Below are 50,857 nucleotides of genomic sequence, written 5' to 3'. Positions count from 1 at the left end.
CCGTCCTGCTTGCTACCCGCGCCCCCGGGAGGGCCGACGTCTGTTCTGTGCTCGAAATCGCTCACAAGAGCCCCTGGTTCCTGCTCTCATGCATGAGTTGGGCCAGTTGTCATGAATATGATGGGCTGACAATACGTGAGAAAGGCTTCGCAATTGTTCGGATTGGACTGACAGTCCGCCTCGTATAAGGCACAACTCGCCGAGGGCACGAAATCAGCACAGCACTCGGCATCGGTCCCACACTCGACCCGGTAGCACGCTCTACCGGTGACGCTCACATCTAGGCTGTCTGGAACACACTTCTCGTTGAGGCAGGCAAGCCCCACCACGCAATCATTGCGTGCCCGGCAACTCTCTCCAACCGTCCCACGCTGGAACGGCGGTTCGCTCGTGCAGCTCGCCATCAGGCTGCCGATCAAAATGACCCCGAAAAGTGTAACGGTGGATGAGGTAGCCTGCACGCGCACAAATAACTCCATTGACGGACTGATTCTTAATCTAGGAGAACATCGTACCAAACTGGGGTTCTCTCCCAGAAGCTTCGGGATACCGCATGCCCATTCGCCGAGATGGCGTTACTGCTCCACTCAAATCCTTCACAGCCGTGGTAACTGCGGCGGTTCTGGCTAGCGTCCTGTCCTGCCAGAATCGGGAGGATACACTGCCCACAGGTGAGGAGATGGGAGCGCGGAGGCTTACGCCTTTGACGCTGGAGACAGCCGTCGCAGACCACACGACCTGGGCACTCTTCGACCGCGACACCGCGAACGGTTGGAGTCCCTCCGGAAATGCAGGAAAAGCAGACGTCGTGGCCCGCCTAGACGGCGATGCTGCGCTTGCCGCGCTCAAGGTCTTCGGCCCGAGCCCCTACCGCCTTTCGCTGATCGATGCACAAGGCACCCGTATTTCGGGCCCCCATGAGCTGGCCACCCTGCCAGAGGGGTGGACGACATTCCTCCTCCATGAGCCCCAGCATCTGACACGTGTCACCCTGAACTTCGAACTCTCGGGCAATGCCGGAGCGGCCGTACCCGAGGTGGAACTCTGGGGCACGGCGACACCGCTGCCGCTGTCGTGGGAGCCAGCCGCAGCCCCAGGAAGCGATACACCCGCGGAAGCCCTTGCGGATGTGCTGCCCGTAGCGAGCGGAGACGCGGCACTCAGCCGGGAGCCGACCAGAGGTCTCCCGGGTTGCGTGACGTTCTCGTTCGATCTCGCGCGCCACCCGGGGGCATACCGGCGCGCCTGGCTGCGCTACCGCACCGAGGGCGTGTTCCGCCCACTGGTCCTGACGCGCGTGGTCAACGGTGGACCGGTGAAGCGCGGTTTCTGGCTCCCGCCACCGACCAGTGATGCAGGGGCATTCGTCCATCCCATTGATATCGAGAACCTACAGCTTGGCCGCAACCAGCTCGAGTTCTGCTTGCCTGGCGAGGCTCGCGGCATGGTCAAGCTTGGCGTGGTCGAGCTTGTGGCAGAGCTCGACCACGGCAGCAACACCATCGAATCGATCTCGGTAGGACCCTTCGATGGCGTTCCCACACAGGGGGCCATGTCGTTGCTCCAAGACGGCGGCACTCCTGTCCCGGTCCCCGCCGGCCAGGAACTGGTCGTCGCCTTCGAGCGCTGGCTCGCTCCGGACGTTATCCGTATCGCCTCTGGCGTGGGCACGACATGGTCGTTGCGCTGTGTGGACGCGGCCGCCATGGCGCATGACCTGCCTACCTCGGTCGTCGCGGAGGGCACGGGCATGTCCGTCTACGCCGTCAAGGATGCGGGCCGCATGCGCTGTGCTGGACTTCGCCTGCGTCCTTCCACCGATGTCACGGTCACGCAACTGCGTGTGTCTGGATCGGGAGCTGGCCGCCGCATCGACTTTCCACGCATCGTGCTCGCTTCGGCCCGCGAGCACTTCGGCCACGAGGCGTGGGTGGATGGTTGGGCCCGAGCACCCTCTCACGTGAGCGGTGGCGTGCGCGTGAGCATTGATGGCAAGGACACGGACACCACGACGGGCATGTTCGCGTCCATGCTTCGTCGCAGCTCCGGGCCCGGCAATGACTGGCCAGTGACTATCACCGCCCGCTTCGCCGACGGCAGTTCCTTCACCCGCCAGTTCGTGCTCGAACATGACGCTGGCGTCATGCCTGGAGCCGAGACACGTGATCCCGCGCTCGACGATGGCCTCACCGTGCACGAGCGCCGCGCTCGCTTTGGGGAGGTAGGGCAGCTCGCCGATGCCGAGGTTGGACCTGGCGAGTCCAAGCGTATCGCGCTCGGCACCCATGTCTCCGTCGACATCCCCTCTACCGCCATGAAGGGGCGCAAGCGTGTCTCACTAAAGCAGCTCGATTCCAACGCGCTCCCCGCGCTCGATCCCGGCCTCATCAACGTCACCGCGCCTGCCCGGCGCGCCTACGAGTTCCAGCCGCACGGCGAACTCTTCGACGACGCCCTGAAGGTCACCTTGCCCTATCAGGCCTCGCTGATTCCACCGGGTTACGTGCCCGAAAACATCCAGACCTTCTACTACGACGAAACCCTGAAGCGCTGGGAACCGCTCGCCCGTGCCAGGGTCGCACACGACAAGCAAGTGGTCGAGAGTCTCACGGATCACTTCACCATCATGATCAATGCCATCGTGGTGGCACCCGAGCACCCACAGATCACGTCCTTCGATCCGAATCGCCTCAAGGGCATCAAAGCCGCCACTCCTGCTGCGGGCATCCAGCTCATTGCTCCGCCGCAACCAAATTCCCGTGGTGATGCGGCACTGAACTACCCGTTGGAGCTTCCGCCTGGCCGGCTGGGTGTCCAACCCTCTTTCGCGCTCGGCTACAACTCCGCACGCGGCAACGGTTGGGTGGGCCTTGGTTGGGACATGAGCGCCTCAGTCATCGAAGCCGAGACGCGTTGGGGCGTTCCGCGCTACGACGCCGCGCTCGAGACTGAAACCTATGTGCTCAACGGTGCCCAGCTCTCGCCCACCGCGCACCGCGCCCAGCCACGCCCCCGCGCCCAGGGCACCACCCGCATGGGTGGCGAAGACGTCAAACTGTTCCATCCTCGCATCGAGGGCTCCTTCCAGCGCATCGTGCGCCACGGGAACAGCCCCAGCAATTACTGGTGGGAGGTCACCGACCGCAAGGGCACACGCACCTTCTATGGAGGTACGCCCGAGACTGGCAGGGACTCCAAGGCCTGCCTGACCGATGATGCTGGTAACATCTTCCGTTGGGGCCTGCGCGAAGTGCGTGACACCCACGGAAACAGCGTGCGTTTCGACTACGACACGGTTACCTGGACCGCCCCGCGCCAAGTCCCTGGCCGAGACCTCTACCTTTCCTCGGCGCACTACACCCTGCGCGAGGGCGAGACCACGGCGCCGTACCGCGTTGTCTTCCTGCGTGAGCCCGCGTGCACGAGTGAGGGGCAGACTGGCTGCCGCCCGGATCTCCTCGTGAGTGGCCGCGGTGGCTTCAAGCAGGTAACCAGCGAGCGCCTGCGCCGTATCGAGGTCTACTACCGCCAGACCCTCGTGCGCGCCTGGCAGCTCACGTACGATCAGGGGCCCTTCGGCAAGAGTCGGCTCCGGCAGCTCACCCAGTTCGGTGTGGGCAACCGGCCGTTTCCTGGCAACGTGCACAGCTTCGACTACTTCGACGAGGTGACCGAGACGAGCAGCATCTACCGCGGCTTTGCTCTGGTGGAGCCTTGGAATGCTGGGGCGGAAAAGCCCGATACCGGGCTCGTGCTGCCAGACGGGTTCTACGGCTCCATCGGGCAAGCGGATGCCAGTGCCTTGGGCGGCTCGCGGACCCGATCGTTCGGTGGTCACCTGTACACCGGTATTTCCTTCGGTGCGGACAAGTGGCTATCGGTCGGTGCAAAAGTGGGCCGACGGGCCGATGACAGCAATGGGCGGGTCGCGCTTGTGGATGTCAATGGCGACGGCCTGGCCGACCGAGTCTTCCGCAGCGGGAGCGGTGGCTTCTACTTCAACCGTAATCAGTCGGGCCCTGGGGGTCTGCCGCTCTTCGCGACACCAGCGCTTCCCGTTGACGGCCTGCCAGCTCTCTCCCACGAGCGCTCGACGATGCGCTTGTCCGTTGGTCCCGAGGCGTATGTCGTCCCAGCCCAGTTCCACGCGAACATGGCGTTCTCGTCCGCGGAGCAGGACACCTATCTCTCCGACGTCAACGCCGATGGCTTCGTGGATCTGGTGTCCGGTTCTACTGTTTATTTCAACGTGTTGAGTGAGGATGGCCTGCCGAGGTTCGTCCCTGGCGACAGCAGTGGTACCCCCGTCCGCATTGGAGCGAGTGCAGTGGCCCTCGACGCGCTGCCAGCGTCTTTCGAGGATCCCGAGCTCCGTGTCGAGCTCGATCAGCATGCGCCTCCCGTGGACACCATCCGAAGCTGGCAAGCCCCCTATGCGGGCCATGTGCGCATCTCGGGCGAGGTCCGGCTGGCCAAGGCTCAGCGCCCCGGTGGGGATGGACTTCGTGCCTCGATCGAGCACGAGGGCACACGGCTCTGGACCCACGACTTCGGCCCCGCGGAGACCCAGCCGCAGCAACCTGCCCTGGAGGTCGATGTCGCTGCCGGCGACCGCTTCTTCTTCCGGATCCATGGGCGGGACAACGAGTGGGATGACCGGGTGCTCTGGAGTCCTGTCGTCCAGTATCTGGATCAGACTGCCGCCAAGGACGAGAACCGCCTCGACATCCACCGCTTCGATGCCGCAGCCGATTTCACGCTCGCCGGTCGTGTCGGCACCAGCATGACCGTACCCTTCGCCGGTGCTGTACGGGTCTCGGGTCGGCTGACCAAGCTGCGTGAGACCTCCGACCATGTCACGTTCTCGCTCCTGGTCGATGGCGTCCCGGCCTTCTCCCGGGTGCTTTCCGCCACATCGCAGACCACCCTCAACTTCGACGAGACGCTCCGGGTGAATGCCAAGAGCGCCGTCGCGCTCCGCATCCACACCGACTCGCCCATCGATCTGACCGCGCTGAACTTCGAGGCCGTGAACAGCGGTTACAGTGGAGTCAGACATGGCCCGTGGTTGCGATACGTGACCGCACGGGACGAAAATGGGCGGACGCTGCCTGTCGTAGACCATCAGGGCAAGCCGCTCCTGGACATCCCGCTGCCCTATGATCTGGTGACGTATTCGCTGCGGGCGCCAGAGACCCCAGCACCAGCGTATGTGTCCACGCTCACCCATACACTCCCTGTCATGGCCTGGGTCAAGGCGGGGAGCACCCCCCACAAGGGGACCGTCACCTTCACGGCCAAGAGCCAGGGTCGTCTGCTCGGCAAGGCCCAGGTCACCATCGATAATGGTGGCAACCACCCGATGAGCCTGGCCGTGCCAGTCACCGCCAACGAGCCGGTCTTCTTCTCCTTCTCCGTCAGCAACCCGGCTCTGCTCGCCACCATCCAGACTTCCGCCGCTTATGGTCTCTTCACTCTCCCGACCATCAACTATGGCGTAGCGAGGTCGAGCCGACTCTCGCAGGCGTATCGAGGCTGGTCCTACGGTGGCTACAACGGTTCTGGCTCACAGGGTGACCAGCCCATTCCACCCGACGAGCTAGACGCCCCACCGCTCTTCGACGGCAGCGAGACCCTCGACGAACAAGCGGCCCCGGACATGGCGCGTCAGTTCGCCCAGAAGGGCATGACGGCGTTTTCCTTCCTGCCCACGCCGGACACGATGCCCTGCCGCTACACCGCAGAAGATGCCTTTGAGTGTAGCCCCGTGCGAGGTGCGCACTGGCAAGGGCCTCACGAGCTCATCTACGTGACGGCGACCGAGATGGCGACCACGCGGCTGGGTGGTCCCATGCCGCGGCTGCCAACTCCGGCCCAGCTCGCGGGAGCAGCCGCCGTGCCGCGCATCTCCCGTTCGCGCAACACGGCTCTGGGCGCCGGAGCCGGTCCTGCATCTGCCTCCGTAGCCGAAGGAGAGTCCCAAAGCCTGCTCGACTTCCTCGACATGAACGGCGATGGCTTTCCCGATGTCGTGTCGCCGGCACGCATCCAGTACACCTCTCCCCTCGGAGTCCTGGCCGAACAACATGGGGTGCCGCAACGCGATCTGCGGACCTCAAGCACCGGGAACTCGACGTTTGGCATCGGAGGCAACATCGCAAGCGCCGTCTCCAGCGCGCGCGGTCTGTTCGGCGGCGGTGCTGGTAAGGCCCCGAGCGGCTCCGCCAGCACGCAGCAGATGCAGCCCATCGGGTTCGCTTTGAACGTGGGCGCAAGCAAGGGCAATAGCACCTCCGAAGCCGACCTCATAGATGTCAACGGAGATGGCCTGCCCGACCGGGTGCGCAAAGGCCGCGAAGGGTTGGAGGTGGAGCTCAACCTAGGATACCGGTTCGCCGCGAACGAGCCGTGGGGACAAGCGGTCATCCATGAGGGCAACACCCAGGAGGTGAACGCCGGTGCATCCATCAGCTTCAACACCGGTAACTACGGTTTCGGGGGTGGAATCAACGGCAGCAGAAGCGACTCAGGGACGCAAAAGGCAGGCGGCGGCAGCTGCGGCGGTTCCCTGCTCGACATCAATGGCGACGGACTGATCGATTGCGCCGAGCAGGCAATTGATGGGCTGCGGGTCTGGTTCAACCTGGGGCATCGCATGGCCTCGGCCCCGGTGAGTTGGCGTGGCGGCACGGGTGGAGATATCTCCAGGAGTCAATCCACCACTCTGGGAGGCGGCGCCTACTTCTCGATCATCATCCCCATTCCCCCCACCCCCATCAGCTTCATCATCAACCCGGGCGCCGACTTCGGCGAGTCCGTCAGCCGGCCCACGAACAACCTCCAAGACATCAACGGCGACGGCTACCCGGATCAACTTTTCTCCGACAATCCGCACCAGATCTCGGTGGCACGCAACCTTACGGGCCGCACCAACCTCCTGCGCCACGTGAAGCGTCCCCTGGGCGCCGAGATCTGGCTCGACTACGAGCGCAGCGGCAACACCCAGGACATGCCCCACAGCCGCTGGGCCCTGAGTGAGGTCAAGGTCTACGATGGCCAAGCCGACTCGGCCGAGCTCGGACAGGTCACCGATTACACTCTACAGCGCATCCGCTCCGCCGGGGGCCGTTACGACCGCTACGAGCGAGAGTTCTATGGCTTTGCCCAGATCGAGGTAGAGACGCTGGATACGCGTGGCTGGAATGGCGTCTCGTCCACGAGTGCCCTGCCCGTCTACCGGCGGCAGGAACTTGAGTATCACAATAGCGGCTACCACCAGCGCGGCCTCCTGGCTGCCACGCGCACCCTAGCTGGAGACGGCGCCGTGTTCGAGCGCGCCACTTATCAGTACGAACTCCGCGATGTGGAGAACGGTCGCGTACTCACGCCCGCTCAGGCCTCGCACCACGAGGCGGTGTTCCCGGCACAGGTGCAGGAACACCATTACCGTCATGAAGGCAATCCCAGCGCGTCCATCCATACCTTCGCCACCCAGGACTACGATGGCTATGGCAACGTCATCGCGCTCTACGACGCGGGTGGACCGGGAGCGAGCGACGACTACCGGGCGGAGATCCAGTACACGGGCCGACACTCGACCTGTCGTACCCATCACATCATAGGCACGGCAGATAGCATCACCGTGCGCAATGCGGCTGGCGCGCTCCTGCGCAAGCGCGAGGCGAGTGTGGACTGCGCCAGTGGCACAGGCGACATGCGCCAGATCCGAGTCTCCCTCGACGGCACTACGGTTGCGCAGACCGACCTCACCTATGACGACGATGGCAACCTGCGGAGCGTGACTGCACCGCCCAACCACAACAATCAGCGCTACCAGCTCCGCTACACCTACGATTCCGAAGTGCAAACCCATATAGTCCGCATTGACGACAGCTTCGGCTACTACTCCACGGCCGATCATGATCTGCGCTTTGGTGCACCCACGCGAGAGACCGACATCAACGGCAGCCCGGTCCTCACCAATTACGACGACTTTGGCCGCGTCGCGCGTGTTCGTGGGCCCTACGAACTAGAGAGAGGGCTCGACTACGCCCTCCGGTTCACGTACCAGCCCGACGCGACAGTGCCCTTCGCGGCTACCGCGCACATGGATGTCTTCCGCAATGTGGCTGACCCCATCGAGACAGTGCTCTTCGTGGATGGTCTCGCGCGCTCCATCCAGACAAAAAAAGACGCGACCCTGCATCGCGGGGTGAGCGCTCCGGCACAGGACGCAATGATCGTGTCGGGTCGCAGACACCTTGACCCATGGGGCCGCGTGGTGGCGCAGTGGTATCCCACCGAGGAGCCCAAGATCGCGGCGCTCAACCAAGCATTCAGCCACTCCGTGGATACCAGCGCACCGCCGACGCGTACCACCTATGACCTGCTTGACCGCCAGCTCAAGATCCTGCTGCCTGATGAGACGCGGATGCTTTTATCCTATTCGCTGGTGCCAGCGCTCTCGGATGACGGCTTGTGGGCTCTAACCACCACGACCGACGCCGAGGACAATCGCCGTGATGCCTACCGCGATGCGCGAGGAAATATCCGGGCTGGGGTTGAGTATCTGGATGGACGGGGGCTCACCACTCACTACGAGTATGATCCGCTGCAACAACTCCGGCGCGTGATCGATACAGCAGGCAATCTCACCCGGTCAGAGTATGACCTTGCTGGCCGACGTACCCACGTGGTCCATCCCGACAGCGGGCATATCGAACTGGCCTACGATTCGGCTGGCAATCTCATTCGCCGGATCACGCCCAACCTGCGACGAGAGGGTGGTGCAATCGAGTACCGGTATGACTTTACGCACCTGATAGAAATTCGATATCCGCGCTTCTCGGACAACAATGTGACCTATGTCTGGGGGGACACCTCGCTCTACGGACAGGGCGGCAACCGCGTGGGCCGTATCGTGCGCGTAGACGACAATAGTGGCTTCGAGGAACGGCGATACGGTGCGCTCGGTGAAGTTGTCTACGAGCGGCGCAGCATCGACAGCCATACCATGGGCAATAGCACCAACAGCCCCGAAGTTTACGTGACACGGTATCTGTACGATACATGGGGTCGACTGCAACAACTGTTCTACCCGGATACAGAGGTACTCACCTATGCCTATGACTCGGGCGGACAGGTACGCGGGGTGGAGGGTGTCAAGTTGGGGGTGCAGTTCCCATATATGGCTAGACTGGAGTACGACCGGTTCGAGCAGCGGGAGTTCATGCAGACCGGCAACGGCATCCGCACGCACTATGACTACGATCCACGGAGCCGTCGGCTTGATACCCTGGCAGCCGGGGAGTTCCAGCGATCCAAGTACGGCTATGACAAGGTCGGCAATGTCACCAGTCTGCTCAACGACGCTCCGAATACAAGGCCGAATGAGTACGGCGGACGGGTTGAGCAAAGCTTCTCCTATGATGATCTGTACCGGTTGACCAGCGCGAGCGGTACGTGGCTCCAGCCGCCGGGGAAGAAAAACCAGTTCACATACACGCTGCAGTACGACGATATCCATAACATCCGGAACAAGGATCAGCGGCATTGGATCCGAAATCGCGGTGATAGCAAGGACATCGTTCAGCACAAAACCACCTACTCATGGGCCTATGAATATGGATCGGCCAAGCCGCATGCGGCAACGCACATCGGTGACCGGACGTTCTTCTACGACGACAACGGAAATCAGACCGGGTGGGACGACGACCTCAACGGACAACGGCGGACAATCATGTGGGACGAAGAGGACCGCGTCCGCTCGCTCTCCGATAATGGGCGGACTACGCGCTTCGTCTACGACCATGGTGGGAACCGGATCATCAAGACCGGAGCACAGGGCGAAACCGTCTATGTAAATGATAAATGGACCGTGCGTAACCGGTCAGTGGGAACCAAGCATGTCTATGTAGGCACGACGCGCATTGCATCCAAGCTGTCACCGGGTGATGCGCACGTGAGGCCGAACGAGCATGACTTGGTCTCCGTGATGCTAGGCAAGTGGTGGGAGCATCGCTCGGCGAATGGCCATAATCACGGCCGCAATGTGGAAATGAACCCGCATTACCAAGTGCCGAGCGAAATGCCGGACGATGGAATGCCGGACACGAATTTCCTATATTTCTACCACCCTGATCATATCGGCAGCACGAGCTATGTAACGGATACAGAGGGAGAGCTTTATGAGCACATGCAGTATTTCCCGTCCGGCGAGCCGTGGGTCGATCAGCGATCGAATACCGAGCGACTGCCACATCTGTTCAGCGGAAAGGAACTGGATCAAGAGACTGGGTTGTATTACTTTGGCGCGCGCTATTACGACCCACGGGTCGGGCTGTGGGCAAGCACAGATCCAGCAGCGACCGGGTACATTGATGGGGAAGGGCTTGGCGGTGTCTACAACCCGTTCAATCTAGCGACATACACATACGCGGCGAACAACCCACTAAAGTTCGTGGATCCGGATGGCCGTAGTGCTTGTTGTTGGGATCGTGCCATGGGGGCACTCAAGCTCGTCGGTGGGCTTGCGGAAGCGGCTGCGGGTGCAACCGTAGGAGTCGCCACATCTTGGACCGGCGTTGGCGCAGTCGCTGGCGGGGCGGTGTTCATCCATGGGGCGGATGTCGCAGCCTCAGGACTGCAGCAACTCATCACAGGGAAACAGACAAGCTCGCTGACCAGTAAAGCGATGCAAGCTGCGGGTGTTGATCCTCATAGTGCCGAGATGATTGACGGGGGAATCTCAATCATAGGAAGCCTCGGCGCTTCAGCTGCTATAAATGCTCCACGAGCAGCGCTCTCATTGACGACTCGGGCAGGCGCTGGAGCTGCTGGTTCAGCAGTAGCTCCTTCATCGAAAGCATTGGGTGCGGCACTTGAAGCTGCGGGCATCGTACGGCCAACACAATCGGCCGCCCATCACATCGTTGCTGGTTCTGCCAGTTCGGCTGCGCCGGCACGAGCGGTGCTTCAGAGATTTGGTATAGGAATCAATGATGCGGCCAACGGAGTGTTCCTACCTGCTAACCGGGCCTCAGCAAATGCGGCTGGAGCCGCTGTCCATTCTACAGTGCACACTCAAGCGTACTACGATGCCGTGAACGGAATGCTGAGTCAGGCTACAACTCGGGAGCAGGCCCTGGAAGTACTTAGCGCGATTAGGCAAGCGCTCTTGACGGGAGGACTCTAATGAAAGAGAAGAAAATATCTGTCTACATACCATCTTTACTGGATGGCTATGAATTCTGCCATCCCATCAATCAAGACGACTTCGAGAACATCAACGTCCAAGTCAACGGTTTGCCCCGCGTGGGAAGTTGGAAGCCCATTGTCATGCGGATAATCCGAGAGGATGAGGGACGGAAACTCTTGGAGTCTGACTCGCCATGGCTTGGGTCGCATGCTCTCATGTTCAGATCGCGAGCCACTGACGTGCTCGGACCGATGATGCGCGATTGCGGCGAGCTGTTGCCGATAGCTTGCAATGGAGCAGACATCTCGCTTTTCAATCCCACCCGTGTCATTGATGCATTAGACGAAGCGGCATCCTCTGTACTCCGCTTCAGCGATAAGCAGATCATGAGAATCAATCGCCACGTCTTCCGCTCAGACGCCATACGGGACGTTCACTTCTTCAAAATCCCGAATCTCAGGGTGAGTCCCACTTTTGTTAGTGAGCACGTCGTTGAATTGTGGAAGACATCTGGATTGAGGGGGCTTGAATTCAAGCAAGTCTGGTCTTCAAGATAAAAATTGGTCCTATGGAGGAGACTCCATCTGGACTAATAGACAACAAAGGGCCGCCTCACGCGCACACGCGGTTGCGGCCCGCGGCCTTCGCCTCGTACAGCTTCGTGTCCGCCGCCCGCTTCAGGTCCTCCAGGCCCCGGTGCTCCGGCGCCAGCACCGCCACCCCCAGCGAGATCGTCACCGGAATCACGTTCCTGTCGAACTCGAAGCGCTGCTTCTCCACCAGCTTGCGCGCCTTGTCCGCCAGCAGCACCGCCCCCGCCTCGTCCACCTCCGGCAACAGCAGCCCGAACTCCTCCCCGCCGTACCTCGCGAACACGTCCTCCCGCCGGATCTTCGTCTTCAGCGCCGACGCCAGCTGCTTCAACACGTAGTCCCCCGCCAGGTGCCCGTACCGATCGTTCACCTGCTTGAAGTGGTCCACGTCGAACATCACCAGCGCCAGGCTCCGCTCGTACCTCCGCGACCTCGATACCTCCCGCTCCAACGCCTCCTCGAAGTAGCGCCGGTTGTAGATCTGCGTCAGCCCGTCCATCGTCGTCAGCCGGTAGATCTCATCGTGGTACGCCGACTCGATGTTCCCCCCCTCGATGAACTTGAAGATCGTCCGCCCGATCTTCACCAGGTCACCGTTGTGCAGCGCCTTCTCGCCCTTCACCGCCTCGTCGTTCACGAACGTCCCGTTCGTCGACTCCAAGTCCTTGATGAAGACCCCACGCCTCGTGTTCGCGATGCACGCGTGGTTGCGGCTGATGGACTCCTGATCCACCTGGATCTCCGCCTTCGCGGAGCGGCCAATCAGCGTCTCCTCCTTGCAGAGGTCGTACTTCCGGCCCAGCTCCAGGCCGTAGATGACCACCAGCGCCGCGTCGTGATCGACCGGCCGCTCCGAGATCTTCGAGATGACTGTGACGACCGTCTCGTTCTGCGCCATACCGGAGAGGACGGTAGCACCCGGAAAACCCCGGGAGCCAGCGCCAGGGTCCAACCCGGGGCCCGGGCACCCTCACCCCGGGGGGCTTGCCCCCCCTTTGAACGACGGGGGGCTCCTCTCCCGAGGGGAGAGGGGATATCGGTCTCAAGAGTTGAGAGAGGGGATCAGTTGATCGTCACGGTGCGCTGGCTCGTCACCGGCGGGCTCAGTTCCACTCCCTCCGGGTCCACCAGGGTCGCGTTGAGCTGCACCCCCGCTCCCGTGCAGCTCGTGGGCAACTGCAACTCCACCTCACCACGGCCCTCGACGACGTACCCGTTCACCGTGGAGCCCTCGCAGCCCGTGCCTCCCGAGAACGTCAGCCGCACCGAGCCCTCGTCCAGGGGGCCGCTTCCCACCCGGAAGCCCAGCACGCGCACCTTCACCTTCGAGCCCTTCGTCACGCTCTGGCCGTCCTCCTCCGGCTCCAGCCACGTCACCAGCGGCCGCCCCTGGTCCAGCGCCGACCAGGCCACCGTGAGCTCGCCCAGGTGCTCCAGGTCCACCCCATCCGCCTCCACCAGTCCGTGCAGGTTCACCGCCGCTCCCGCCGACGTCCCCGTCCGGCGCACCACCAGCGCCTGCATCCCCATCGGCGAGCGCGAGCCCACCGTGTCCCCGTAGTACGTCCGATCCTCCAAGCCCTCGGGCGGCAACGGCAGCCGCACGCCCGTCGAGGCCCTCGCCACGTCCATCAGCACCACCCAGCGGCGCTCCGCCCGGTTCGTGAACACCGCGCGCAGCACCGTCGCCGCGGGCAGCTCCGGCTCCCCGAGGAAGCGCAGCTGCCGGCCCTCCAGTCCTCTCCCCGCCACCCGGTTGTAGTTGTAGCGCGCTCCCTCCGGCACCGGCAGGAAGGGCCCGGCCACCACCACCGGCGTGGTTCCCTTCGGATCGAACGGCAGCTTCCGCAGCGTCCGGTGGATGAGCGCGCTGGAGGCCGCTCCCGCCGTCGCGTCGCGGCTGGCCGCCGAGGACGAGGCGGTGATCATCAGCTCGTACGGGCTGCCCTCGAGCCCGTGGTGCGCGGGCGCCATCCGCACGCTCACCAGTCCCGGTGCCGGCAGGCCCACCTGCGTGTCCGTGTTGAGATCCGCCGGGTTCGTGTTCACCCCCATGCCCAGGCCCAGCGGCACCACGCCCCGCCCCGGCACCCGCACCGCGCCCAGCACCGCCGCGCTGTCCATGTACCCCCGGTAGCTCGGCAGCGCCGGCACCCGCACCGCGAACTGGAAGCCCAGCCCCATCCGCTGGTCCTCCTTGAAGTCGTGGTCCACCGTCACGAAGTGCGCCTGGTCCCGATAGTCCGGCGCGCCCGTGTCCGGGTCCGGCGGCGTCTCCTTCAGCCGGAACTCCACGTCCCGCACCACCGAGGAGCTGAACGTGCGCAGCAGCGGAATCGTCTGCGCCAGCAGCTGTCCCACGTCCACCGTCCCGCCCGACACCAGCGGCAGCGCGTTCAGCGGAATGTCACCGCCCAGCGCCCACGCCGTCCGCGTGCCGCACGCCCCCGCCGCCATCGCCTCCTCCGCGCTGGCCGAGCCCTCCGGCGCCGCGCCGCACACGCCCGCCAGCCCCTGCGCCGACACGTCCGTCACCGCCAGCGTGCTGCCCGGCAGCACCACGTACGCCCCCGCCGGCAGCGTCGCCTCGCGCGCCTGGCCGCCCATCGTGAAGGCCACCTCGCGCACCGGTCCCGCCAGCAGCGACGCCGACACGTCCGTCACCGCGTCCGGCGCCGACAGCCCCGCCAGCCCCGTGTGCATGTCCGCGCTCACCGGCATGTTCCGGAAGGTGCCCTTGTACCCGCCGTACCGGTCCGTCGGGTTGCGCCGCAGCGGCAGCGCCAGGTCCCTCGGGCCCGCCGCGCCCTCGTGCGCCACCGTGAGGTAGCCGAAGTCCTCGTGGAACACGGAGACGCTCCCCGCCTCCACCGGGGCCGCCAGCGTCACCACGCCGCTCGCGTCCGTCTGGGCCGTGGCCGTCACCGCCCCCGCCGCATCCGCCACCACCACCGCCGCCCCCGCGATGGGACGGCCCGTCAGCTCGTCCTTCACCACCGCGCGCAGCTGCCCCGGCACCACCGCCGCCCCCAGCACCGACACGCGCGCCGAGCACGTGGCGCCACCCACCCGCGCCTGGACCGACTCCCTCGCGCCCTCCGTCACCGCCGAGAGCACGAAGGCGGACTCCACGCCCGTGCCTCCGCCCTCCACCACCACGCTCTCGTCCAGCGCCGTCCACGCCGCGCCCGAGGGCACCACCACCGCCCGGCCCGCCGCGTCCATCGCCAGCACCGAGAAGCGCGCCAACGTCCCCTCCCTCCCCACCACGAAGTCCGGCGTCACCCGGCACGCCGCCACCGCGCTCGCCTCCGGCGCCGGCCCACACCCGCCGTTGCGGCACACCTGCCCCGCCGCCGCGCACTCCGCGTCCGCCGAGCACTGCGCCACCACGCACCGGTTGCTGTCACACCGGCAGCCCAGCGCGCTGCCATCGCACTCCGCGAGCCGGTACTGGCCCCGCTTCGCCGCCGTGCAGTCCTCCTGCGTCTTGCAGGCCGCCTTGCAGGTGGACGTCACCGTGTCGCAGAAGAAGAGCCCCGGATCCGGGCAGTCCTGATCCACCTGGCACGCATCCGTGCGCGGTGTGTCCACCGGCGCTTCCGGCAAGGGCCCGGCGTCACCGCAGGCGGTCCAGAGACTCGAGAACGACAAGAGGACGGCGCATAGCGCCAGACGAAGGGGGGGGTTCATCGGCGGCTCCAGTCAGGGCGAGGGAAGCGGCTCCCCTTGGGCCTGTCAAGCGGAGGTCGCGCCTTCCTCTTAGCCAGTTCCGTGCCTGGCCCGGATTCCGCGAGGTTGCACGCCTGAACACCCCTCCACCCACGACAACGCCGCCCTGTTCCCCCCCAGTAGACCCACCCGGGCCCACAGACTCGAAGGAAGCCGCATCCTCGTGTAACTCCGGCACGCGTCGTCGCGACATGACCTGGAGTGTGCGGTGTCCTCTCTTCACTCTGACTTGCCCCGGGCGCGAGCCCGGCGACCTGTGCGGCACCTGCTCGCTCTCGCGGTGAGCCGATGACTTCGACCTACCCGCGCGTTCGAATCCCGGGACCCATCCCCTACACGTCATGGACTCCCGAGTCAGGGACCGTCGAGCATGCGTGGGACCGCCTCATCGCACGAGACATCGTGCGCATCGTCTTCTTCGTCCCTCGCGACAACTTCGACATCGCCGCGGGGGTATCGCATGCCCTCGACAGTTATCTGCGAGCCGTGGAGGGGCGCCCCAGCGCCTTGTTCGAGTACACGTGCTGCGATTGGGAGCCGTCGAAGCTCGGCGAGCGGGGATGGGAGCTCATTCGGGCCACCCTCCATCCCCAGGAGCGCCGATATGCCGATGACTCCACGCGCGACGAGGCCTTCTCCCCACTGAAGGACGGCGCGGATCCCTACTTCGGCATCTACGGCGAGCAGGACAGCGGCTACTCCTTCACCTACCACGCGCGGATTCCCTGGCGCGAAGCCTCCCCCATCAGGGCCAGTGTTCTCCTTGCCACGCTGCCCACCGAGTACCTCGAGGAGAGAGGTGCCCACTTCGTGCGTGAGCTCGCCCTCGACATGGCCTCCCGGCTCCCCTTCGCCTCCGGGCACACGGGGCTCGCACTCGACATCGCGACGACAGGTCTGCCCCGCCTCGAGGTCCTGCGCCCCTTCATCTTCCGTCATCCCGGTTTCGACCTTCGCGACGCCAACATTCACAGTCAGCCAGGAACCCGGGTGGACGGCGTCCACTGGATGAACTTCCTCGGCCAACCCGTGCTGGGTGAGCTGGGCGGGGCCGAAGTTCTTCGCGCCCGGCTCCAGTCCCCCGCCACCGAGGTGCGGCCCCTGGACGACGAGCGTGTTGTCGTCACCCTGGGGCCAGAGCCCGAAGCAGGAGACCTGGAGCAGGGGCAACCCCTCCCCGCCTACCACGAGCTCGCACGGGTGCTGGAGCCATGGCTGGAGCCATTTCCCTGGAACCACCTCCGAAGGCAGGGCAAGGCCTCCGAGGAAGACGAGTGGCGCCGCTGGTGGCGCCGGTTCCTCGACCCGGCACACCCGTAAGGCAGGCGGGGCGGCAAGCACCACCCGGCCGACACCCGTGCCCTGCATTCCCCCGTTGGCATCCCCCCGCCCCCCGGCCGATGATTGGCCTCCCATGGCCCGGCGCGATCCGCAGACCCTCGACCAGCTCCTCCCCCGCGTCCTCGCCCGTCTGGCCGAGCAGTCCGGGAAGGGACGGGCCCTCGCCCCGGTTTGGAACGCCTCGGTGGGGCCCCACATCTCCAAGCACTCCCGGCCCCACTCCCTCGAAGGAGGCACCCTCGTGGTCACCGTGGCCAGCGCCGAGTGGGCCCACACCCTGTCCCGCCAACAGGCCTCGCTGATCGAGCAGCTCAACTCCCGGCTCGGCGCCGGTGCCGTGTCCGCCCTCGTCTTCCGCCTCGACTAGCGATGCTCGCCCTCGCCCTCAGCCTCCTCCTGGCCGCTTCTCCCTCGCCCACCGCCATGGAGCAGCAGGCTTCGCGCCACGTCTTCCAGGAGTTCGAGCGCGTGGGCCGGCGTGTCCCCCAGGCCGATCCCTCCCTCACCCAGGCCGCGCGCCGGCTCGCCCGCGAGGCGCTCGATGACAGCCCCTCCGGCGCCGTGGAGCTGCTCGCCCTCACCGAGGCCGTCAGCGACGCCGGGGGCGCCGACCCCAGCCCCCGCTCCTATGTCGTCCGCGCCTCCGTGCGCGAGCACGCCGTGGGCACCCTGCTCGACCGCAAGGACCTCAACCAGGAGCCCGCCTCCCACGTGGGCGTGGGCGCCGCGGTGGACGGCGAGCGCGCCGCCATCGTCGTGCTGCTCGCCGAGCGCAAGGCCTCCCTCCAGCGCTTCCCCCGCACCTTCGAGAAACCCGGCACCGGCCAGAGCCTCTGCGGCCAGCTCGAGCCGCCCCTGCGCTGGTCCGAGGTCTACGTCACCCTCCCCGATGGCCGCGTGGAGCGCCCTCCCCTCACCCGCGAGTCCGGCCCCTCCTTCTGCACCCGCCTCCTCTTCCCCACCGACGGCCGCTACACCGTGGAGCTCATCGGCCGCGGCGAGCGCGGGCCCGAGGTCGCCTCGCTCTTCCTCGTGGACGTGGGCGCCTCCCAGGCGCGCGGCAAGCGCGAGCGCATCGTCGAGCCTACCACCGTGGAGGACGCCCGCGAGGCCGTGCTCGCCCGCATCAACGCCCTGCGCCGCGCCCATGGCGTGCAGCCGCTCGTCCTCGACGACACCCTCAACGGCGTGGCCCAGGCCTACAGCGAGCGCATGGCGCGCGAGGGCTTCTTCGCCCACGTGGCCCCGGATGGCGCGGACCTGCGCGGCCGCCTCGCCGCCGCCGGCTCCCAGTACCGCACCGCCGGCGAGAACCTCGGCATGGCCTCCGGTCCCCTCTCCGCCCACTTCGGGATCGAGCACAGCCCCGGCCACCGCAGCAACCTGCTCGGCACCCAGTTCACCCATGCCGGCATCGGCGTCACCTTCCAGAAGGTGGACGGGCGCGACCAGGTCCTGCTCACCGAGGTCTTCTCCTCCACCGTCACCCCGGCCACCGCCGCGAAGAACCCGCGCGAGGAGGCCTACCAGGCCCTCGCCACCCACCGCGCCTCGCGCGGCCTGCCGGCCCTGGAGCGCAACCCCGTGCTGGAACAGATTGCCCTGGACCATGCCCGGCGCGCGCTCGAGCTGGACCAGCCCCGCGTGCAACTGCCCGGCTCCAAGGTGCACGACCGCGTCTTCTCCGCGCTGGAATCCGCGAAGAGCGCCTCGGTGGATTTCTATGTGGCGGAGAGCCCCTCCCTGCTTCCGGACTCCAAGAGTCTGGGAGACCGCAAGAACACGCAGGTGGGCGTGGGGGTCGTCCGAGGAGACTCGAGGACCTACGGGCCGGGGCAGTACTGGATGGTCATCATCTACGCCGCCACCCGCTGAGCGGGGCTCCCGGCCAGCCGCCGGGAGCCCATCCGCACGTGACGGCTTGCCGCCTCAGATAGCGCGGCGCTGCGTGGCGTAGGCCTCAATGCCCATCTGCGGCGGCGCCACCTGCTGGTTCATCGGGCACTTCACGCAGGTGAACGACTGCCACCCACGGCGCACCGCCTCGTCGAGGCAGTTGTCGTAGTAGTTGCAGTTGAGATTGCGGTGCGTCTCGACACCGGCCCGCTTCGGGCCAGCCTCGGGGTTGATGGTCTGCGGCAGATCACTCGGACACGGCTTCAGCATGGAACGGAGCCCTCCCTCTACAGCTGTTTCCCCCCCGAACGCATGGAGCCAACATCGGCCCGGAACGCGCGGTCACCTACTTCGGCAACCTTCCAGGTCATGCGGATGAAACGGCCGCACAACCTAGGAAGCGCCCCCTTTTGACGCAACGGGCCAGGACCGTTCAAGAGCAGTAACACTCATTTCACGAATACCGGCAGCGAATGAATTGACAGCTGCCGAACAGCTGGTCCTGTCGTCGCGGTGGCCGATCTAGGGCTTGTCGGCCCGGCTGTCAAACCGCACCCTGAGCAAGCGCTTTCTGTCCTGGTGAGTGGATGTAGGGTGGGAATGAGTGCGCAAGGCCCGAGGTTCTCCGCCCCTTCGCTTTCTCGAAGGGAGCGAAAAAGGAGATGCACATGCGGCGCTGGACGGGAGCGGGGCTCCTCACGGTGGTGGTGGGTACGGGGGCGTGGGCACAGTCCCCGGCGACGCTGGAGGCCGTCCGGCTGCACCGCGCCGAGGCGCGCACCCTGGCCCGACAGGACCTGGAAGGTTGTAGGAGCACCAAGTGCGCCGACGAGGGCCGCCTCGCCCTGCTCGCCGGGACGCTCGCCCTCTCCGAGGGAGACGTGGCGGAGGCGCGCACCCTGCTGACGGGCGCGGCCGTGTCCGAGCCGCTCCAGCCCTACCTGGCGTACTACCAGGGCCAGGCGCACTTCTACGCGGGAGACGCGGCGGCGGCCGCGGAGGCCTTCCAGCGGGCCGTGGACAAGGGGCCGCCGGCCCTGCTGTCCCGAGCGCGGGCCCGGCTGGGCGAGTCACTGCTGGCCGCGGGCAAGGCGAAGGAGGCCGCTCCGGCGCTGGAGCTCGCCGCCACCGAGGAGCCGTCGGCGGAGCTGCTCTACCAGCGGGCCCAGGCGCGGAAGGCGGCGGGCGATGCCGCGGGCGAGAAGGCGGATTTGAAGACGGTGGCGCTGCGCTACCCCGCGCACCCGTACGGGGACGAGGCGCTGGCGAAGCTCGAGGCGCAGAAGCCGCCGCTGAAGCTGACGCTCGCCGAGCACCTGCAGCGGGCGCGTGGGCTGCTGGACGCCAACGAGGCGAAGCGCACGCTGGCGGAGCTGGAGAAGGCCGAGGCGGCGAAGCTGGCGCGCACGAAGCAGGACAAGGCGCAGGTGGCGCTGGTGCGGGCGCAGGCGCTGTACGCCACGGGCAAGCGCGAGGAGGCGGAGCAGGCGCTGGCCGTGGCGCGGCAGGGGCCTCCCCCGGTGGCCGCCGAGGCCGCCTATGTCACCGCGCGCCGCGCGCTCAAGAGCGACGACAACGCGAAGGCCCGCGAGCTGATGGCCGCGGTGGAGAAGACGTGGCCCAGGGAGGGCGTGGCCGACGACGCGGGCTTCTACGTGGGCTGGCTGGACTTGCAGGCCGGTCGCTTCGAGGAGGCGGTGAAGTCCTTCACGGCGTTCGACCAGCGGCACGCGGGCTCGCGCAAGCGGGACGAGGCGCTGTGGTACCGGGCGCTGGCGCACATCCGGCTGGAGCAGTACGGCAAGGCGCGCGAGGTGCTGGACACGCTGGTGGACACGTTCTCGCGCAGCAGCCTGGTGCCGCAGGCGCGCTACTGGTCGGCGCGCAGCCATGAGCTGGAGGGCGCCAAGGCGGACGTCACCGGGCCCGCGTACGAGGCCGTCATCACCACCGCGCCCAACTCGTACTACGCGCTGCTGGCCTCGGAGCGGCTGCGGGAGCTGGGCCGACAGCCGCCCGCGGGCTTCCCCGAGGCGCCCAAGCAGCTGGAGTCGGGTGAGGTACCGCCGGAGTTGAAGCTGGCGGTGGCGCTGACGGGAGCGGGACTGTTCAGCGACGCGGCCGAGGAGGTGCAGGCGCGCTCCTCGCGCATCCGCAACCAGGAGCAGGCGCTGACGTTCGCGCACGCGCTGCTGCGGCTGGGTGAGTACGGACATGCACACGCGGTGGCGGCGAGACACCTGTGGGGCCGGGCCTTCGGGGCGCGGGTGCCCGAGGCGCTCGCGGCCTTCTATCCGCGCGCCTTCGCCAACGCGGTGGAGAGCGAGGCCACGCGCTACCAGGTGAGCCCGTTTCTCGTGTGGGCCATCATGCGGCGGGAGAGCGCGTTCCGCCCCGAGGTGGCGAGCGCCGCGGATGCACGGGGGCTGATGCAGGTGATTCCGCCGACGGCGCGGGCGATTGCCAAGAAGCTCTCGGAGCCGGAGCCGGCGCCCGCGGAGCTGTTCTCGCCGTCGCTGAGCATCCGGTACGGGTCGTGGTACCTGTCGCAGCTGATGAAGCGCTTCTCGCATCCGGCGCTCGCGGCGGCGGCGTACAACGCGGGCCCGGACGCGGCGGTGAAGTGGGTGAAGGAGAAGGGCGCCCTGCCCCTGGATCTGTTCGTCGAGGAGATTCCGTTCCGCGAGACGCGCGGGTACGTGAAGCAGGTGCTGGCGGACCTGTACCTCTACCAGTCCTTCTACGGGAAGGAGGCCGCCACGCAGCGGCTCTCCCTCACCGTCCCCTCCCCCGCCACCGAGGGCGTCAGCTTCTGAGCGTCTCCCCAGGCAACGGTGCTACTCGGTGGAGCGTCGAGCCTGTTCCAACGCCCTGTCCCAGGCGGATAACTGCGCGGCCACCGAGTACTTCTCGGCGCTGGAGACGTCCTCGAACTTCTCCGGCGGAAGCGCGCGGAGGCGCTCGCGCAAGAAGCCCGGGTCGCGGAGCACCTCGGGGTGCTTCAAGTCGTTGTCTCCCTCCACGAGGACAGGAATCAACCGGAGCACGGCCTCCTGGCACTCTTCCCGGGTGGCGTGAGCCATACGCTCCACGGTGAGGGCAAGGTGCTCGCGGACAGCAAGGGGACCTCCAGGGCACCAGGCCTCCAGCGTCTTGCGCCAGAGGTCCTCCATGAGCTCTTCCAGCGTGTACTTCTTGCCGGACCACAAGGCGTAGCGAGGCGCCTGGAGTACCTCCCAGAAGCGCAGCAGCGAGGCGAGCCGATTCGCCATGCGCGCAGCACTCCACGGCGGTGGCGGCGACACGGCATGGTGGAGCGCCCCCCAAGGGGTGTTCAGGCAGAAGGACTCAAAGACTCCCTCCATGCGCTGGCGCTTCTCCTTTTGGACGCCTTCGTCCAGGTGGGTGGAGACCTCGGCGAACAGGTGCACCCGCCAGCGCGGGTGGGCCCAGTCGAAATCCTCGGCCCCCGCGTGCATCACCAACACCTCCCCGGGTGACACCGGCCGCATCCGCCGGGGCTGGGGAAAGGCACCCGTCTCGAGGTACTCCCGGGCCCACCAACGGCCCTCGGTTCTCGCCTTGCGGAGGATGGCGGCGGTGGTGCCATAGAGCCACGCTGGGAACTCGAGCACCGGAGCCTGTTCCGAGGTCATGGCCTTGCGCCCTACTACAGCGGACAGATGCGCCTCAAGCGCTCGCGACTTCGCGCACTCCGAGGGCGGCGGATGTTTCCCGCTCGCTCAGCGGCAATCCACCGGCAGGTAGACCTGGCCCTGGAAGCCCGCGGGGCGTTCGCCGCCTTCATAAGCGGCTCGGATCGCCTGCTCTTTGCGGCCTGGAAGAGTGAAGGAGGGCGGTGCCGCATGAGCGCCGAGGGCCGCCAGGAGCACCAGGAGGAAAACCGCCAGCCCCCCGCGGTCCGTCCATCCGCCTTCAACCCCGGCGCATTGCCACCGAGGCCCTGCAACTGCGTCTCCCTCGCACGCGGCGCCTCGAGCGAGGCCAGGTACCGCTCCAAGATGGCGGTCACGCAGGCTCGCGAGACAACGCGAAGAACGCTCATTCCGCACTCCTGCCGGAAAGCAAGACTGGCATGAGGAGTGGAATGAAACGCTGACGAAGCGGAGCCGCGCTCTCGAGTGGGCGGCTCCGAGCCCGTCAACTCACAGCGTGACGTTCACCTGGTACTCGCCATCACCGCCGGACTTCGCGGTCCCGGTGATGGTGGTGCTCCCCGCCTTGCGCCGCACCTTGCCCGTCCCGTCGTCCTCGATCTGCCCGGACATGGTCAGGTTCAGGGTGACCTCGCCCTCGAGGTCCCCGTCCATCTGGAAGGTGCCCACGAGCGTCCCGGTGAAGGTGCCGTTGGGGATGTTGCGCAGCGAGAGCGTCAGCTCCGGCTGCATCGTCGTATCGGTGACCGTCTGGTAGGCGATCTCCACCGGCTTCTCATTCTCGGCCGGGGTGACCTCGCCGTCGGAGTACGTGGCCATCCCCACGCGCAGCCGCATGCCCTTGTTCGAGGACGACCCCTGGTCCACCTGCCCGGTGATGGTCAGCGTTCCCGAGGCGTCTCCATTGGCCGTCTGGGCGGGGATGTTCGCGCTCGTGGCGGCGTTGAAGCCGGCGAAGCCGAGCTGCAGGGACTTCTCCACGGACTTGTCGAGCCCGAGGTACGCACGGCGGGCCTGCTCATCGGAGCTGACCTCGTCGTTGCAGCCCGTCAGGCCCGCGGCGAAGAGGAAGGACACCGCGACGAGCGATACAGCACGAAGGGAAGGAAGGTTCATGGCTCCTGTCTATCAACACCCGGGGCCGGTACTCCACCTGGGGCCCGAGCACGTGGCCCACTGCCCCTGACGTGTCCATGACGTGTCCGCCGCCCACTCGAACACGTCGAGGCCTCGTGGCAGGATCGCGCACGAGCGGCGGCAACCGGGTGTGGATGCTCCCGCTCGAGATGACGGCCGCATGTCGCGCCCCGTCCCTGTCCGAACCTGGAGAGCCCCCGCATGAAGAAGCTCATCGCCGCCTTCGCATTCATCGCCGGTACCGCCCTGGCCGCTCACCCCGCCGAGACGAAGTCTCCTGTCCTCCTGGCCCAGAAGGAGATTGGCACGCCCAGAACCAACACGGGCACCGGCGAGACGAAGTCTCCTGCCCCGGCCCCGGCTCCGAAGGAGATTGGCACGTCCAGAACCAACACGGGCACCGAGAAGACGCCCGACACCCTGAGCAAAGAGCCTGCTCCGTCCGGGACGCAAAGCGTTGGCGAGGAAGGGGCCGGCGGCGGGGGAAAGGGCAAAGGCAAGGGGAAAGGCAAGGGCCACGGGAAAGGCAAGGGCAAGGGCGGGAGCGGGGAGGAGTAGAGCCGCCTCGCGGGGCGACCTCACGCGCCGCCCTCTCCCGGGGTCCAGGCGAGGACGGCGCTCGTGAATGACTTCAATCCAGCGGGTGGGCCGCTCCGCGCAGCGTCTCGTCGACGAGCGACAGGGGAACGGCCAGGGCCTCGGCCATCCCCTGGAGTTCCACGAACTCCGCCTGCGCCACGTCGCCGTCCGCCGCCGCCACCAGCGTGAGGTGCTGCAGCAGCCGGGCCCGCTCGAGCGGGGGCGCGTCCTGCCGCACCCGCGCCACCACGTCCTTCAGCTCGCGCCGGGCGGCGTCCACGGAGGGCAGCGCCCCCACGTTCTCCGAGCCGAGCAGCGCCGAGAGCGCCTGCACCTCCCGCTCGGACACGCCTTGGTGCGCGTGCGCCACCAGCAGCCCGCCCAGGAAGAGCGCCCGCCGCAACAGCTCGGCGTGCGGAAACTTCTCCTCCAGGTACGACGGATCCATCTCCCGGCCAGCCACCGTGCTCCGAGGCCAGAAGCAACCGCCATGCCGGGTCCCACGTGCAGTGACGCTGCGCCCGATCCAGGTGCATGCGTCCTGGAGCGCAAACGTGGCACGGTGAGGTGTGCCACCCGCGCTCGGACGAGGACGGCGGCTCAGCCCCGTGAAGCCTGGGCGTAGGCCACGGCGAGCTGCCCGGCGAAGCGGGCGTTGTTGGCGAGGAGCGCGAGGTTGGCGCGCAGCGACTTGCCACTGGTGCGGCGAGCCATCTCGGAGAGCAGGAAGGGGGTCACGGCCTTGCCGCGGACGCCCTGCCGATCGGCCTCGGCCATGGCCGCGGCGATGTGCAGCTCCACGTCGGCGCGAGGCAGCGAGGTCTCCTCGGGAGGAGGCACCGTGAAGAGGACGCCACCCTGCCCCAGCGTGTCGAAGCGGGCCCGGAGGATGCGTGCGCCCGCGGTGGCGTCGTCGACCCGGTGCTCCAGCTTCAGCCCGGACGAGCGGCTGTAGAAGGACGGAAGCTCATCGGAGCCCACGCCGATGACGGGCACGGCGGCGGTCTCCAGGGCCTCCAGGGTCTTGGGGAGATCCAGCACGGACTTGGCGCCGGCGCACACCACGGCGACGGGGAAGCGAGCCAGGGCCCAGATGTCCTGGGAGATGTCCATGTGCTCGGCGACGCCGCGGTGGACGCCGCCGATGCCACCGGTGGAGAAGACGCGGATGCCCGCGGCGGCGGCCAGCTCGCAGGTGGCGCTCACGGTGGTGCCTCCGGTGGCGCCCTGGGCGATGGCCACGGGGAGATCTCGCGAGGCCAGCTTGAAGAGCCGCTCACGGCCCTCGGCGAGCCGGCGCATCTGGGACTCCTCGAGTCCGATGAACACCTGACCATCCACCACGGCGATGGGAGCGGGCACGGCACCGGCGCGGCGCACGGCCTCCTCGCAGGCGCGCGCGGCCCCGAGGTTGTCCGGGTAGGGCAGCCCTTGCGCCACCACGCTCGTCTCCAACGCCACCAGCGGCACGCCCTGCTCCTTCGCGCGCCGGACCTCTTCGGAGTAACGCAGTTCCATGGGGGGCATATACGCCACGGGCCCGAGGGCAGGACAAGCACGGAGACACGGCGCCTCCCGGGGAGCGTTGGGCGCCGGTCAGGCGTGGGACGAGCCGCTGGCGGAGCTGGCGGGAGGAGCACAGGTACTCAACGTGGACGGACGCGCCGTGTTGCTCCGGAGAGGCCGCTGAGTCTGGGAGCGCGGGAGCATTGCCAGCACGCACGGCTGGCGGTATGCCGCCCTCGCCTTGAGCACCACCACCACCGCCGTGCCCTCCCCGGCCGCCCCTCGCGCGTTCTCCCTGTCGGATCTCGCCCTCGTCCTGGTCGTCATCATTTGGGGCACCAACTACACGGTGGTGAAGGAGTCGCTGAGCACCTTCCCGCCGATGGCCTTCATGGCGTTGCGCTTCGGGCTGGCGGCGGTGGCGATGGCGGTGGTGCTGCACGCGCGCGAGGGTTGGAAGCCCCTGCCCCGGGCCACGCTGCTGAAGCTCGTGGTGCTCGGGCTGGTGGGCAACACGCTCTACCAGTTCTGCTTCGTGATGGGCCTGGCGCACACCACGGCGGCGAACAGCGGGATGCTCGCCTCGGGCACGCCGGTGGTGACGGCGCTGCTGGGCGCGGCGCTGGGGGTGGACAAGCTCCGCCGGCCGCTGGCGATGGGACTGCTGCTCGCGATACCGGGCATGCTGCTGATCGTCAGCGCCCGAGGGCCCGAGCTGGACGCATCGACGCGCCAGGGAGACTTCCTGATTCTGGGAGCCTCGCTGTGCTGGGCCCTCTACACGGTGGGCATCCGCACGATTGGCCCCGAGGTGTCGGCGCTGCGCATCACGGCGCTCTCGATGATCACCGGAGCGCCCGGGGTGGTGCTGATGGGGCTGCCGTCGGTGATGGCGCTGAAGGTGGAGAGCATCAGCGCGGGGGCGTGGTTCGGCGTGGTGTACTCGGCGCTCATCCCGCTGGTGCTGGCGTACGTGGTGTGGAGCCGCAGCGTGCAGGAGGTGGGGAGCAGCCGGACGGCCATCTACAACAGCGGAACGCCGGTGGTGGCGGCGCTCACCGCGTGGCTGGTGCGAGGCGAGCGGCCCACGTGGATGCAGGCCCTGGGCGCGCTGCTGGTCATCTCCGGAGTGCTGGTGAGCCGGAGGCGCTGAGCCTCACGCGCGCCGCCGCGACACGGTGAGGCCGTAGTCCTCGATCTTCTTGTCGAGCGTGGGGCGGCTGATGCCGAGCAGCTTCGCGGCGACGATCTTCTTTCCCCCGGCGGTGCGCAGGGCCTCGGCGATGGCATCGCGCTCCAGCCGGGAGACGCGCTCCTGCAGCGTCAGCTGGGGAGGCGAGGCACTCCCGGCCTGGATCTCCGGAGGCAGCGCCAGCGCGTGCACCTGCGTGCCGGCGTGCACCAGCGCGAGCCGTTCCGCGAGCAGCTCCAGCTCGCGAACGTTGTGGGGCCACTCGTAGTCCCGGAGGAGCTGGCGTGCGTCGGGGTCGAGCACGGGCGGCTCCATGCGGATGGCACGGGCACCGCGGGCGGCGAAGAGCTCGAAGAGGATGGGGATGTCGGCGCGCCGCTCGCGCAACGGAGGAACGGCCAGCTCGAGTCCGGCGAGCTGCCGGAGGAACGAGGCATCCACCTCGCCCTTCAGGACGAGCGCCTGGAGCGAGGCATTCGCGGTGACGATGAGGCGGACGTCCACGGGCTCCTCGCCCCCTTGCAGGGCGGGAGCCGTCTTCCGGGCGATCAACCGGGCGAGCCGCTCGGCGAGGGGGCGCGGGAGCAGCTCCACGTGGTGCAGCAGGAGCGTGCCGCCATCGGCGCGCAGCAGGGCGGAGGCCACGGGAGGCTGTCCGGGCACGCTGGAGCGCCCGAGGAGCACCTCCTCCAGGGAGGAGGCGGGGTCGCGGCAGTCCACGCGGACGAGCGGCCCGAGGGCGCGGGGCGAGCGCGCGTGGATGTAGCTGGCGCAGAGGGACTTGCCGGCGCCAGGCGGGCCGAAGAGCACCACGGGGGCGGCGCTGGCGGCGGCGCGGCGGGCCTGCTCCACCACCTTGCGGAAGGGGCGCGAGTTGCCGGCCATGTCCACGCGAACCAACTGCCAGGTCTGGGTGCCCGCGCGAGAGCGCACGGCGGCGTAGGCCTCGCCCCCGAGCCGCCCGAGCATGGCGGCGAGCCGCGCGTCGGCATCGGAGAAGTCCGGCTCCGAGCGCTCCAGGTAGAGCACGCCGAAGGGCAGCCCGCCCGAGGCCACGAGCGGCGAGCACAGGACGCCAGCGGCGCGGCCCTGCTCGGAGTGCTCCAGGGTGGCGCGAGCCATGTCACGGGGCACCTCCACGGAGGGCTTGCCCACCACGGCGGCGGTGAGCAGCCCCTGGGTGTCGCCGAGGAGGGCCGCGGCCGCGTCGGCATGCAGCGCATGGAGGGAGGCCTCGGCGATGCGCCGCAGCACCATGGCCTCGCTGGTGGCCCCCAGCAGCGCCGCGCCCGCCGAGTACAGGGCGGCCTCGGTGCCGACGTGGGGCAGCACCTCCTCGACGTGCAGGAGGCTGGTGCCCTCGGGGACGGTGCCGGCGAGCGAGGCGGCGCCGAGCGGCTCGACGAGCACGGTCGTCTTGCCCACCTGGACGCGGTCTCCGGGGTGGAGCAGCACCTCGCCGGAGACGCGCTCGCCATTGACGGAGGTGCCATTGCGCGAGCCCAGGTCGGCCAGGTGCACCTGTCCCTCCTGCACGAAGAAGCGTGCATGGCGGCGGGACACGTGGTCGTCCTCGGGGAGGGGAATCTCACACGAGGGGCTGCGGCCGATCGTCGCCTCGGCCTGGATCTCGAAACGCAGGCCGGCGGAGGGGCCGGAGAGGAGCAGCAGGGCGGGCATGGCGGGCGGCGGCGGATGGTACCACCGCCCTGCTCACATCGGGCGCTCGGCGTTGAGGAGCGCGCGGACCTCGTCCTCTTCCAGGGTACGTCCCTCGCGGCTGAGGGCGATCGCGTTCACATCGGCCTCGGCGATCTCCACCTGGGCGCCCTTGCGCCACTCGGTGGTGTGGACGGCGCCGTCCACGAGCCGGCCGACGATGATGCCCTCCTCCCAGGAGAGCACCTCGGACCAGAGTTGCTCGGTGACGGAGTTGCCCTCGGGGTGGGTCTCGAAGGGGGCGCGCACGACGAAGGTGAGCGGCTCCATGAGGCCGCGGCGCAGGAAGCGGGCCTTGAAGGCGGGCAGGTGGGCCTGGGCCTCCTGGTGCATGGACTCGGTCTGCGCGGTGGGCTCCTGGGCGAAGCGCTCGCGGAAGGGGCGCAGCAGCTCCGCGGTGTTGTGCCGGCCCTGGGGCGACACCACGGTGAGGAAGAGCCCCTCATGGCCCTCGAAGGCCTCCAGGGGGACGCCGAGCAGGTTGGTGCGCGCCTCCTCCGAGGGCACCATCATGAAGGTCTGCCCCTCGCTGGTCCCCATCTCCTTGCGCAGCGGAGGCCCCTGGCCGAACGCCAGGTCGGTGCACAGCTCGTGGAGGAAGGCCTCGGCGGGCAGCAGGTCCTGCTCGCCCAGGTGGAAGATCTCCAAGTCCCTCGCGCCGAACTTCTCCATGCCGTGCGAGTGCACCCACAGGGGGGTTTCCCCCTCGATCACCTCCACGGCGTGGAGGTTGACGTGGTCGCGGATGTCGAAGTCCAGCTCGGTGATCTCGGCCACGTCCTCGGACTCGTGGACCTTGGACGAGGTGATGTCCACGAGCACCCCCTCCACGTGGGCCAGGACGATGCGGGCGCACATGAGGGCCACGAAGACGGGCACGGTGGGCTGGGTGGAGCTGGTCTCGAAGGCGAAGCGGTAGAAGGCCTGGGCGCGGGTGAGCGCCTCCAGGGCGGGCTCGCTGCCGGAGAACATGTCCGGGGTCCATTCGGCGGGAGCGGACCGCTGCTCGAAGACGATCTCCACCCGGGACTCCTCGGCCTCCACGGTGAAGCCGTGGCCGTCGGGGGCGGTGGTGAAGCCCATCTCCTCGGACTCGAAGGCGCCGCGCAGCTCGTCGATCGGGACGGGCGAGGCGCGCGAGATGGCGACGAGATAGACCTCCATCACAGGTGCTTCTCGATCTGTCGGAAGAGGTCCACGCGGTCCACCAGGTTCGTCAGATAGTCCAGCTTATCCGTCGGGAGAACGAGGACGGGGGACATCTTGTAACCACTGAACCATTCCTCGTACAGGGCGTTCAAGCGGTTGAGGTAGGCGGTGGGGATGTCCTGCTCCATCTCCCGGCCGCGCAGGCGGATGCGCTGGCGCAGCGTCTTCACCGGGCAGCGCAGGTAGATCATCAGATCCGGCGGGGTGAGCGTCTGGGCGAAGGTCTCGTAGAGGCTGCAGTACATCTGCCAGTCGCGCTTGTCGATGTAGCGCTGGCGGTGGAGATTCTTGGCGAAGATCTCCGCGTCCTCGTAGAGGGTCCGGTCCTGGAGGGCGGTGCCGGGCGAGCGCTCGAGCTCGCGCTGGAGGCGGAACTTGGCGGTGAGGAAGAAGAGCTGGGAGCGGAAGGCCCAGGTCTTCATGTCCTTGTAGAAGTCAGCGAGGTAGGGGTTCTCCTCGTTGGGCTCGAAGAAGGGGGTGAGGCCGTACTTCCGGCAGAGGAAGGACGTGAGCTCCGTCTTTCCGGCTCCGATGTTGCCCGCGATCGCGATGAACTTCTTCTTGGCCAAAGCACCGCGCTTGTACCCCCACCGGGCGGCGCACACCAGAACCAAGGTGGCATGCTAGATACGGGCCTTCATGTCTCCACCCGTCCCACCCCCTCCCATCGCCGGGCGCGCGAGCGTGCGGGCGGTCGCTGGCACCTTGGAAGAGGTGTGGGCGGCCCCGCTGTTCGGGCGTTTTTGGCGGGACACCGGGCGGCGCGCCGTGGTGGGCTGCCCGTAGGACGCTGACGAGGGTTTCCAGGATGCTCCGCAACTTGTTGTGCATGGTGGTCGCGGTGGTCGCCACCGCCATCTTCTTTCCCATGACCGTGGTGGTGGCGCTGGTCACCCTGAACCCGGGGGCCACGGTGTGGGTGGCGCGCCGGCTGTGGTCGCCCATCCTCATCGCGGCGGGAGGGGCGAAGGTGGTGGTGACGGGCCAGGAGAACGTGGACCCGAAGCGGCCCACCATCTACGTGTCCAACCACCAGTCCACGCTGGACATCCCCATCCACTTCGTGACGGTGCCGGTGAACTTCCGGTACGTGGCCAAGCACCAGCTCAAGTACGTGCCGCTGATCGGCTGGTACCTGTGGTTCGCGGGGCACATCTTCGTGAACCGGAGCCGGCGCGACAAGGCCATCGCCTCGCTGGACGCCGCGGCGGCGAAGATCCGCGCCGGCACGAGCGTGTTCCTCTACCCCGAGGGCACGCGCTCGGACGACGGCAGCGTGCTGCCCTTCAAGAAGGGCCCCTTCGCGCTGGCGCTCAAGAGCCGGGTGCCGGTGGTGCCCATCACCATCGAGGGCTCGGGCTCGGTGATGCCGAAGAACTCGTGGAACATCAAGCCGGGCCCCGTGTACGTGAAGATTGGCAAGCCCATCGACACCACGGGCTTCGACGAGGATGACCGCGAGGGGCTGGCCCGGGCGGTGCGCGACGTCATCATCCAGCAGAGCCTCGAGCTGGGCGGCAAGGGAGGCGATCCCGACAGGGCCACCGCCGCCGCCGGAGTCGAGGGGAACGCGCCGTCCCGCCGCAACGCCTCCTGAGGAGACCGTCTCCCCGTGCGCCTTCCCTCCCCCGATTCCCGTCTTGATGTTCGCCGGCTGCGCACCTGGGCGGGTGTGGCCGTGCTCGGACTGGGCCTGGTCACCGGCTGCCGCCATGGCGGCGCGGCCGAGCGCCCCCTGGACGCGCGAGCGCAGGCCCGCGAGTACCTGACGAAGAAGCAGCCCGAGCGGGCCCTGCCGCTGCTGGAGGCCGAGTCCGCCCGGGCGCCGGAGGACCTGGAGCTGGCGCGGATGCTGACGGAGGCCCAGGTGAAGGCGGGCCACACGGACGCGTGGATCGCCGAGCTGCAACGCCGCAACGCGCAGGCGGAGCGGGCGGTGAACCACTACATGCTGGGGCTGGCGTACTTCTCGCGGGCGTCGGACGCGGGGGGGCCGGCGGTGGCGGCCTTCGAGCGGGCCGTGGAGCTGAAGCCGGACGAGCCCGAGCTGCACTACCGGCTGGGGCTGGCCCGGCTGGAGTCCGAGCAGTACGCGGAGGCGGTGGGTCCGCTGCGGCGCGCGGCCGAGCTGGCCCCGGAGCGCGCGGGCATCCGCCTGCCGCTGGCGAAGGCGCTGCACCGGACGGGGGACGCGGCGGGGGCGGTGGCGGCACTGGGAGCGCTGGTGCGGATGAGCCCGAGCCCCTCGGAGGTGGCCACGGCGCGGGCGCTGATGGATCAGATCGCGGATCCGTTCGCGCGCTTCCCGAAGGCGGCCGAGCCCAAGCTGGAGGAGGGCCTGCGCTACCTGAGGGAGCTGGACGCGCCGCACCCGGCGATCGTGGCGTTCGAGGAGGTGCTGCGGGACTACCCGGACGTGGCGGTGGTGCACGCGCTGATGGGGCTGGCGTGGCAGCGGCTGGACGACGCGGGCCGGGCGGTGGAGGAGTTCAAGCGGGCCATCGAGCTGGCGCCGGAGGATGGCAAGAACCACTTCTACCTGGGCGAGCTGTACCTGGGGAGGCAGCGGCCGGAGGCGGCGCGGACGCACCTGGAGAAGGCGGTGGAGCTCAACCCGCTGCAGGACGTGGCGTGGTTCCGGCTGGGGGACATCTACCTGGAGCAGAGGAACCTGAAGGCGGCGGGCGAGGCCTTCCGGGTGCTGACGTACCTGGCGCCGGACGAGGTGGCGCCGAGGGGCAAGCTGGCGCTGGTGCGTCAGCTGGAGGGCGACTGGGCGGGCGCCGAGCGGGAACTGCTGCACGTGGTGGACAAGGATCCGGACAACGTGGAGTTCACGCTGCGGCTGGGCATCCTCTTCACCGAGCAGGCGAAGCAGTCCTCGAAGCCGGAGGAGCGGAGGGAGGCGGCCGGGAAGGCGGAGCGCTGGCTGCGCAAGGTGCTGGAGGCCCAGCCGGAGAACGCGGTGGCGTCGAGGGCGCTGCAGCAGCTGAAGAGTCCCTAGGGCCTGGTAGCCAGCGGGAGCCCGGACCCTCTACACTGGGGACTCGATGAGTGAAGGTGCCAAACAGCCCCAGCAGCCGCGCGGGACGCCGTCGTCGACGAGCATGCCCCGCGTCTCGCAGACGAACAATCCGCGCGTGATGAGCGCCGCGCGTACGGCGCCCCTGCCCAAGGAGCAGCAGGGTCCGCTCAGCCAGAAGCTGAAGGCCGAGTCCGCCAACGTGGCCCTCAACGCCCTCTCCATCGTGAAGGAGAAGGTGGAGGAGTTCCGCGAGCAGGACAGCTTCTTCAAGTACAAGGCCTTCATCGTGGCGGGCTGGGTGTTCCTGTCCGTCAGCACGTTCGGCATCACCTGTGCCCGAGGCAACGTGAAGCAGACGGGAGACTTCGGCGCGAAGCTGGTGCCCGTCACCAGCCGGGCCTCGCTGACGATCATGAACAAGAGCGAGGACGCCTGGGAGAAGGTCCACATCGTCGTCACGGACAGCCGGCGGGTGGAGTGGAATGCCTTCGTTCCGCGCGTGGAGCCGGGCAAGGACATCACCATCACGCCCAAGCAGCTGCTGAACGCGAGCGGCCAGGCGGCGCCCTCGGACATCAAGATCGTCGGCGTCGAGATGCGGACCGACGACGGCGACGCAGTGCTGCTCGAGAACGGCAAGAACCTCACGGACGCGCAGTAACCCGGAGCGGGCGTCGAGGGCACCCGGAGCCCTCCGCCCTTCCCTTCCCCGCACAGCGGACTCCCGAAAGCGCGAGAGCGCCCTTCCCCGGAGGGAAGGACGCTCCCGTGCACTGCCTTTGAGACGGCCGACTACTCCGCCTTGGTCTCCGTGGCGCCAGCCTCGGTGTCGACCGGAGCGGCCTTGGCGGGACGATCCACCAGCTCCAGCAGGGCCATCTCGGCGCCGTCACCGCGACGGAATCCGAGGCGCACGATGCGGGTGTACCCGCCCGGGCGGTTGGCGTAACGGTCCTTGTACTCGCTGAACACCTTCTGGAGGATGACGCGGTTGCGAACCGTCCGCTCCGCGAGGCGCACGTTGGCCAGGCCACCGCGCTTGCCGAGGGTGATGATGCGCTCGGCGATCGCCCGGGCCTCCTTGGCCTTGGGCAGCGTGGTGCGGATGGCCTCGTGCTCGAGCAGCGAGGTGACCATGTTGTGGAGCATCGCGAGCCGGTGGCTCGTGGTGCGGTGGAGCTTCCTCTGGCCTACCTTGTGACGCATGGTGCTGACCTCGGGCCCTTTCGGGGCCCACCACTCCGGCCGTACGAGGTACCGGGTGGGAAGGATGGAACCGGCACGGGCTCCACCGTTGCTGTGTTGGGCCTGGGAGGGCCCCCTCCTCCCTCGGGGTATGCGGCCATGCCGCCCCGAGGGACGAGGTGCTGCGGGAGTCTACTAGGCCTTGGGAGCGCCGGGGGGCACCACGCCACCCGCCGTCGCCGCGGCGGCGGCCGCAGCAGCAGCAGCCGCACCCGGAGCGGGCGCGGGCGGGGTCTTCGGGGGCCAGTTCTCCAGCTTCATGCCGAGCGACAGGCCCATCTCCGCGAGGATCTCCTTGATCTCCTTCAAGGACTTGCGGCCGAAGTTCTTGGTCTTGAGCATCTCGGCCTCGGTGCGCTGCACCAGGTCGCCGATGGTCTTGATGTTGGCCTGCTGCAGGCAGTTGGCCGAGCGCACGGAGAGCTCCAACTCGTCCACCGAGCGGAAGAGGTTCTCGTTGAGCTTGGCCTCCTCCTTCGGGGCCTCGACCGCCACGGGCTCCTCGGTCTCGTCGAAGTTGACGAAGACGGTGAGCTGCTCCTTGATGATCTTGGCCGCGTAGGCGACGGCGTCCTGGGGCGTGACGGAGCCGTCCGTCCACACCTCGAGGGCGAGCTTGTCGTAGTCGGTGACCTGGCCGACGCGGGCGTTGGTCACCTGGTAGTTCACCTTGCGGATGGGCGAGAACAGCGAGTCGATGGGGATGGTGCCAATGGGCGAGCCCGCCACCTTGTTGGCCATGGCCGGCACGTAGCCGCGGCCGCGGCGGCACGTCAGCTCCATGCGGACCTTGCCACCCTCGGAGACGGTGCAGATGTGGTGACCCGGGTTGAGGATCTCCACGTCCTGGTCGGTGATGATGTCACCGGCCTTGATCTCCTTGGGGCCCTCGGCCTCGATGCGGATCGTCTTCGGCTCATTCGTGTGCATCCGGAGGAGGACCTCCTTCAGGTTCAGCACGATGTCCGTGACGTCCTCCGCCACCTCGGAGATGGTGGTGAACTCGTGGTCCACGCCCTCGATCTTCACCGTGGTGATGGCGGCACCCTGCAGGGACGACAGCAGGACGCGGCGCAGCGAGTTGCCCAGCGTGGTGCCAAAACCGCGCTCGAGCGGCTCGGCCACGAACTTGGCGTAGGTAGGGGTGAGGGAGTCCTGATCGACCTCGAGCCGGCGGGGCTTGATGAGGTCACGCCAGTTCTTCGCGAGGAAAGAGTCAGCCATGGTCTTCTGCTCCTGGGAACGTGCGCCACCACCGACTTACCCACCGGGGTGGTGGGAGGATGGCCACGCGGGGTTGCTTTGAATAACGGCCGGCCCCGGGGCTGCACGGAGGGGCCTGCGGTAGAAGCACGACGCCCCGGCGGTGAGGCCAGGGCGCGTACGACAGCTCCAGCGGTAGGTCTCGCCCGGGAGAGGCGAGCCAGGCCGATTACTTCGAGTACAGCTCGACGATCAGCTGCTCCTGGATCGGCATGGTCAGGTCCTCGCGGTTCGGCGCGGTGCGCACCGTGGCCTTGAAGCCCTTCTTGTCCAGGTCGATCCACTGCGGCACGCCGCGGCGATCCACCGTCTCCAGCGCCTCGGAGATGCGGAGGATCTTCCGGCTCTTCTCGGCCACCTCGATGGTGGTGCCCGGCTTCACGGCGAAGGACGGGATGTTGACCCGCTTGCCGTTGATCGTGAAGTGGCCGTGACGCACCAGCTGGCGGGCCTCGGCGCGGGTGTCCGCGAAGCCCATGCGGAACACCACGTTGTCCAGGCGGAGCTCCAGCTGCTGCAGGAGGTTCTCACCGGTCTTGCCCTTGGCGGCGGAGGCGCGGTGGTAGTAGCCGCGGAACTGGCTCTCCAGCAGGCCGTACATGCGCTTGACCTTCTGCTTCTCGCGCAGCTGCACGCCGTAGCCGGAGAACTTCACGCGGCCCTGGCCGTGCTGACCGGGGGGATAGGGACGCCGCTCGATGGCACACTTGTCCGTGTAGCAGCGGTCACCCTTCAGATACATCTTCAGGTTCTCACGCCGGCAGATACGGCAGGCGGAGGCGGTATAACGGGCCACGATGCTTCTCCGTGTAGAGGTGGTCTGGACCGCTCCCCTTCAGGAGAGCGGCCCGGGATGGAACTAGACGCGGCGGCGCTTGGGCTGACGGCAGCCGTTGTGCGGGATGGGCGTCACGTCGCGGATGAGCGCGATCTTCAGGCCGGCGGCGGCGAGCGCACGCAGGGCGGACTCACGGCCCGCGCCAGGACCCTTCACCAGCACCGTCACGTTCTTCAAGCCGTGCTCCATGGCCTTGGCCGCGGCGTCACCGGCGGCCACCTGGGCGGCGAACGGCGTCGACTTGCGGCTGCCGCGGAAGCCGCGGGCGCCAGCGGAGGACCAGGAGATCACGTTCCCGGACACGTCCGTGATCGTGATGATGGTGTTGTTGAACGTGGACTGGATGTGGACCACGCCATTGAGGATGCTCTTCTTGCCCTTCTTGCCCTTCTTGCGCGCAGCGGCGGCGGTGTCGCCCGTCGCGGGGGCCGCAGCGGCCGGGGCCGCAGGCGCGTTGGTCTCTTCAGCCATGGAACTCGTTGCTCCGTGAGGTAGGTGATCGACGCCGGCGCCTCAGGGGGCCGGCGCAGGTGGAAGAACTAGCGAGCGGCCGTCGCCGGCTTGGCGCGCACGATGCCGCGCTTCGGGCCCTTGCGGGTACGCGCGTTGGTGTGCGTCCGCTGACCACGGACCGGCAGACCCTTGCGGTGACGCAGACCCCGGTAGCAACCCAGGTCCATCAGCCGCTTGATGTTCATGGTCACCTCGCGACGGAGGTCACCCTCGACCTTGTAGGTCGCCTCGAGGATCTCGCGGATCTTGCGAGTCTGCTCCTCGGTCAGGTCCTTGGTCCGGGTGGCGAGGTCGATTCCCGCCGCGGTGATGATGTCGTGGGCGGACTTGTTGCCGATCCCGTAGATGTACTGGAGCGAGATCACCGCGCGCTTGTTGGGCGGGAGGTCGATGCCGGCGATACGAGCCATCTTGAGTCGTTCCTTCTGGTGAGTTGGTCTGGAGCTCGGTCCCTGAGGGGCCTAGCCCTGGCGCTGCTTGTGCCGCGGGTTGGAGGCGCAGATGACGCGCACGATGCCCTTGCGGCGGACAACCTTGCACTTGTCGCAGATCTTCTTGACGGACGCCCGAACCTTCATGGCGGTACTTCCCTTCCTTCGCTTTAGAAAAGAAAAGCCTCGAGGGCCGGTCCGCCATTCCGCGGAACCGAGCCCTTGCTACTTCGCCCGGTAGGTGATCCGGCCCCGGGACAGATCGTACGGGGACAGCTCGACCTTGACCTTGTCGCCCGGGAGGATTCGGATGAAGTGCATCCGCATCTTGCCCGAGATATGCGCGAGCACCTTGTGGCCATTGTCCAGCACCACACGGAACATCGCGTTCGGGAGGGGCTCCATCACGGTCCCCTCGACTTCGATGGAATCATCCTTCGGCAATCAGATAACCCTCTCGCGGACCACCGGAACTCTGGAAGCGCGGCGGGATAACACTTTGGTCCAGAAGTGGCAAGCATCCTCGCGCGGTAAAACCGAATTTCTACGAACCCCTGTATACCACATCATATTCCGCTCGCCTACCCGGCCCTGTGCCGGGTGAGGACTTCCGGCCCTCCTTCGGTGATGAGCACGGTGTGCTCGAAGTGAGCGGAAAGCTTGCTGTCGCGCGTCACGGCTGTCCACTGATCCTCGAGGACCATCACCTCATCCGTGCCCTGGTTCACCATGGGCTCGAGCGCGAGGACCATTCCTGGACGAAGCTTCAGGCCACTGCCTGGCTGGCCGTGGTTGGGCACATCCGGCTCCTCGTGGAGGCGGCGGCCGATGCCATGGCCGCTGAAGAGCCGGACCACGGAGAAGCCCCGGGCCTCCACGTGGCGCTGGACGGCATGGCCGATGTCGCCGAGCCGGTTGCCGGGCACCATGGCCTGGATGCCCTTGTGGAGGGCTTCCCGGGTGGTGTTGACCAGGGTCTGGGCCTCGGAGCTCACCGTCCCCACCGGCACCGTCCGGGCCGAGTCCCCGAAGAAGCCCCGGTAGACGACCCCGAAGTCCAGCTTCATCAGGTCCCCCTCCCGCAGCTTGCGCCGCTTGGAGGGGATGCCGTGTACCACCTCGTCGTTGACGGAGGCGCACAGGCAGGCCGGGAAGCCATGGTAGCCCTTGAAGGCTGGCCTGGCGCCCTTCTGGTAGATGAGCTTCTCGGACAGGGCATCCAGGTCCCAGGTGGTGACACCCGGGGCCACGGCCTTCTCGAGTTCGTCCAGGATCTCGCTCACGATGCGCCCGGCTTCGCGCATGAGGGCGATCTCCTCCCGGCTCTTGATCGCGACCTGGCCCACGGCTGCCCCTGCCCGCCTGCTCAGCCCCTGCCCAGGGCCTTCTTGATGTCGGCGTACACGCCCTCGGGCGAGCCGACACCGTCGATCGTCTTGAGCAGGCCGCGCTGCGCGTAGAACGGCTCCAGGGCCGCGGTCTCCGCGTCGTACTTCTTCAGGCGCTTCTCGATGACGTCCGCCTTGTCGTCATCGCGCTGCACCAGGCCGGTGCCGTCCTTGTCGCAGTAGCCCGCCCGCTTCGGGGGGTTCTGGTAGACGTGGTAGACGGAGCCGCAGGTGGGGCACGAGCGCCGGCCCGAGCCACGCTCGATGAGCTTCTCGTGGGGCACCTTGAGGGACACCACGGCGTCGAGCTTCTTGCCCAGCCGGGCGAGCATGCGCTCGAGCGCCTCGGCCTGGGGAGGGGTGCGCGGGAAGCCGTCCAGGACGAAACCATGGGCGCAGTCCGGCTCCTTGAGGCGCTCCTCCACGATGCCGATGACGATCTCGTCGGGCACGTAGGCACCGGCGGCCATCAGCGGACCGGCCAGCTTGCCCAGCTCGGTGCCCTCGCGGACCGCCTTGCGGAGGATGTCGCCCGTGGAGATCTGCGGAAGCTTGAACTCCGCGTACAGATTCTTCGCCTGGGTCCCCTTCCCCACGAAGGGCGGGCCAAACAGGATGAGGTTCATTCGATTCCTCTCAGCTCGTCAGGAAGGATGCTCAACACACCCCTGCAACGACGAGGCGCTCCTCCCCGGGGTGAGGGGGGAGGAGCGCCAGGGAAACTACTGACTCGACTAGGCCGCCACGCGGACCCGGCCGCGGATGCGCGGGCCGCGAGGACCGGCGAAGCCCTCGTAGTTGCGGCTGATGAGGTGACCCTCGATCTGCTGCACCGTGTCCAGCGCCACGCCCACGACGATGAGCAGGGCGGTGCCGCCGAAGGTGAAGCGCACGCCCAGCACGTTGCTGATGATGGACGGAATCACGCAGATGGCGGCCAGGTAGAGCGCGCCACCGAAGGTGATGCGGTTGAGCACGCCCTCGATGAAGTCCGCCGTCTGACGGCCCGGACGGATGCCCGGGATGTAGCCGCCCTGCTTCTTGATGTTGTCCGCCACGTCGTCCGGCCGGAAGGTCAGCGCCGTGTAGAAGAACGAGAAGAAGATGATGAGCAGCACGAAGATGCCGTTGTACACCCAGGGGCTGCCCTCGATGCTGCGCTGCACCGTCTGCAGCGCCGGGAACCAGGTGCCCAGGGTGGCCGGGAAGGACAGCAGCGCGCCGGCGAAGATCGGCGGAATCACGCCCGCGGTGTTGACCTTCATCGGGAAGTAGGTGGCCTGGCCCGCGAACATCCGCCGCCCGGCCATCCGCTTGGCGTACTGCACGGGGATGCGCCGCATGCCGCGCTCGACGTAGCAGACCACGCCCACCACCAGCACCATGAACGCCAGGAGGGCGCCCACGGCGGCCACGCTGATGATCTCCTGGGAGATCATGTCCAGCAGCGTCTTACCGCTGGGCAGCAGACCGGCCACGATGCCCGCGAAGATGATGATGGAGATACCGTTGCCGATGCCGCGCTCGGTGATGCGCTCACCCAGCCACATGATGAACGCGGTGCCCGCCGTCAGGGAGATGACGGTCATGAAGGTGAACCAGGCGTTGTCGTTGGGGACGACAATCTGGTTGAAGCCGTTCTGTCCCGCGTCGGAGCGGCCGAGCGAGGCCAGCCAGCGCGAGATGCCGATGCCCTGGATGACGGACAGGAGGATCGTGCCGTAGCGGGTATACTGGTTGATCTTCTGCCGTCCACCCGCCCCCTCCTTCTGGAGACGCTCCAGGCTGGGCACCACCACCGCCAGCAGCTGGATGATGATGGAGGAGGACACGTACGGCATGATGCCCAGACCGAAGATGGACATCTGGTCCAGGGCGCCGCCAGAGAAGAGGTTGAAGAGCGAGAACAGGCCGCCCGACTGGCGCTGAGCGTCCATGAACGCGTTCATCGCCGCTCGGTCGACGCCGGGCGTGTTGATGAAGATACCGATGCGGTACACCGCGAGCAGCCCCAGCGTATAGATGAGCCGGCTGCGCAGCTCCGCGATGCGGAAGACGTTGGCGAAGGCGTTCAGAGCCACGTGGGAACCATCCCCCAAAAAGGTTTCAGCGAGAACAACAGCGCCCCCATCCGAATTCGGACAGGGGCGCGGAATCCTACACGGATAGAGCGGCGCGCACCACTAGGAGTGTGATGCGCCCTACCCTCACGACTTGGCCTTCTTGACACCCTTACCGCTGTGGGCCTTCGCGGCGGACTCGGGCTTGTGGGCCACGAGCGGCAGCTCGTCGACGGAACCGCCCGCCTTCTCGACCGCCTCGCGAGCCGTGGCCGAGAGCTTGTGCGCCCGGACGGTCAGCTTCTTGGTGAGGGTGCCGTTGCCGAGCACCTTCACGCCGTCGTAGCGGCCCTTCACCAGGCCACGCGCCTTCAGCGCCGCCTCGTCCACCGTGGCGCCCGCGTCGAACGCCTCGAGGTCCGCCAGGTTCACCACCGCGTAGATGGTGCGGTTGGGGGAGATGAAGCCGAACTTCGGCAGCCGGCGCTGCAGCGGGCTCTGACCGCCCTCGAAGCCCTCGAACCGCATGTTGCCGGAACGGGCCTTCTGGCCCTTGCCACCGCGGCCGGCCGTCTTGCCCAGACCGCTACCCTGGCCGCGGCCCACCCGCTTCTTGCGGTGCCACGAGTTCGCCGGGCGCTTCAGGTTGTTGAGCGTAGTCATTGTCTGAACCCTCTTCCTAGGCCTTGGAGGCCTGGCTGGCGCGCGCGGCGTCGCGCTCCCGGATGTGCCGGGGCTTGCGACGGGTCGTCTTCGGGGCGTCGCCCTGCACCGTCTCGGACGTCACCAGGTGACGCACCTTGTTCACCATGCCGCGAATCGCCGGCGTGTCCTGGAGGAGCCGCTCGTCGCCGAACTTCTTCAGCCCGAGGCTCCGGATGGTCGCGAGCTGGTCCACGGACGAACCCGCGAAGCTCTTCGTCAGCTTGACCTTGAGCGCCATGATTTAACCCCTCGCCTCTTCGGACTTCTGGGGACCCACGTCCTTGCCGCGCAGGCGCGACACCTGCTCCGGCGAACGCAGCGTCTTCAGACCGGCCACCGTGGCCTTCAGCACGTTGTGGGGATTCCGCGAGCCCTGGCTCTTGGTCAGGATGTTGCGGATACCCGCCGCCTCGAGAACCGCGCGCACCGCACCACCGGCGATGACGCCCGTACCCTCACCGGCCGGCTTCAGGAGCACCCAGCCCGCGCCGAAGTGCCCGAGCACCTCGTGCGGAATGGTGTGGCCCTGCAGCGGAACGCGGAACAGGTTCTTCTTCGCGTTCTCGCCACCCTTGCGGATGGCCTCGGGGACCTCGTTGGCCTTGCCCAGGCCGATGCCGACGTGGCCGGCACCATCGCCCACCACCACCAGCGCGGCGAACGAGAACCGCCGGCCGCCCTTCACCACCTTGGCGACGCGGTTGATATTCACCACGCGGTCGGTGAGGTCGAGATCGTTTGGATTGATCGGAGTTGCCACTTGGGAACTTCCTTATTCGAAAGGTTTCTAGAACTTCAGCCCGCCCTCACGCGCGGCATCGGCCACGGCGGCGATACGGCCATGGTAGGGGAAGCCGTTGCGATCGAACACCACCGCGTCGACATTGGCCGCCTTGCACTTCTGGGCGATCAGGGCGCCCACGCGCTTGGCCTCGGCCTTCTTGTCGCCCTCGGTATTGCCCTTGAGCTCCTTGGAGAGCGACGAGGCGAACGCCAGGGTGCGGCCCGTGGTGTCGTCCACCACCTGGGCGTAGATGTGCTTGAGGCTCTTGTAGACCGACAGACGCGGGCGCTCGGTGGTACCCGAGAGCTTCCGGCGGATGCGGTCCTTCCTCTTGAGGCGCGGATCGAGTTTCTTCGACATGGATGATTCCTTCTCCGTCCGGCGGTGATGGGGACTTCCACCGCCGGATGATTGCGCGGCACCAGGTGGCGCCGCGCGGTTGGGTGTTCACTCCGACTAGGCGGTGCCCGTCTTGCCTTCCTTGCGACGGATCTTCTCGGTCGAGTACTTGATGCCCTTGCCCTTGTACGGCTCGGGCGGGCGCAGCGCGCGGATCTTCACGGCGGCGGCCCCGAGGGCCTCCTTGTCCGCGGACCGGAGCGTCAGACCGAGGGTGGGCAGACCGTCCTCGGTGCGCGCGGCCTTGTCGACCTCGGCCGTCACGCCCTCGGGCAGGTTGAACACCACCGGGTGCGAGTAGCCCAGCGACATGTTGATCGTCTTGCCCTTGACCTCGGCGCGGAAACCGACGCCGCGGATGTCCAGGCGGCGCTCGAAGCCCGTGGACACGCCCTTGGCCGCGTTGGCCAGCAGCGTGCGCGTCAGGCCGTGCAGGCTGCGGGCCTCGCGCGACTCATCCTCGCGCTCCACCCGGACCTCACCGCCCGCGACCGTCACCTTCACGCCCTTGGCGGGAAGCTGAACGACCATCTTGCCCTTGGGGCCTTCAAAACTGACCTGGCGGCCCGACACAGTGGCCTTCGTCTTGTCCGCCAGCTTGACCGGAAGCTTTCCAATCCGACTCATGATTTCCTCAGTGCAGTCAGTCCAGGTCGCGGCGGTGAGCCGCGGCACCCGGGGGGCTGGCTAGTAGACGGTGCAGAGCAGCTCGCCGCCGACCTTCTGCTTGCGAGCCTCGGAGTCCACCATCACGCCCTTCGAGGTGGAGAGGATGGAGATGCCCAGGCCGCCGAGAACCTGCGGAATCTCACGCACGTTGACGTAACGGCGCAGGCCGGGCTTGGACACGCGGCGAATGCCGGTGATGGCCGGGGAGCGATCCGGGCCGTACTTCAGCTGGACCGAGATCTCGTTCTGCGGGGCGCGCTCGTGGATCGTGTAGTCCCCGATGAAGCCCTCGGACTTGAGAACCTTGATGATCTCGACCTTGAGGTTCGAGTGGGGCATGACGACCTTGTCGTGACGCGCGCGCGAGCCGTTGCGCAGGCGGGTCAGCATGTCGCCAATGGGATCGTTGACAACCGACATGAAAGTACCTTCCGTGCGGAGCGGCTTCACCGCGTCCGCGCTCGCAACCGCCGCGCCTGCCGGGCCCATCCCGGGGGTTCGCCACGGCTGCCATGCATTTCACTGCTTCGGCCCGCCCTTCAGGGGCGGACCAGGCACCCGGACCCCTGCTCGAGGTCCGGAAGCCCGCGTCCGACTACCAGGACGACTTGGTGACGCCGGTGATCTCGCCGCGGAGCGCGCGGTGCCGGAAGCAGATACGGCACATGTTGAACTTCCGCAGGAACGCGCGGGGCCGGCCGCAGAGCGGGCAGCGGTTGTACGCGCGGACGGAGAACTTCGGCTTGCGCTTCGCCTGGGCGATCTTCGAGAGCTTGGCCATGGATGCGAATCCTCGTTACGTGCGGAACGGCATGCCGAAGTGACGCATCAGCGCCAGCCCCTGCTCATCGTTCGCGGCGGTGGTGACGAAGCTGATGTTGAGCCCCTTCACCTTCTCGATCTGGTCGTAGTTGATTTCCGGGAAGATGATCTGCTCGCGGACGCCGAGCGTGTAGTTGCCCTTCCCGTCGAACGCCTTGGGGGACACGCCCTTGAAGTCACGCACGCGCGGCAGCGCCACGGTGATGAGGCGGTCCAGGAACTCGTACATGCGGTCGCCGCGCAGCGTGACGGCGCAGCCGATGGCCTGGCCCTGGCGCAGCTTGAAGTTCGCGATGGACTTGCGGGCGCGGGTCACCACGGGCTTCTGGCCGGTGATGGCACCCAGCTGGTCCACGGCGGACTCAAGGATCTTGTTGTTGGCGAGCGCCTCGCCCAGACCCATGTTGACGACGATCTTCTCGAGGCGGGGAACCTGCATCGGGTTCTTGAGCGCCAGGTCCTTCATGAGCGCCGGGATGCCCTCCTTGCGGAAGCGCACCTTGAGACGCGCGGGGCCAACCTTCAGACCCTCCTCGATGTTCGCCGCGAAACCGGCCTTCTTGACTTCTTCCTTCTTGCGGCCCTTCTTTTCCTTCTTCGCCGCGTCCTTCTTCTCTTCAGCCATCGTCTTGTCCTCTGCTTCGGAGCGCCGCCGTGGACCCAGCGCGCCGATCAGTGCTGCGTGGAAACTGGAAACACCGGAGCCCCCACGGGTCCTTCGGGGCCCCGGGTATGCTCGCCCGCCCTCCCCTCACCCGAGGTAGGGCAAAGGGCGCGCATACATGCCCGAACCGGCACCCCTAGTCAATCAGGGCGTCGCAGTTCTTGCAGAACCGCTTCTTCTTGTCCCCATCAACCCGGACACCGACGCGGGTGGGCTTGTCGCACTTGGCGCAAACCACCTGCACGTCCGAGATCTGGATGGTGCCCGGCTTCTCCACGATGCCGCCCTCGGGCTGCTGGGGCGTCTTGCGGAGGTGGCGCTTGACCAGGCGCAGGCCCTCGACGGTCACGCGCTGGGCCTCCCGGTCGATCTTCAGCACCTTGCCACGCTTGGTCGCCGGGGTCTTCTCCGAGCGCTCGGCGCCGGCGATGACCTGGACGGTGTCTCCAACCTTGAGCTTCTCCATGGTTCCTCTCCCTCCTCGCGGACCGCCTGATGCCCTACTAGAGGACCTCGGGAGCGAGCGAGATGATCTTCATGAACTTGCGGGCGCGGAGCTCGCGGGCCACCGGCCCGAAGATGCGCGTCCCGATGGGCTCCATGTCCTTGTTGATGAGGACGGCGGAGTTGCCATCGAACTTGATGTAGCTGCCATCCGGACGGCCCACCTCGCGCGCGGTGCGCACGATGACCGCCTTGGCCACGTCACCCTTCTTCACCTTGGAGTTCGGCAGCGCCTCGCGCACCGACACGACGATCACATCGCCGATGGACGCGTACTTGCGCTTCGAGCCACCGAGCACCTTGATGCAGAACACCTTCTTGGCGCCCGAGTTGTCGGCCACGTCGAGCACGCTCGTCATCTGAATCATCTGGAATCTCCTATCTCAGCTACGGCAGGCCCATCCGGTGAGGACGGGCACCGCGCGGCTCGAGCCACGGCCTCGCGCGCCTGTGGGCTGCGCGAGCTCGGACGGCTCAGACGTTCTTGCTCTTCTCCAACACCTCGACCACGCGCCAGCGCTTGTCCTTGGAAGCAGGACGGGTCTCGGCGATCCGCACCCGGTCACCCTCGTTGATGGTGATCTTGGCCGGATAGTCGTGATCCTCGACGTGCGCCTTGTACTTCTCGCGCATGCTCATGATCTTCCCGTACTTCGGGTGAGACGCGCGGCGCGAGACGGTGACGACCACCGTCTTCTGCATCTTGTTGGAGGTCACGATCCCCACGCGGGTCTTGGGACGGCCGCGGGTGGAGATCTTGGCAGAGGTGGATTGAGTCGCTTCAGCCATGAGAAAAGCTCCTAAGCCTTCTTCTCCGCCCGGGACTTCTCCCCCAGGACGGTCAGGATGCGCGCCAGGTCGCGCTTGTGCTGGGTGCGCTCGGACGGGTTGTCGAGCGAGCCGGTGGCCCGCTTGAGCTGATCCTGGAACAGCGTCTCGCGCAGCTCGGCCGCGCGCCGCTGCAGGTCGTCCGCCGAGAGCTCCTTGAGTTCCTTCGCAGTCGCCATCTTCAAATCTCCTTCAAGCCAGCGGGCGGCCCCTCTACACCAGGTGGGCCGCCCGGAGGCAGAAAACTAGAGGGCCAGCTCGCTGCGGCTGACGATCTTCGTCAGCACGGGCAGCTTCGCCTGGGCCAGCTTCATGGCGGCCGTGGCAACCTCGGGCGTCATACCCTCCATCTCGTAGAGGATGCGGCCGGGCTTGACCACCGCCACGTAGAACTCCACACCACCCTTACCGGTACCCATGCGGGTCTCGGCGGGCTTCTTGGTGATCGGCTTGTCCGGGAACACGCGGATCCAGATCTTGCCGCCACGCTTGATGTGGCGCGTCATCGCGATACGGGCCGCCTCGATCTGCCGCGAGGTGATCCACCCCGGCTGCAGGGACATCAGGCCGTACTCACCGAAGGTGAGATCGCTGCCGCGGTGGGCCTGGCCGGGCGTGCGGCCCTTGTGCATCTTGCGGTATTTCGTACGAGCAGGCTGAAGCATCGTCGGTGTCCTTCAGGCCCGAGCGAGCCGCCCCTCACGGAGCGGCTCCCGGGGAAGAGTTAGCGGTTGGCGGCCGGCGCGGCCTGGCCACCCTTGGTGGGGAGCACCTCGCCGCGGCAGATCCAGACCTTGCAACCGATCTTGCCGTAGGTCGTCTTGGCCTCGGCGAAACCGTAGTCGATGTCCGCGCGGAGGGTATGCAGGGGCACGCGGCCCTCGCGGTACCACTCGTAGCGGGCCATCTCCGCGCCGCCGAGACGGCCGGAGCAGGAGACGCGGATGCCCTTGGCGCCGAACTTCATCGCCGTCTGCAGCGCCTTCTTCATGGCGCGGCGGAAGGCGATACGGCGCTCGAGCTGGGTGGCGATGTTCTCGGCCACCAGCTGCGCGTCCGTCTCGGCCTTGCGGACCTCGACGATGTTGAGGAAGACCTCGTTCTTGGTGAACTGCTGGAGGTCCTTCTTCACCGTCTCGATGCCGGCACCGCGCTTGCCGATGACGATGCCCGGGCGCGCGGTGTGCACGTTGACCTTCACCTTGTTCGCCGCGCGCTCGATCTCCACCTTGGAGACACCCGCGTGGGCGAGCGACTTCTTCACGAACTCGCGGATGCGGATGTCTTCATGCAGCCACTGCGCGTAGTTCTTGTGCTCGAACCACTTGGAGTCCCAGGTCTTGATGACCCCGAGGCGGAACCCAATGGGATGGACTTTCTGGCCCAACGTGCTTCTCCTTCGAATCGGTTGCGTGGGGCGCCAGGGGGCGGCCTTACTTCTTGGCCGCCTCCTCCAGCACCACGTGAATGTGGCTGGTCTTCTTGTTGATGCGCGTGGCGCGGCCCATGGCGCGCGGCATATAGCGGCGCTGGGTCGGACCCTGATCCACCGAGATCGTCTTCACGATCAGCCGGTCCACATCGACCTGGCCCTTGGACAGGTCGGTGGCGTTGGCCACGGCGCTCTTGATGAGCTTGGCCACGGGAACGGCCGCAGCGCGGCTGGTGAAGCGCAGGATGTTCAGGGCCTGCCCCACCGGCTTGCCCCGGACGAGTGCCGCCACCGTGGAAACCTTCCGGGGCGACATGCGCAGGAACCTCAGATGTGCCTTCGACTCCATGTCATCTCCTCTGGCGGACGCCGCTGGTCAGCGGGGCCGGCTACTTGCCCTTGGCGACCTTCTTCTCCGCCGAGTGGCCGCCGAACGTACGCGTCGGGGCGAACTCGCCGAGCTTGTGGCCCACCATGTTCTCGGTCACGAAGACGGGGATGAACTTGCGGCCGTTGTGCACCGCGAAGGTGTGGCCCACGAACTCCGGCAGGATGGTGGAACGCCGGGACCACGTCTTCACAACACTCTTCTTGTTCGTCTTGATCATGTCCTCGATCTTCTTCACGAGGAAACCATCGACGAACGGACCCTTCTTGATCGAACGCGCCATTGTGTGAACCCTCGACTACTGGCTGCGCGCGCCCGGACGGCGGACGCTCACGATGAACTTGTCAGTACGCTTGTTGGTGCGCGTGCTGAGACCCTTGGTCTTCTGGCCCCACGGCGACACCGGATGCGGATTACCCTGGCCGGACTTACCCTCACCACCACCGTGCGGGTGGTCGACGGGGTTCATCGCCAGACCGCGGACGGTGGGCCGGATGCCCAGCCAGCGGCTGCGGCCGGCCTTGCCGATGCGGATGATCTCGTGCTCCAGGTTGCCCACTTGGCCCACGGTCGCACGGCACTCGATGAGGACCATGCGCACGGCGCCCGAGGGCAGACGAACCTGGGCGTAGCGGCCCTCCTTGGCCATCAACTGGCCGGAGGAACCGGCGGAGCGGATGATCTGGGCGCCACGGCCCGGCTTCAGCTCCACGTTGTGGATGATGGTACCGATCGGGATGTTGATCAGCGGGAGGCTGTTGCCCGGACGGATGTCCGCGCCCTCACCCGCCATGACGGTGTCACCGACCTTGAGGTCGACCGGGGCGAGGATGTAGCGCTTCTCGCCATCCGCGTAGTGCAGGAGGGCGATGTTGGCGGAGCGGTTGGGGTCGTACTCGACCGCGGCGACCTTGGCCGGCACGCCGTCCTTGTCCCGACGCTTGAAGTCGATGACGCGGTAGCGGCGCTTGTGACCACCGCCCTGGTGGCGGCGGGTGATGTGGCCGTGGACGTTACGGCCGCCGGACTTCGACAGGGACTCGGTGAGCTTCTTCTCCGGCTTGCCCTTGGTGATGTCCGCGAAGTCAGACGCGGTCATCAGACGACGGGCGGCGGAGGTCGGCTTGTACTTCTTGATGCCCATGGTGGTTCCTCAACGACGGTCAGCGCAGTGCGCTAGACCGCGCCTCCCTCGAAGAGCTCGATCTTGTCCCCTTCCTTCAGGGTCACGACCGCCTTCTTGAAGTTCGGCCGCTTGCCAATCGAGCGACCCACGCGCTTCGTCTTGCCGCGCACGATGTTGGTCCGCACACCCTCGACGCTCACCTTGAAGAGCTTCTCGACGGCGTTGGCCACGTCGTACTTGCTGGCCTTCTTGTCGACGATGAACGAGTACTGCCGGAACTTCTCGCGGGCCGCGTCCAGCTTCTCGGTGATGAGCGGTCCCTTGATGACGTCGTTGATATTCACGAGAGCGCCCCCTCGATGGCCTTCGCGGCCGCGGAAGTGAGCACCAGGTGCTTGTGGCGGAGCACGGACTCGAGGTTCAGACCCTCGGGGGGCAGAACGTCGAACTTCGCCAGGTTGCGCACGCTGCGGTGCAGGTTGGTGTTGTCCTTGGCGTCGATGACCAGCGCGCCGGACAGCTTCAGGCGCTTGGTCAGAGCCTCGAAGGCCTGCTTGCTCTTGGGAGCCGACAGGCTGAAGTCGCTCACGATGATGAGCGTCTTCTCCCGGGCGCGCAGCGACAGAGCCGCCTTGAGCGCACCGCGACGGACCTTCTTCGGGGGACGGTAGAAGTAGTCCCGCTGCTTCGGGGCCATCGCCTTACCGCCGCCCACCCAGTGGGAGGCGCGGATGGAACCCTGACGAGCGCGGCCAGTGCCCTTCTGCTTCCAGGGCTTCTTGCCACCGCCGCTCACCAGCGAGGTGTTCTTCACACCCACCGTACCCCGGCGCCGGTTGATCTGCTGCATCTTCGCGACCTCATAAAAGAGGTTCGCGTTCGGCTCGGCACCGAAAACATCGTCGGAGAGCTCAAGCTCCGACACCTTCTTCAAATCCAAGTCGACTACGTCGAACTTCGCCATGGCTCTTTCCTCTGGGGAACGGAGTGGAACCGCGAGGGCTCAGCCCCGCTTCCTCAGGACTTGATCTCCACGTCAACGCCGGCCGAGAGATCCAGCTTCATCAGCGCGTCCAGCGTCTGCTGGGTCGGCTCGAGGATATCGAGCAGGCGCTTGTGAGTACGGATCTCGAACTGCTCGCGGCTCTTCTTGTCCACGTGCGGCGAGCGCAGAACCGTGAACTTGTTGATGCGCGTGGGCAGGGGGATCGGACCGGCCACCTTGGCGCCCGTGCGCCGAGCCGTCTCCACGATCTCGCCAGCGCTCTGATCCAGGAGCTTGGAGTCGTACGCCTTCAGCCGGATGCGGATCTTCTGTGTCGCCATTCGCAAAAACCTCTTTAAACGGCCTCTGCCTTCGGGAGGCGCTACGACCAACGTCCCCTGGATGTCACAGAGCCATTTCTTCGAACGAAGGGGCGCGGCTTGTACCACCGGCCCCTGGTGGATGCAACCTTATTCCGACTTCTCCGAACTTTTCTGAACAAAAGCCCGGGGAAGCGGAGAAAACGACGGAACTACGCGATGATCTCGGCCACGACGCCGGCGCCCACGGTACGGCCACCCTCGCGAACGGCGAAGCGCAGCTCCTTCTCCATGGCCACAGGGGTGATCAGCTCCACCTCGATGGCGATGTTGTCGCCGGGCATCACCATCTCCACGTTGTCGGGCAGCTTCACCGTGCCCGTCACGTCCGTGGTGCGGAAGTAGAACTGCGGGCGGTAGCCCTTGAAGAACGGGGTGTGACGGCCACCCTCCTCCTTCGTGAGCACGTAGATCTGAGCCTTGAACTTGGTGTGCGGGGTGATGGAGCCCGGCTTGGCCAGCACCTGGCCACGCTCCAGGTCCTCACGCTTCAGGCCGCGCACCAGCGCGCCGATGTTGTCGCCCGCGCGGCCCTCGTCCAGCAGCTTGCGGAACATCTCCACGCCCGTGACGACCGTCTTCTGCGTCGGGCGCAGACCCACGATCTCGATTTCCTCGCCCACCTTGATG

The 50,857-nt window shown here is 67.1% G+C and carries 52 protein-coding genes; 11 read left to right on the top strand and 41 right to left on the bottom strand.

Going from position 1 to position 50,857, the window contains the following annotated elements; all coding sequences use genetic code 11:
* Positions 1–703: 703 nt before the first annotated feature.
* Both AC16DP_RS39335 and AC16DP_RS39330 read left to right on the top strand, forming a co-directional pair.
* Entirely contained in the window at positions 704–11,194 is a 10,491-nt protein-coding gene (locus tag AC16DP_RS39335) for a SpvB/TcaC N-terminal domain-containing protein (protein ID WP_329729731.1), read from the top strand.
* On the top strand, positions 11,194–11,754 hold the full coding sequence (locus AC16DP_RS39330; RefSeq protein WP_329729732.1) for an imm11 family protein: 561 nt from the start codon (positions 11,194–11,196) through the stop codon (positions 11,752–11,754). Before AC16DP_RS39335 ends, AC16DP_RS39330 begins: the two co-directional genes overlap by 1 nt.
* A gap of 55 nt (positions 11,755–11,809) precedes the next feature.
* Here the strand turns inward: AC16DP_RS39330 and AC16DP_RS39325 are convergent, their stop codons facing one another.
* Positions 11,810–12,688, bottom strand: coding sequence for a GGDEF domain-containing protein (locus AC16DP_RS39325; RefSeq protein ID WP_329729733.1), 879 nt, complete (start codon positions 12,686–12,688; stop codon positions 11,810–11,812).
* 164 nt (positions 12,689–12,852) lie between these two features.
* Entirely contained in the window at positions 12,853–15,483 is a 2,631-nt protein-coding gene (locus tag AC16DP_RS39320; protein ID WP_329729734.1) for a carboxypeptidase regulatory-like domain-containing protein, read from the bottom strand.
* Between the two features lie 441 nt (positions 15,484–15,924).
* On the opposite strand from AC16DP_RS39320, the gene AC16DP_RS39315 reads away from it, so the two are divergent.
* From AC16DP_RS39315 to AC16DP_RS39305, 3 genes are all read left to right on the top strand, one after another.
* The gene (locus AC16DP_RS39315) at positions 15,925–16,842 is read left to right on the top strand and encodes a type VI immunity family protein (RefSeq protein ID WP_329729735.1); all 918 of its coding nucleotides are present in this window, start codon (positions 15,925–15,927) and stop codon (positions 16,840–16,842) included.
* Between the two features lie 94 nt (positions 16,843–16,936).
* The gene (locus AC16DP_RS39310) at positions 16,937–17,230 is read left to right on the top strand and encodes a DciA family protein (protein WP_329729736.1); all 294 of its coding nucleotides are present in this window, start codon (positions 16,937–16,939) and stop codon (positions 17,228–17,230) included.
* Between the two features lie 2 nt (positions 17,231–17,232).
* Complete coding sequence (locus AC16DP_RS39305; protein WP_329729737.1) at positions 17,233–18,738, top strand: CAP domain-containing protein; 1,506 nt, start codon at positions 17,233–17,235, stop codon at positions 18,736–18,738.
* A 54-nt stretch (positions 18,739–18,792) separates the two neighbouring features.
* Here AC16DP_RS39305 and AC16DP_RS39300 read toward each other — a convergent pair whose 3' ends face one another.
* Positions 18,793–19,026, bottom strand: coding sequence for a hypothetical protein (locus AC16DP_RS39300; RefSeq protein WP_329729765.1), 234 nt, complete (start codon positions 19,024–19,026; stop codon positions 18,793–18,795).
* A 401-nt stretch (positions 19,027–19,427) separates the two neighbouring features.
* Here AC16DP_RS39300 and AC16DP_RS39295 point away from each other — a divergent pair, with 401 nt between their 5' ends.
* Entirely contained in the window at positions 19,428–21,575 is a 2,148-nt protein-coding gene (locus AC16DP_RS39295) for a lytic transglycosylase domain-containing protein (protein ID WP_329729738.1), read from the top strand.
* Between the two features lie 21 nt (positions 21,576–21,596).
* Here AC16DP_RS39295 and AC16DP_RS39290 read toward each other — a convergent pair whose 3' ends face one another.
* Both AC16DP_RS39290 and AC16DP_RS39285 read right to left on the bottom strand, forming a co-directional pair.
* Positions 21,597–22,415: a hypothetical protein gene (locus tag AC16DP_RS39290; protein ID WP_329729739.1), complete on the bottom strand. Its 819-nt coding sequence runs from the start codon at positions 22,413–22,415 to the stop codon at positions 21,597–21,599.
* A gap of 510 nt (positions 22,416–22,925) precedes the next feature.
* A complete protein-coding gene (locus AC16DP_RS39285; RefSeq protein WP_329729740.1) occupies positions 22,926–23,552 on the bottom strand; it encodes a hypothetical protein in 627 nt (208 codons plus the stop codon).
* Between the two features lie 222 nt (positions 23,553–23,774).
* On the opposite strand from AC16DP_RS39285, the gene AC16DP_RS39280 reads away from it, so the two are divergent.
* Positions 23,775–24,131 (top strand): hypothetical protein, encoded by a 357-nt coding sequence (locus AC16DP_RS39280; protein WP_329729741.1) that lies wholly within the window; start codon positions 23,775–23,777, stop codon positions 24,129–24,131.
* A gap of 73 nt (positions 24,132–24,204) precedes the next feature.
* Here the strand turns inward: AC16DP_RS39280 and AC16DP_RS39275 are convergent, their stop codons facing one another.
* Positions 24,205–24,600, bottom strand: coding sequence for a TerB family tellurite resistance protein (locus tag AC16DP_RS39275; RefSeq protein ID WP_329729742.1), 396 nt, complete (start codon positions 24,598–24,600; stop codon positions 24,205–24,207).
* A 152-nt stretch (positions 24,601–24,752) separates the two neighbouring features.
* The gene (locus tag AC16DP_RS39270) at positions 24,753–25,670 is read right to left on the bottom strand and encodes a pseudouridine-5'-phosphate glycosidase (RefSeq protein ID WP_329729743.1); all 918 of its coding nucleotides are present in this window, start codon (positions 25,668–25,670) and stop codon (positions 24,753–24,755) included.
* A 229-nt stretch (positions 25,671–25,899) separates the two neighbouring features.
* On the opposite strand from AC16DP_RS39270, the gene AC16DP_RS39265 reads away from it, so the two are divergent.
* On the top strand, positions 25,900–26,811 hold the full coding sequence (locus tag AC16DP_RS39265) for a DMT family transporter (RefSeq protein WP_329729744.1): 912 nt from the start codon (positions 25,900–25,902) through the stop codon (positions 26,809–26,811).
* A 3-nt stretch (positions 26,812–26,814) separates the two neighbouring features.
* Here the strand turns inward: AC16DP_RS39265 and AC16DP_RS39260 are convergent, their stop codons facing one another.
* From AC16DP_RS39260 to AC16DP_RS39250, 3 genes are read right to left on the bottom strand one after another with little or no spacing between them, the layout of a single operon-like run.
* The gene (locus AC16DP_RS39260; RefSeq protein WP_329729745.1) at positions 26,815–28,530 is read right to left on the bottom strand and encodes an FHA domain-containing protein; all 1,716 of its coding nucleotides are present in this window, start codon (positions 28,528–28,530) and stop codon (positions 26,815–26,817) included.
* A 33-nt stretch (positions 28,531–28,563) separates the two neighbouring features.
* Positions 28,564–29,736 (bottom strand): hypothetical protein, encoded by a 1,173-nt coding sequence (locus tag AC16DP_RS39255; protein ID WP_329729746.1) that lies wholly within the window; start codon positions 29,734–29,736, stop codon positions 28,564–28,566.
* Positions 29,733–30,347: a deoxynucleoside kinase gene (locus tag AC16DP_RS39250; RefSeq protein WP_329729747.1), complete on the bottom strand. Its 615-nt coding sequence runs from the start codon at positions 30,345–30,347 to the stop codon at positions 29,733–29,735. Before AC16DP_RS39250 ends, AC16DP_RS39255 begins: the two co-directional genes overlap by 4 nt.
* A gap of 239 nt (positions 30,348–30,586) precedes the next feature.
* Here AC16DP_RS39250 and AC16DP_RS39245 point away from each other — a divergent pair, with 239 nt between their 5' ends.
* From AC16DP_RS39245 to AC16DP_RS39235, 3 genes are read left to right on the top strand one after another with little or no spacing between them, the layout of a single operon-like run.
* Positions 30,587–31,375, top strand: coding sequence for a lysophospholipid acyltransferase family protein (locus AC16DP_RS39245; protein ID WP_329729748.1), 789 nt, complete (start codon positions 30,587–30,589; stop codon positions 31,373–31,375).
* A 15-nt stretch (positions 31,376–31,390) separates the two neighbouring features.
* Entirely contained in the window at positions 31,391–32,782 is a 1,392-nt protein-coding gene (locus tag AC16DP_RS39240) for a tetratricopeptide repeat protein (RefSeq protein WP_414640731.1), read from the top strand.
* 46 nt (positions 32,783–32,828) lie between these two features.
* Positions 32,829–33,464 (top strand): hypothetical protein, encoded by a 636-nt coding sequence (locus AC16DP_RS39235; protein WP_329729749.1) that lies wholly within the window; start codon positions 32,829–32,831, stop codon positions 33,462–33,464.
* A 131-nt stretch (positions 33,465–33,595) separates the two neighbouring features.
* On the opposite strand, the gene rplQ is transcribed toward AC16DP_RS39235, so the two are convergent.
* The 31 genes from rplQ to AC16DP_RS39080 form a co-directional block, all read right to left on the bottom strand.
* A complete protein-coding gene (gene rplQ, locus AC16DP_RS39230; protein WP_329729750.1) occupies positions 33,596–34,009 on the bottom strand; it encodes a 50S ribosomal protein L17 in 414 nt (137 codons plus the stop codon).
* A 174-nt stretch (positions 34,010–34,183) separates the two neighbouring features.
* Positions 34,184–35,272, bottom strand: a complete 1,089-nt coding sequence (locus tag AC16DP_RS39225; RefSeq protein WP_329729751.1) for a DNA-directed RNA polymerase subunit alpha — start codon at positions 35,270–35,272, stop codon at positions 34,184–34,186.
* Positions 35,273–35,480: 208 nt separating this feature from the next.
* The gene (gene rpsD, locus AC16DP_RS39220; protein WP_329729752.1) at positions 35,481–36,107 is read right to left on the bottom strand and encodes a 30S ribosomal protein S4; all 627 of its coding nucleotides are present in this window, start codon (positions 36,105–36,107) and stop codon (positions 35,481–35,483) included.
* 63 nt (positions 36,108–36,170) lie between these two features.
* Positions 36,171–36,620, bottom strand: coding sequence for a 30S ribosomal protein S11 (gene rpsK / locus AC16DP_RS39215; protein WP_267537784.1), 450 nt, complete (start codon positions 36,618–36,620; stop codon positions 36,171–36,173).
* 68 nt (positions 36,621–36,688) lie between these two features.
* Positions 36,689–37,072 carry a 30S ribosomal protein S13 gene (gene rpsM, locus AC16DP_RS39210; RefSeq protein ID WP_047857270.1) on the bottom strand — a complete coding sequence of 128 codons (384 nt, stop codon included), beginning with the start codon at positions 37,070–37,072 and terminating at the stop codon, positions 36,689–36,691.
* A gap of 51 nt (positions 37,073–37,123) precedes the next feature.
* Entirely contained in the window at positions 37,124–37,240 is a 117-nt protein-coding gene (gene rpmJ, locus AC16DP_RS39205) for a 50S ribosomal protein L36 (protein ID WP_002633586.1), read from the bottom strand.
* 78 nt (positions 37,241–37,318) lie between these two features.
* Positions 37,319–37,537: a translation initiation factor IF-1 gene (gene infA / locus AC16DP_RS39200; protein ID WP_043409051.1), complete on the bottom strand. Its 219-nt coding sequence runs from the start codon at positions 37,535–37,537 to the stop codon at positions 37,319–37,321.
* A 137-nt stretch (positions 37,538–37,674) separates the two neighbouring features.
* Positions 37,675–38,439: a type I methionyl aminopeptidase gene (gene map, locus AC16DP_RS39195; RefSeq protein ID WP_329729753.1), complete on the bottom strand. Its 765-nt coding sequence runs from the start codon at positions 38,437–38,439 to the stop codon at positions 37,675–37,677.
* Between the two features lie 20 nt (positions 38,440–38,459).
* Entirely contained in the window at positions 38,460–39,107 is a 648-nt protein-coding gene (locus AC16DP_RS39190) for an adenylate kinase (RefSeq protein WP_329729754.1), read from the bottom strand.
* 108 nt (positions 39,108–39,215) lie between these two features.
* The gene (gene secY, locus AC16DP_RS39185) at positions 39,216–40,562 is read right to left on the bottom strand and encodes a preprotein translocase subunit SecY (protein WP_329729755.1); all 1,347 of its coding nucleotides are present in this window, start codon (positions 40,560–40,562) and stop codon (positions 39,216–39,218) included.
* A gap of 126 nt (positions 40,563–40,688) precedes the next feature.
* A complete protein-coding gene (gene rplO, locus AC16DP_RS39180; RefSeq protein WP_329729756.1) occupies positions 40,689–41,204 on the bottom strand; it encodes a 50S ribosomal protein L15 in 516 nt (171 codons plus the stop codon).
* Between the two features lie 16 nt (positions 41,205–41,220).
* Positions 41,221–41,484, bottom strand: a complete 264-nt coding sequence (gene rpmD, locus AC16DP_RS39175; protein ID WP_329729757.1) for a 50S ribosomal protein L30 — start codon at positions 41,482–41,484, stop codon at positions 41,221–41,223.
* A 3-nt stretch (positions 41,485–41,487) separates the two neighbouring features.
* Positions 41,488–42,006 (bottom strand): 30S ribosomal protein S5, encoded by a 519-nt coding sequence (gene rpsE, locus AC16DP_RS39170; RefSeq protein ID WP_043409036.1) that lies wholly within the window; start codon positions 42,004–42,006, stop codon positions 41,488–41,490.
* Between the two features lie 27 nt (positions 42,007–42,033).
* Complete coding sequence (rplR, locus tag AC16DP_RS39165; RefSeq protein WP_043409034.1) at positions 42,034–42,390, bottom strand: 50S ribosomal protein L18; 357 nt, start codon at positions 42,388–42,390, stop codon at positions 42,034–42,036.
* A gap of 96 nt (positions 42,391–42,486) precedes the next feature.
* Entirely contained in the window at positions 42,487–43,056 is a 570-nt protein-coding gene (gene rplF, locus AC16DP_RS39160; RefSeq protein ID WP_047857266.1) for a 50S ribosomal protein L6, read from the bottom strand.
* A gap of 60 nt (positions 43,057–43,116) precedes the next feature.
* Positions 43,117–43,518, bottom strand: coding sequence for a 30S ribosomal protein S8 (gene rpsH / locus AC16DP_RS39155; protein WP_329729758.1), 402 nt, complete (start codon positions 43,516–43,518; stop codon positions 43,117–43,119).
* A 175-nt stretch (positions 43,519–43,693) separates the two neighbouring features.
* The gene (locus AC16DP_RS39150) at positions 43,694–43,879 is read right to left on the bottom strand and encodes a type Z 30S ribosomal protein S14 (protein WP_043409024.1); all 186 of its coding nucleotides are present in this window, start codon (positions 43,877–43,879) and stop codon (positions 43,694–43,696) included.
* Positions 43,880–43,894: 15 nt separating this feature from the next.
* Positions 43,895–44,545 carry a 50S ribosomal protein L5 gene (rplE, locus tag AC16DP_RS39145; protein ID WP_329729759.1) on the bottom strand — a complete coding sequence of 217 codons (651 nt, stop codon included), beginning with the start codon at positions 44,543–44,545 and terminating at the stop codon, positions 43,895–43,897.
* A gap of 175 nt (positions 44,546–44,720) precedes the next feature.
* Positions 44,721–45,050, bottom strand: coding sequence for a 50S ribosomal protein L24 (rplX, locus tag AC16DP_RS39140; RefSeq protein ID WP_043409021.1), 330 nt, complete (start codon positions 45,048–45,050; stop codon positions 44,721–44,723).
* Between the two features lie 37 nt (positions 45,051–45,087).
* Positions 45,088–45,456 carry a 50S ribosomal protein L14 gene (gene rplN, locus AC16DP_RS39135; RefSeq protein ID WP_043409019.1) on the bottom strand — a complete coding sequence of 123 codons (369 nt, stop codon included), beginning with the start codon at positions 45,454–45,456 and terminating at the stop codon, positions 45,088–45,090.
* 106 nt (positions 45,457–45,562) lie between these two features.
* Positions 45,563–45,877 carry a 30S ribosomal protein S17 gene (gene rpsQ, locus AC16DP_RS39130; RefSeq protein ID WP_043409017.1) on the bottom strand — a complete coding sequence of 105 codons (315 nt, stop codon included), beginning with the start codon at positions 45,875–45,877 and terminating at the stop codon, positions 45,563–45,565.
* Positions 45,878–45,888: 11 nt separating this feature from the next.
* On the bottom strand, positions 45,889–46,095 hold the full coding sequence (gene rpmC, locus AC16DP_RS39125) for a 50S ribosomal protein L29 (protein ID WP_329729760.1): 207 nt from the start codon (positions 46,093–46,095) through the stop codon (positions 45,889–45,891).
* Between the two features lie 66 nt (positions 46,096–46,161).
* Entirely contained in the window at positions 46,162–46,581 is a 420-nt protein-coding gene (gene rplP, locus AC16DP_RS39120) for a 50S ribosomal protein L16 (RefSeq protein ID WP_329729761.1), read from the bottom strand.
* A gap of 59 nt (positions 46,582–46,640) precedes the next feature.
* Complete coding sequence (gene rpsC, locus AC16DP_RS39115; RefSeq protein ID WP_043409008.1) at positions 46,641–47,303, bottom strand: 30S ribosomal protein S3; 663 nt, start codon at positions 47,301–47,303, stop codon at positions 46,641–46,643.
* Positions 47,304–47,349: 46 nt separating this feature from the next.
* A complete protein-coding gene (rplV, locus tag AC16DP_RS39110; RefSeq protein ID WP_329729762.1) occupies positions 47,350–47,697 on the bottom strand; it encodes a 50S ribosomal protein L22 in 348 nt (115 codons plus the stop codon).
* 40 nt (positions 47,698–47,737) lie between these two features.
* Positions 47,738–48,019, bottom strand: a complete 282-nt coding sequence (gene rpsS, locus AC16DP_RS39105) for a 30S ribosomal protein S19 (RefSeq protein ID WP_267537797.1) — start codon at positions 48,017–48,019, stop codon at positions 47,738–47,740.
* Between the two features lie 15 nt (positions 48,020–48,034).
* On the bottom strand, positions 48,035–48,880 hold the full coding sequence (gene rplB / locus AC16DP_RS39100; RefSeq protein ID WP_043409000.1) for a 50S ribosomal protein L2: 846 nt from the start codon (positions 48,878–48,880) through the stop codon (positions 48,035–48,037).
* Between the two features lie 32 nt (positions 48,881–48,912).
* Complete coding sequence (locus tag AC16DP_RS39095) at positions 48,913–49,206, bottom strand: 50S ribosomal protein L23 (protein WP_043408997.1); 294 nt, start codon at positions 49,204–49,206, stop codon at positions 48,913–48,915.
* Positions 49,203–49,826 carry a 50S ribosomal protein L4 gene (gene rplD, locus AC16DP_RS39090; protein WP_329729763.1) on the bottom strand — a complete coding sequence of 208 codons (624 nt, stop codon included), beginning with the start codon at positions 49,824–49,826 and terminating at the stop codon, positions 49,203–49,205. The genes AC16DP_RS39095 and rplD overlap by 4 nt, the downstream gene beginning before the upstream one ends.
* Positions 49,827–49,879: 53 nt before the next feature.
* Positions 49,880–50,188, bottom strand: a complete 309-nt coding sequence (rpsJ, locus tag AC16DP_RS39085) for a 30S ribosomal protein S10 (protein ID WP_002625389.1) — start codon at positions 50,186–50,188, stop codon at positions 49,880–49,882.
* A 191-nt stretch (positions 50,189–50,379) separates the two neighbouring features.
* A partial coding sequence (locus tag AC16DP_RS39080) for an EF-Tu C-terminal domain-related protein (protein ID WP_483956958.1) occupies positions 50,380–50,857 on the bottom strand: 478 nt, incomplete at its 5' end.

The sequence above is a fragment of the Archangium sp. genome (assembly GCF_057119385.1).
Note: the sequence above shows the minus strand (reverse complement) of the source record. Positions and strands in the feature narration are given on the sequence as shown.

What these genes read in the sequence shown, in the direction of transcription:
- AC16DP_RS39260 (WP_329729745.1), bottom strand. Translation starts at nt 28,530, where the DNA reads ATGCCCGCCCTGCTGCTCCTCTCCGGCCCCTCCGCCGGCCTGCGTTTC.
- rpmJ (WP_002633586.1), bottom strand. Translation starts at nt 37,240, where the DNA reads ATGAAGGTTCGGGCGTCCGTCAAGAAGATCTGCGACAAGTGCAAGGTT.
- AC16DP_RS39190 (WP_329729754.1), bottom strand. Translation starts at nt 39,107, where the DNA reads ATGAACCTCATCCTGTTTGGCCCGCCCTTCGTGGGGAAGGGGACCCAG.
- AC16DP_RS39295 (WP_329729738.1), top strand. Translation starts at nt 19,428, where the DNA reads ATGCGGCGCTGGACGGGAGCGGGGCTCCTCACGGTGGTGGTGGGTACG.
- AC16DP_RS39245 (WP_329729748.1), top strand. Translation starts at nt 30,587, where the DNA reads ATGCTCCGCAACTTGTTGTGCATGGTGGTCGCGGTGGTCGCCACCGCC.
- AC16DP_RS39225 (WP_329729751.1), bottom strand. Translation starts at nt 35,272, where the DNA reads ATGGCTGACTCTTTCCTCGCGAAGAACTGGCGTGACCTCATCAAGCCC.
- rplE (WP_329729759.1), bottom strand. Translation starts at nt 44,545, where the DNA reads ATGGCTGAAGAGAAGAAGGACGCGGCGAAGAAGGAAAAGAAGGGCCGC.
- rplO (WP_329729756.1), bottom strand. Translation starts at nt 41,204, where the DNA reads ATGACTACGCTCAACAACCTGAAGCGCCCGGCGAACTCGTGGCACCGC.
- rplN (WP_043409019.1), bottom strand. Translation starts at nt 45,456, where the DNA reads ATGATTCAGATGACGAGCGTGCTCGACGTGGCCGACAACTCGGGCGCC.
- AC16DP_RS39285 (WP_329729740.1), bottom strand. Translation starts at nt 23,552, where the DNA reads ATGAACCTTCCTTCCCTTCGTGCTGTATCGCTCGTCGCGGTGTCCTTC.
- AC16DP_RS39320 (WP_329729734.1), bottom strand. Translation starts at nt 15,483, where the DNA reads ATGAACCCCCCCCTTCGTCTGGCGCTATGCGCCGTCCTCTTGTCGTTC.
- AC16DP_RS39150 (WP_043409024.1), bottom strand. Translation starts at nt 43,879, where the DNA reads ATGGCCAAGCTCTCGAAGATCGCCCAGGCGAAGCGCAAGCCGAAGTTC.
- AC16DP_RS39275 (WP_329729742.1), bottom strand. Translation starts at nt 24,600, where the DNA reads ATGGATCCGTCGTACCTGGAGGAGAAGTTTCCGCACGCCGAGCTGTTG.
- rpsQ (WP_043409017.1), bottom strand. Translation starts at nt 45,877, where the DNA reads ATGGCTGAAGCGACTCAATCCACCTCTGCCAAGATCTCCACCCGCGGC.
- rplQ (WP_329729750.1), bottom strand. Translation starts at nt 34,009, where the DNA reads ATGCGTCACAAGGTAGGCCAGAGGAAGCTCCACCGCACCACGAGCCAC.
- rpmC (WP_329729760.1), bottom strand. Translation starts at nt 46,095, where the DNA reads ATGGCGACTGCGAAGGAACTCAAGGAGCTCTCGGCGGACGACCTGCAG.
- AC16DP_RS39305 (WP_329729737.1), top strand. Translation starts at nt 17,233, where the DNA reads ATGCTCGCCCTCGCCCTCAGCCTCCTCCTGGCCGCTTCTCCCTCGCCC.
- AC16DP_RS39330 (WP_329729732.1), top strand. Translation starts at nt 11,194, where the DNA reads ATGAAAGAGAAGAAAATATCTGTCTACATACCATCTTTACTGGATGGC.
- rplF (WP_047857266.1), bottom strand. Translation starts at nt 43,056, where the DNA reads ATGAGTCGGATTGGAAAGCTTCCGGTCAAGCTGGCGGACAAGACGAAG.
- AC16DP_RS39310 (WP_329729736.1), top strand. Translation starts at nt 16,937, where the DNA reads ATGGCCCGGCGCGATCCGCAGACCCTCGACCAGCTCCTCCCCCGCGTC.
- rpmD (WP_329729757.1), bottom strand. Translation starts at nt 41,484, where the DNA reads ATGGCGCTCAAGGTCAAGCTGACGAAGAGCTTCGCGGGTTCGTCCGTG.
- rplR (WP_043409034.1), bottom strand. Translation starts at nt 42,390, where the DNA reads ATGTCGAAGAAACTCGATCCGCGCCTCAAGAGGAAGGACCGCATCCGC.
- rpsJ (WP_002625389.1), bottom strand. Translation starts at nt 50,188, where the DNA reads ATGGCGACACAGAAGATCCGCATCCGGCTGAAGGCGTACGACTCCAAG.
- rplV (WP_329729762.1), bottom strand. Translation starts at nt 47,697, where the DNA reads ATGGAGTCGAAGGCACATCTGAGGTTCCTGCGCATGTCGCCCCGGAAG.
- AC16DP_RS39325 (WP_329729733.1), bottom strand. Translation starts at nt 12,688, where the DNA reads ATGGCGCAGAACGAGACGGTCGTCACAGTCATCTCGAAGATCTCGGAG.
- rplP (WP_329729761.1), bottom strand. Translation starts at nt 46,581, where the DNA reads ATGCTTCAGCCTGCTCGTACGAAATACCGCAAGATGCACAAGGGCCGC.
- AC16DP_RS39270 (WP_329729743.1), bottom strand. Translation starts at nt 25,670, where the DNA reads ATGGAACTGCGTTACTCCGAAGAGGTCCGGCGCGCGAAGGAGCAGGGC.
- rpsK (WP_267537784.1), bottom strand. Translation starts at nt 36,620, where the DNA reads ATGGCTGAAGAGACCAACGCGCCTGCGGCCCCGGCCGCTGCGGCCCCC.
- rpsS (WP_267537797.1), bottom strand. Translation starts at nt 48,019, where the DNA reads ATGGCGCGTTCGATCAAGAAGGGTCCGTTCGTCGATGGTTTCCTCGTG.
- rplD (WP_329729763.1), bottom strand. Translation starts at nt 49,826, where the DNA reads ATGGCGAAGTTCGACGTAGTCGACTTGGATTTGAAGAAGGTGTCGGAG.
- rplB (WP_043409000.1), bottom strand. Translation starts at nt 48,880, where the DNA reads ATGGGCATCAAGAAGTACAAGCCGACCTCCGCCGCCCGTCGTCTGATG.
- AC16DP_RS39290 (WP_329729739.1), bottom strand. Translation starts at nt 22,415, where the DNA reads ATGACCTCGGAACAGGCTCCGGTGCTCGAGTTCCCAGCGTGGCTCTAT.
- rpsH (WP_329729758.1), bottom strand. Translation starts at nt 43,518, where the DNA reads ATGTCGGTTGTCAACGATCCCATTGGCGACATGCTGACCCGCCTGCGC.
- AC16DP_RS39235 (WP_329729749.1), top strand. Translation starts at nt 32,829, where the DNA reads ATGAGTGAAGGTGCCAAACAGCCCCAGCAGCCGCGCGGGACGCCGTCG.
- rpsM (WP_047857270.1), bottom strand. Translation starts at nt 37,072, where the DNA reads ATGGCTCGTATCGCCGGCATCGACCTCCCGCCCAACAAGCGCGCGGTG.
- AC16DP_RS39280 (WP_329729741.1), top strand. Translation starts at nt 23,775, where the DNA reads ATGAAGAAGCTCATCGCCGCCTTCGCATTCATCGCCGGTACCGCCCTG.
- rplX (WP_043409021.1), bottom strand. Translation starts at nt 45,050, where the DNA reads ATGGAGAAGCTCAAGGTTGGAGACACCGTCCAGGTCATCGCCGGCGCC.